Annotated in this window: 52 protein-coding genes, 1 pseudogene and 1 riboswitch (2 of these 54 only partly in view); of the genes and pseudogenes, 35 read left to right on the plus strand and 18 right to left on the minus strand. The window is 73.0% G+C overall.

Annotated elements, in window-relative coordinates; translation table 11 throughout:
* From ACZ4YY_RS19485 to sucD, 7 genes are all read left to right on the plus strand, one after another.
* A protein-coding gene (locus ACZ4YY_RS19485) for an ATP-binding protein (RefSeq protein ID WP_468291299.1) crosses the window boundary here: on the plus strand, positions 1 to 578 show its 3' portion. The gene continues 553 nt to the left of window position 1, outside the view; only the last 578 of its 1131 coding nucleotides appear in the window; the start codon falls outside the window, past its left edge; its stop codon occupies positions 576 to 578.
* Positions 575 to 3043, plus strand: a complete 2469-nt coding sequence (locus tag ACZ4YY_RS19490) for a DUF5682 family protein (RefSeq protein ID WP_468291301.1) — start codon at positions 575 to 577, stop codon at positions 3041 to 3043. The genes ACZ4YY_RS19485 and ACZ4YY_RS19490 overlap by 4 nt, the downstream gene beginning before the upstream one ends.
* A complete protein-coding gene (locus ACZ4YY_RS19495) occupies positions 3040 to 4269 on the plus strand; it encodes a vWA domain-containing protein (protein WP_468291304.1) in 1230 nt (409 codons plus the stop codon). Before ACZ4YY_RS19490 ends, ACZ4YY_RS19495 begins: the two co-directional genes overlap by 4 nt.
* A 481-nt stretch (positions 4270 to 4750) precedes the next feature.
* Positions 4751 to 5485 (plus strand): hypothetical protein, encoded by a 735-nt coding sequence (locus ACZ4YY_RS19500; RefSeq protein ID WP_468291307.1) that lies wholly within the window; start codon positions 4751 to 4753, stop codon positions 5483 to 5485.
* 134 nt (positions 5486 to 5619) lie between these two features.
* On the plus strand, positions 5620 to 6960 hold the full coding sequence (locus ACZ4YY_RS19505) for a hypothetical protein (RefSeq protein ID WP_468291310.1): 1341 nt from the start codon (positions 5620 to 5622) through the stop codon (positions 6958 to 6960).
* A gap of 434 nt (positions 6961 to 7394) precedes the next feature.
* Positions 7395 to 8576, plus strand: coding sequence for an ADP-forming succinate--CoA ligase subunit beta (gene sucC / locus ACZ4YY_RS19510; protein WP_468291312.1), 1182 nt, complete (start codon positions 7395 to 7397; stop codon positions 8574 to 8576).
* Between the two features lie 28 nt (positions 8577 to 8604).
* A complete protein-coding gene (gene sucD / locus ACZ4YY_RS19515) occupies positions 8605 to 9489 on the plus strand; it encodes a succinate--CoA ligase subunit alpha (protein WP_468291315.1) in 885 nt (294 codons plus the stop codon).
* A gap of 134 nt (positions 9490 to 9623) precedes the next feature.
* Here the strand turns inward: sucD and ACZ4YY_RS19520 are convergent, their stop codons facing one another.
* On the minus strand, positions 9624 to 10943 hold the full coding sequence (locus tag ACZ4YY_RS19520) for a helix-turn-helix domain-containing protein (RefSeq protein ID WP_468291318.1): 1320 nt from the start codon (positions 10941 to 10943) through the stop codon (positions 9624 to 9626).
* Between the two features lie 96 nt (positions 10944 to 11039).
* Here ACZ4YY_RS19520 and ACZ4YY_RS19525 point away from each other — a divergent pair, with 96 nt between their 5' ends.
* Positions 11040 to 12623 carry a cell division protein PerM gene (locus ACZ4YY_RS19525; RefSeq protein ID WP_468291321.1) on the plus strand — a complete coding sequence of 528 codons (1584 nt, stop codon included), beginning with the start codon at positions 11040 to 11042 and terminating at the stop codon, positions 12621 to 12623.
* 369 nt (positions 12624 to 12992) lie between these two features.
* On the opposite strand, the gene ACZ4YY_RS19530 is transcribed toward ACZ4YY_RS19525, so the two are convergent.
* Entirely contained in the window at positions 12993 to 13775 is a 783-nt protein-coding gene (locus tag ACZ4YY_RS19530) for a hypothetical protein (protein WP_468291324.1), read from the minus strand.
* 254 nt (positions 13776 to 14029) lie between these two features.
* Between ACZ4YY_RS19530 and purN the strand changes: the two genes are divergently transcribed.
* Positions 14030 to 14668 carry a phosphoribosylglycinamide formyltransferase gene (gene purN / locus ACZ4YY_RS19535; RefSeq protein ID WP_468291327.1) on the plus strand — a complete coding sequence of 213 codons (639 nt, stop codon included), beginning with the start codon at positions 14030 to 14032 and terminating at the stop codon, positions 14666 to 14668.
* Positions 14665 to 16245: a bifunctional phosphoribosylaminoimidazolecarboxamide formyltransferase/IMP cyclohydrolase gene (purH, locus tag ACZ4YY_RS19540; protein ID WP_468291330.1), complete on the plus strand. Its 1581-nt coding sequence runs from the start codon at positions 14665 to 14667 to the stop codon at positions 16243 to 16245. Before purN ends, purH begins: the two co-directional genes overlap by 4 nt.
* A 58-nt stretch (positions 16246 to 16303) precedes the next feature.
* Here purH and ACZ4YY_RS19545 read toward each other — a convergent pair whose 3' ends face one another.
* The 4 genes from ACZ4YY_RS19545 to ACZ4YY_RS19560 all read right to left on the minus strand — a co-directional run bounded on the left by ACZ4YY_RS19545 (position 16304) and on the right by ACZ4YY_RS19560 (position 20028).
* Positions 16304 to 16891 (minus strand): peptidoglycan-binding domain-containing protein, encoded by a 588-nt coding sequence (locus ACZ4YY_RS19545; RefSeq protein ID WP_468291332.1) that lies wholly within the window; start codon positions 16889 to 16891, stop codon positions 16304 to 16306.
* Positions 16892 to 16988: 97 nt separating this feature from the next.
* Positions 16989 to 18407 carry a protein kinase domain-containing protein gene (locus ACZ4YY_RS19550; protein ID WP_468291335.1) on the minus strand — a complete coding sequence of 473 codons (1419 nt, stop codon included), beginning with the start codon at positions 18405 to 18407 and terminating at the stop codon, positions 16989 to 16991.
* Positions 18404 to 19150: an FHA domain-containing protein gene (locus ACZ4YY_RS19555; protein ID WP_468291576.1), complete on the minus strand. Its 747-nt coding sequence runs from the start codon at positions 19148 to 19150 to the stop codon at positions 18404 to 18406. Before ACZ4YY_RS19555 ends, ACZ4YY_RS19550 begins: the two co-directional genes overlap by 4 nt.
* 239 nt (positions 19151 to 19389) lie before the next feature.
* The gene (locus ACZ4YY_RS19560; protein WP_468291337.1) at positions 19390 to 20028 is read right to left on the minus strand and encodes a hypothetical protein; all 639 of its coding nucleotides are present in this window, start codon (positions 20026 to 20028) and stop codon (positions 19390 to 19392) included.
* Between the two features lie 212 nt (positions 20029 to 20240).
* Here ACZ4YY_RS19560 and ACZ4YY_RS19565 point away from each other — a divergent pair, with 212 nt between their 5' ends.
* The 11 genes from ACZ4YY_RS19565 to ACZ4YY_RS19615 all read left to right on the plus strand — a co-directional run bounded on the left by ACZ4YY_RS19565 (position 20241) and on the right by ACZ4YY_RS19615 (position 32902).
* A complete protein-coding gene (locus ACZ4YY_RS19565; protein WP_468291340.1) occupies positions 20241 to 21095 on the plus strand; it encodes a bifunctional methylenetetrahydrofolate dehydrogenase/methenyltetrahydrofolate cyclohydrolase in 855 nt (284 codons plus the stop codon).
* On the plus strand, positions 21085 to 21738 hold the full coding sequence (locus ACZ4YY_RS19570) for a DUF3017 domain-containing protein (RefSeq protein ID WP_468291343.1): 654 nt from the start codon (positions 21085 to 21087) through the stop codon (positions 21736 to 21738). Before ACZ4YY_RS19565 ends, ACZ4YY_RS19570 begins: the two co-directional genes overlap by 11 nt.
* 264 nt (positions 21739 to 22002) lie before the next feature.
* Positions 22003 to 22524, plus strand: coding sequence for a helix-turn-helix domain-containing protein (locus ACZ4YY_RS19575; RefSeq protein ID WP_468291346.1), 522 nt, complete (start codon positions 22003 to 22005; stop codon positions 22522 to 22524).
* Between the two features lie 45 nt (positions 22525 to 22569).
* Entirely contained in the window at positions 22570 to 23502 is a 933-nt protein-coding gene (locus tag ACZ4YY_RS19580) for a helix-turn-helix domain-containing protein (RefSeq protein ID WP_468291349.1), read from the plus strand.
* Between the two features lie 382 nt (positions 23503 to 23884).
* Positions 23885 to 24874, plus strand: a complete 990-nt coding sequence (locus ACZ4YY_RS19585) for a malate dehydrogenase (RefSeq protein ID WP_468291352.1) — start codon at positions 23885 to 23887, stop codon at positions 24872 to 24874.
* 113 nt (positions 24875 to 24987) lie between these two features.
* On the plus strand, positions 24988 to 25587 hold the full coding sequence (locus tag ACZ4YY_RS19590; RefSeq protein WP_468291355.1) for a DinB family protein: 600 nt from the start codon (positions 24988 to 24990) through the stop codon (positions 25585 to 25587).
* 168 nt (positions 25588 to 25755) lie between these two features.
* Positions 25756 to 27276, plus strand: a complete 1521-nt coding sequence (locus ACZ4YY_RS19595) for an aldehyde dehydrogenase family protein (protein ID WP_468291357.1) — start codon at positions 25756 to 25758, stop codon at positions 27274 to 27276.
* 59 nt (positions 27277 to 27335) lie between these two features.
* Positions 27336 to 28868: a GMC family oxidoreductase gene (locus ACZ4YY_RS19600; RefSeq protein ID WP_468291360.1), complete on the plus strand. Its 1533-nt coding sequence runs from the start codon at positions 27336 to 27338 to the stop codon at positions 28866 to 28868.
* Entirely contained in the window at positions 28865 to 29992 is a 1128-nt protein-coding gene (locus tag ACZ4YY_RS19605; protein ID WP_468291363.1) for a quaternary amine ABC transporter ATP-binding protein, read from the plus strand. Before ACZ4YY_RS19600 ends, ACZ4YY_RS19605 begins: the two co-directional genes overlap by 4 nt.
* Entirely contained in the window at positions 29992 to 31944 is a 1953-nt protein-coding gene (locus tag ACZ4YY_RS19610; protein WP_468291366.1) for an ABC transporter permease, read from the plus strand. Before ACZ4YY_RS19605 ends, ACZ4YY_RS19610 begins: the two co-directional genes overlap by 1 nt.
* Position 31945: 1 nt before the next feature.
* A complete protein-coding gene (locus ACZ4YY_RS19615; protein WP_468291369.1) occupies positions 31946 to 32902 on the plus strand; it encodes an ABC transporter substrate-binding protein in 957 nt (318 codons plus the stop codon).
* Positions 32903 to 33036: 134 nt separating this feature from the next.
* On the opposite strand, the gene ACZ4YY_RS19620 is transcribed toward ACZ4YY_RS19615, so the two are convergent.
* From ACZ4YY_RS19620 to ACZ4YY_RS19630, 3 genes are read right to left on the minus strand one after another with little or no spacing between them, the layout of a single operon-like run.
* Positions 33037 to 33762, minus strand: coding sequence for an isocitrate lyase/PEP mutase family protein (locus ACZ4YY_RS19620; protein WP_468291372.1), 726 nt, complete (start codon positions 33760 to 33762; stop codon positions 33037 to 33039).
* On the minus strand, positions 33759 to 34205 hold the full coding sequence (locus tag ACZ4YY_RS19625) for a carboxymuconolactone decarboxylase family protein (RefSeq protein WP_468291375.1): 447 nt from the start codon (positions 34203 to 34205) through the stop codon (positions 33759 to 33761). Before ACZ4YY_RS19625 ends, ACZ4YY_RS19620 begins: the two co-directional genes overlap by 4 nt.
* Positions 34202 to 34699, minus strand: a complete 498-nt coding sequence (locus tag ACZ4YY_RS19630) for a carboxymuconolactone decarboxylase family protein (protein ID WP_468291378.1) — start codon at positions 34697 to 34699, stop codon at positions 34202 to 34204. Before ACZ4YY_RS19630 ends, ACZ4YY_RS19625 begins: the two co-directional genes overlap by 4 nt.
* A gap of 47 nt (positions 34700 to 34746) precedes the next feature.
* Here ACZ4YY_RS19630 and pdxR point away from each other — a divergent pair, with 47 nt between their 5' ends.
* The 7 genes and pseudogenes from pdxR to ACZ4YY_RS19665 form a co-directional block, all read left to right on the plus strand.
* Positions 34747 to 36150, plus strand: a complete 1404-nt coding sequence (pdxR, locus tag ACZ4YY_RS19635) for a MocR-like pyridoxine biosynthesis transcription factor PdxR (RefSeq protein ID WP_468291381.1) — start codon at positions 34747 to 34749, stop codon at positions 36148 to 36150.
* 162 nt (positions 36151 to 36312) lie between these two features.
* A complete protein-coding gene (locus ACZ4YY_RS19640; protein ID WP_468291384.1) occupies positions 36313 to 36678 on the plus strand; it encodes a hypothetical protein in 366 nt (121 codons plus the stop codon).
* An 11-nt stretch (positions 36679 to 36689) separates the two neighbouring features.
* Entirely contained in the window at positions 36690 to 37877 is a 1188-nt protein-coding gene (locus tag ACZ4YY_RS19645) for a glutathionylspermidine synthase family protein (protein WP_468291387.1), read from the plus strand.
* A gap of 86 nt (positions 37878 to 37963) precedes the next feature.
* Positions 37964 to 38050, plus strand: a riboswitch (ZMP/ZTP riboswitch).
* Positions 38051 to 38091: 41 nt separating this feature from the next.
* On the plus strand, positions 38092 to 39540 hold the full coding sequence (locus ACZ4YY_RS19650) for a glycine hydroxymethyltransferase (RefSeq protein WP_468291389.1): 1449 nt from the start codon (positions 38092 to 38094) through the stop codon (positions 39538 to 39540).
* A 131-nt stretch (positions 39541 to 39671) separates the two neighbouring features.
* Positions 39672 to 40685, plus strand: coding sequence for a tryptophan--tRNA ligase (trpS, locus tag ACZ4YY_RS19655; RefSeq protein ID WP_468291392.1), 1014 nt, complete (start codon positions 39672 to 39674; stop codon positions 40683 to 40685).
* 170 nt (positions 40686 to 40855) lie between these two features.
* Positions 40856 to 41434 carry a 2'-5' RNA ligase family protein gene (locus ACZ4YY_RS19660; protein WP_468291395.1) on the plus strand — a complete coding sequence of 193 codons (579 nt, stop codon included), beginning with the start codon at positions 40856 to 40858 and terminating at the stop codon, positions 41432 to 41434.
* Positions 41435 to 41864: 430 nt separating this feature from the next.
* Positions 41865 to 42770, plus strand: a pseudogene (locus ACZ4YY_RS19665) (YihY/virulence factor BrkB family protein); the annotation flags it as partial.
* A gap of 363 nt (positions 42771 to 43133) precedes the next feature.
* Here the strand turns inward: ACZ4YY_RS19665 and ACZ4YY_RS19670 are convergent.
* Positions 43134 to 44531, minus strand: a complete 1398-nt coding sequence (locus tag ACZ4YY_RS19670; protein WP_468291398.1) for a D-alanyl-D-alanine carboxypeptidase family protein — start codon at positions 44529 to 44531, stop codon at positions 43134 to 43136.
* Positions 44532 to 44622: 91 nt separating this feature from the next.
* Here ACZ4YY_RS19670 and ACZ4YY_RS19675 point away from each other — a divergent pair, with 91 nt between their 5' ends.
* From ACZ4YY_RS19675 to ACZ4YY_RS19690, 4 genes are all read left to right on the plus strand, one after another.
* Positions 44623 to 44862: an SCO4848 family membrane protein gene (locus ACZ4YY_RS19675; RefSeq protein ID WP_468291401.1), complete on the plus strand. Its 240-nt coding sequence runs from the start codon at positions 44623 to 44625 to the stop codon at positions 44860 to 44862.
* Positions 44863 to 44899: 37 nt separating this feature from the next.
* On the plus strand, positions 44900 to 46219 hold the full coding sequence (locus ACZ4YY_RS19680; RefSeq protein WP_468291404.1) for a metallophosphoesterase: 1320 nt from the start codon (positions 44900 to 44902) through the stop codon (positions 46217 to 46219).
* A gap of 215 nt (positions 46220 to 46434) precedes the next feature.
* Positions 46435 to 47973 carry an ABC transporter substrate-binding protein gene (locus ACZ4YY_RS19685; protein WP_468291406.1) on the plus strand — a complete coding sequence of 513 codons (1539 nt, stop codon included), beginning with the start codon at positions 46435 to 46437 and terminating at the stop codon, positions 47971 to 47973.
* Positions 47974 to 48061: 88 nt separating this feature from the next.
* Complete coding sequence (locus tag ACZ4YY_RS19690) at positions 48062 to 48469, plus strand: ATP-binding protein (protein ID WP_468291408.1); 408 nt, start codon at positions 48062 to 48064, stop codon at positions 48467 to 48469.
* Positions 48470 to 48513: 44 nt separating this feature from the next.
* Here ACZ4YY_RS19690 and ACZ4YY_RS19695 read toward each other — a convergent pair whose 3' ends face one another.
* The 4 genes from ACZ4YY_RS19695 to ACZ4YY_RS19710 all read right to left on the minus strand — a co-directional run bounded on the left by ACZ4YY_RS19695 (position 48514) and on the right by ACZ4YY_RS19710 (position 50709).
* Positions 48514 to 49296: a TetR/AcrR family transcriptional regulator gene (locus tag ACZ4YY_RS19695; protein WP_468291411.1), complete on the minus strand. Its 783-nt coding sequence runs from the start codon at positions 49294 to 49296 to the stop codon at positions 48514 to 48516.
* Between the two features lie 11 nt (positions 49297 to 49307).
* The gene (locus ACZ4YY_RS19700; protein ID WP_468291413.1) at positions 49308 to 49808 is read right to left on the minus strand and encodes a thiol-disulfide oxidoreductase DCC family protein; all 501 of its coding nucleotides are present in this window, start codon (positions 49806 to 49808) and stop codon (positions 49308 to 49310) included.
* A complete protein-coding gene (locus ACZ4YY_RS19705) occupies positions 49805 to 50212 on the minus strand; it encodes a hypothetical protein (protein WP_468291416.1) in 408 nt (135 codons plus the stop codon). The genes ACZ4YY_RS19700 and ACZ4YY_RS19705 overlap by 4 nt, the downstream gene beginning before the upstream one ends.
* An 89-nt stretch (positions 50213 to 50301) precedes the next feature.
* A complete protein-coding gene (locus ACZ4YY_RS19710) occupies positions 50302 to 50709 on the minus strand; it encodes a VOC family protein (RefSeq protein WP_468291419.1) in 408 nt (135 codons plus the stop codon).
* A 231-nt stretch (positions 50710 to 50940) separates the two neighbouring features.
* Here ACZ4YY_RS19710 and ACZ4YY_RS19715 point away from each other — a divergent pair, with 231 nt between their 5' ends.
* From ACZ4YY_RS19715 to ACZ4YY_RS19725, 3 genes are all read left to right on the plus strand, one after another.
* Positions 50941 to 51399 carry a TM2 domain-containing protein gene (locus ACZ4YY_RS19715; protein WP_468291422.1) on the plus strand — a complete coding sequence of 153 codons (459 nt, stop codon included), beginning with the start codon at positions 50941 to 50943 and terminating at the stop codon, positions 51397 to 51399.
* The gene (locus ACZ4YY_RS19720; protein ID WP_468291425.1) at positions 51392 to 51808 is read left to right on the plus strand and encodes a DUF2752 domain-containing protein; all 417 of its coding nucleotides are present in this window, start codon (positions 51392 to 51394) and stop codon (positions 51806 to 51808) included. Before ACZ4YY_RS19715 ends, ACZ4YY_RS19720 begins: the two co-directional genes overlap by 8 nt.
* A gap of 221 nt (positions 51809 to 52029) precedes the next feature.
* Entirely contained in the window at positions 52030 to 52293 is a 264-nt protein-coding gene (locus tag ACZ4YY_RS19725; RefSeq protein ID WP_365461733.1) for a TM2 domain-containing protein, read from the plus strand.
* A gap of 94 nt (positions 52294 to 52387) precedes the next feature.
* Here ACZ4YY_RS19725 and ACZ4YY_RS19730 read toward each other — a convergent pair whose 3' ends face one another.
* The 4 genes in view from ACZ4YY_RS19730 to sdhC are tightly spaced (at most 19 nt apart) and all read right to left on the minus strand, a layout consistent with a single transcriptional unit that may run on beyond the window.
* Positions 52388 to 53149, minus strand: coding sequence for a succinate dehydrogenase iron-sulfur subunit (locus ACZ4YY_RS19730; protein ID WP_385064013.1), 762 nt, complete (start codon positions 53147 to 53149; stop codon positions 52388 to 52390).
* Positions 53149 to 54903, minus strand: coding sequence for a succinate dehydrogenase flavoprotein subunit (sdhA, locus tag ACZ4YY_RS19735; protein WP_468291428.1), 1755 nt, complete (start codon positions 54901 to 54903; stop codon positions 53149 to 53151). Before sdhA ends, ACZ4YY_RS19730 begins: the two co-directional genes overlap by 1 nt.
* Before the next feature lie 19 nt (positions 54904 to 54922).
* A complete protein-coding gene (locus ACZ4YY_RS19740; protein WP_468291431.1) occupies positions 54923 to 55405 on the minus strand; it encodes a succinate dehydrogenase hydrophobic membrane anchor subunit in 483 nt (160 codons plus the stop codon).
* A 5-nt stretch (positions 55406 to 55410) separates the two neighbouring features.
* On the minus strand, positions 55411 to 55768 hold the 3' portion of the coding sequence (gene sdhC, locus ACZ4YY_RS19745) for a succinate dehydrogenase, cytochrome b556 subunit (RefSeq protein WP_468291434.1). 23 nt of this gene lie beyond the right edge of the window; only the last 358 of its 381 coding nucleotides appear in the window; the start codon falls outside the window, past its right edge; its stop codon occupies positions 55411 to 55413.

The raw sequence follows: 55768 nt of genomic DNA on the forward strand, positions 1-55768 counted from the left end.
TCACCATCCTGTCGGAGAAGACGCTGCCGATACCGGAGCTCGGGCAGGAGGTGCAGGCCGTCCGCGGATTCACTCTGATCGCCACGGCCAACGACCGCGACCGCGGGGTCAACGACCTGTCCAGCGCCCTGCGCCGCCGCTTCAACACGGTGGTGCTGCCGTTGCCGGAGAGCGTCGAGGCCGAGGTCGACATCGTCGCGCGGCGCGTCGACCAGATCGGCCGCTCCCTCGACCTGCCCGCCGGACCCGACGGCATCGACGAGATCCGCCGCGTCGTGACCGTCTTCCGCGAACTGCGCGACGGGGTCACCTCCGACGGGCGCACGAAGGTCAAGTCACCGAGCGGCACCCTGTCGACGGCGGAGGCGATCTCCGTCGTGACCAGCGGCCTCGCCCTCGCGGCCCACTTCGGCGACGGCGTGCTGCGCCCCGGTGACGTCGCCGCCGGCATCCTCGGCGCCGTCGTCCGCGACCCGGCCGCCGACCGGGTCGTGTGGCGGGAGTACCTGGAGACCGTCGTGCGCGAGCGGGACGGCTGGACGGACTTCTACCGGGCCTGCCGGGAGGTGAGTGCATGAGCGGAGCCGGGGCGGCCGGTGTGCGGTGGCCGCTGCTGCTCGGGGTGCGGCACCACGGTCCGGGGTCGGCGCGGGCCGTGCGGCGCGGCCTGGAGGCGGCCCGGCCGCGGACCGTGCTGATCGAGGGCCCGCCGGAGGCCGACGTACTGATCCCGCTCGCCGCCGACGAGGACATGCGGCCACCGGTCGCGCTTCTCGGCCACGCGGTGGACGAGCCGGGGCGTTCGGCGTTCTGGCCGCTGGCCGAGTTCTCCCCGGAGTGGGTCGCCCTGCGCTGGGCGCTGGAACACGGGGTGCCCGCCCGTTTCATCGACCTGCCGGCCGCACACACGCTGGCCTGGCGGGAGGAGGACCCCGATCCGGACGAGGCGGCGCAGGACACCGCGCGGGAACCCGCCGCGGAGCCCGCGCTGCGTGTCGACCCCCTCGCCGCGCTCGCCGACGCCGCCGGGTACGACGATCCGGAGCGCTGGTGGGAGGACGTCGTCGAGCACCGGGGTGCCGGGGAGCGGGGCCCGTTCGCGCCGTTCACCGCGATCGAGGAGGCGATGACGGCCCTGCGGGAGACCTGCGACGACACGGGCCGGGACCGGGACCCGGTGCGGGAGGCGTACATGCGGCTCCAGGTGCGGGCGGCGCGGCGGGAGTTCGGCGACGACGGAGTCGCCGTGGTGTGCGGTGCGTGGCACGTGCCCGCACTGCGGCACAGGACCACCGTCGCCGCCGACCGGGCGCTGCTGAAGGGTCTGCCGAAGGTCAAGGTCGACCTGACGTGGGTGCCGTGGACCCACCGCAGGCTGGCGCGGGCCGGGGGGTACGGCGCGGGCATCGACTCGCCGGGGTGGTACGGGCATCTGTTCGCCGCTCCGGACCATCCGGTCGAGCGGTGGCTGACCAAGGTCGCGGGGCTGTTGCGGGAGGAGGACCGGCTCGTGTCCTCGGCGCACGTCATCGAGGCGGTCCGACTGGCCGAGACCCTCGCCGCGCTGCGCGGCCGGCCGCTGCCCGGACTGAGCGAGACGACCGACGCCGTGCGGGCGGTGATGTGCGAGGGCTCCGACGTGCCGCTGGAGCTGGTGCGGGACCGGCTGGTCGTCGGCGACGTGCTGGGGGAGGTGCCGGCCACCGCGCCGGCGGTGCCGCTGCAGCGCGACCTGGACCGGCTCCTGCGTCGGCTGCGGCTCAAACCGGAGGCGGCGGAGCGGGAGGCGGAACTCGATCTGCGCCGGGAGAACGACGCCGAGCGCAGCAGACTGCTGCACCGGCTGCGGCTGCTGCGCGTCGAGTGGGGGGAGCCCGTCGTCTCGCGCGGCAGCACGGGCACCTTCCGGGAGACCTGGCGGCTGCGCTGGGAGCCGGAGCTGTCGGTGCGGGTTGCCGAGGCCGGGGTGTGGGGGACGACGGTGCTCGCCGCCGCGACCGCCAAGGCGGAGGCCGACGCCGTCGCCGCACGCGCCCTCGCCGAGGTGACCGCGCTCGCCGAGCAGTGCCTCCTGGCCGGCCTGTCCGACGCGCTTCCGACGGTCATGCGGATCCTCGCCGACCGCGCGGCGCTCGACGGCGACGTCGGCCATCTCGCCCAGGCCCTGCCCGCCCTCGTCCGCTCCCTGCGGTACGGCGATGTGCGCGGCACCGACACGGGAGCACTCGCCGAGGTCGCCGCGGGCCTCGCGGAACGGGTCTTCGTCGGACTGCCCCCCGCCTGCGCAGCACTGGACGCCGACGCGGCCGAGGAGATGCGCGCTCACGTCGACGCGGTGCACGGCGCGGTGGGGCTGCTGGAGGAGGCGTCGGCGGAGGGATCCGGCCCGGAGGGGCGTGCGGCGACGAGCGTGGGGGAACGAGGGGAGCGGCTCGGGGCGGGGAGCCTCCGGGAACGCTGGTGGGCGGTGTTGCGGGTGCTGTCCGGGCGGGACTCCGTGGTGGGCGTCGTGCGCGGGCGCGCCGTGCGGCTCCTTCTGGACGACGGGGAGCTGGCGCGGGAGGAGGCGGCCCGGCTGATGGGGCTCGCCCTGTCGCCGGGGACACCGCCGGCGGAGGCGGCCGCCTGGATCGAGGGCTTCGTCGGAGGCGGTTCGGGCGGGCTGCTGCTCGTGCACGACGAGCGGCTGCTCGGCCTGGTCGACGGATGGCTGACGACGGTGCCGGCGGACGCCTTCACGGACGTACTGCCGCTGCTGCGGCGGACGTTCTCGGCGTACGAGGCGGGGGTGCGTCGCACGCTCGGGGAGTTGGTGCGGCGGGGTCCGGGCGGGCAGGGGAGAGGGGCGGAGGCGGTGGGCTCCCTCACCTCCGGCTTCGCGGCCGACCTCGACCCGGCCCGGGCGGACGCGGTACTGCCGGTGGTGCGGCTGCTGCTGGGTCTGGACGGGGGCGGCGACGACCTGGCGGGGGCGGACAGGGGCGGCGAGGGACCGGCGGGTTCGGATCGGGAGGACAACGACCGTGTGGAGGTGTGGAGATGACGAGGGCATCGGCGGGGGACGGGGGAGCGGCCCCGGCGACGGGGGTGTCGGGGGCGTCGGACGCCGGGCGGGAGCGGTTGCGGCGGTGGCGGCTCGTGCTCGGGGGTGACGAGGCCGACGGCACCGGGTACGCGCTGTCCGGGCAGGACCCCGCCATGGACCGGACGCTCACCGCGCTCTACGGGAAACGGGACGGAGGGCGGGCGGGGCGGGACCGTTCGGCGGGGCTCGGGGCGTCGGCGCCGTCGGTGGCGCGTTGGCTCGGGGACATCCGGACGTACTTCCCCTCCTCCGTCGTCCAGGTCATGCAGCGCGACGCCATCGACCGGTTGGGTCTGGCCACACTGCTGCTGGAGCCGGAGATGCTGGAGGCGGTGGAGGCCGACGTGCACCTCGTCGGCACACTGCTCTCACTGAACAAGGCTATGCCGGAGACGACGAAGGAGACGGCACGGGCCGTCGTGCGCAAGGTCGTCGAGGACCTGGAGAGACGGCTCGCCACCCGCACCCGGGCCACCCTCACCGGCGCCCTCGACCGCAGCGCGCGCGTCGCACGCCCCCGGCACCACGACATCGACTGGAACCGCACCATCGCGGCCAATCTCAAGCACTACCTGCCGGAGTACCGGACGGTCGTGCCGGAGCGGCTCGTCGGATACGGGCGGGCGTCGCAGTCCGTGAAGAAGGAGGTGATCCTCTGCATCGACCAGTCGGGGTCGATGGCGGCGTCGGTGGTGTACGCGTCGGTGTTCGGGGCGGTGCTGGCGTCGATGCGCTCGATCAGCACGCGGCTCGTCGTCTTCGACACGGCGGTCGTCGACCTCACCGACCAGCTCGACGACCCGGTCGAGGTGTTGTTCGGCACCCAGCTCGGCGGCGGCACGGACATCAACCGGGCGCTCGCCTACTGCCAGTCGCGGATCACCCGGCCCGTGGACACCGTCGTCGTGCTCATCAGCGATCTCTACGAGGGCGGCATACGGGACGAGATGCTGAAGCGGGTCGCGGCGATGAAGGCGTCGGGCGTGCAGTTCGTCGCCCTGCTCGCGCTGTCCGACGAAGGGGCGCCCGCCTACGACCGGGAGCACGCGGCCGCGCTCGCCGCCCTCGGCACACCCGCCTTCGCCTGCACGCCCGATCTGTTCCCGGAGGTGATGGCGGCGGCGATCGAGAGGCGTCCGCTGCCCGTTCCGGACCCGGTCGGCGAGGGGGCAAAAGTGACATGACGGGCCATCGGTGAGGGGGCTTGCGCGTCCGAGGGAGCGCCGTGCAAGGATCGGCGCGTCGATTCGTCGTACGGGAGGTCCCGCCCTCTTGGCCTGGCCCCACCACCTTCTCCCCGGTGCCGCTCCGCGCGTCCTGCGTGGGCTGGTCGGGCGGCGTGCGCTGCGTGGGGTACTGCGTGCCGCGCTGTTGGTGGGCGGATTGCTCGCGCTCGGGATCCTCTTCGGGGGGCAGGCGCAGGCGGCGGACGGGAGCGTGCCGGGGGTGACGGTGCCTCGGGTCTCCGAGCGGCTTCCGCTCCCGGCAGCGGATACGTCTCAGGTCGACGACCCGGGTCGGGATGGCGGTTCAGCTCCGGCCGCTGCTCCGGCTCCGCTGCCGCCCGCGGCGCGGATCACTGCTTCGGCGTCGGTCACTGCTTCGGCGTGGGTCCCTGCTTCCGCGTGGAGCCCCGCTTCGGCTCCGGTCCCGGCCGAGGCTCCGGTGCCGACCCACACTCAGGCCGAGCAGGCCGAGCAGGCCCAGCAAGTGGAGCAGGCCGAGCAAGTGGAGCAGGCCGTGCGGTCGGCCGGTTCCGTCGTGGAGACCGTGACGGGGAAGCTCGGCGAGATCGGGGCGGAGGTGCTGCCGGTGTCCTCGGCGCCGAGCCTGCCGGCGTCGCCGTCCCCGCCGGCGATGCCGCCGCTGTCGTCCCCGCCTTCGCTCCCCTCGGTGCCCGCGCCGACCCTGCCGCGCCTTCCCGACTCGCCCTCCTTCCCGTCTCTTCCCTCCCCGCGGTTCCTCCCGTCCTGGCAGGTGCCCGGACAGACGTTGCCGGTGCCCGTCGGGTCGTCGCCCGCGCCCGGGGGCGAGGAGACCGCACCGGGACACGGTGACGAGGCGGCGGCCTCCGCGACGGGACCGACGCGGGGGACCGGCGTGTTCACGGTGGTGGCGGGTGGCGCGCACGGGGCGCACCACCTCGATCAGCGGGCCTGGCGTACCGCGCACGGCGGCCGGGCCGGGACGGCGCCCGCGCACCGGGCGCCCGCCGGTGATCTGAACGGGGCGCTGGGCAACGCGCCCGTGGCCGACAGCGGTACGGGGCGGTACGGCGACGCGCACGCCGTCACGCCGTACCACCGGGTGCCGCTGCGGCTCGTGCCCGGCAGCGCCGTGCGTACGGACGCGTCCGAGACCCAGGACAGGTACCGGGACATTCCCGTCTTCCCCGGCTAGGGCAGGCCTTCACCCGCCGTAGACCTGCCGCGCGGGGGCGGAGACAGGTCTGCCCGCCGCCCGGAGCCCTTTCCCCTCGCTCCGGAGCCGGAATGTCCCCAAGGCCACGCCTTTCCCGAAGGATCGACGTACCCATGAACAAGAACATCCGCCGTTCCCTCGTCATAGCCGCCGGCGTCACGGGTGCCGTGGCGCTCGGGTCGGCCACCGCCGACGCCGACGAGCTGCCCGCTTCGTCCCTCTCCCTGCCGGACGCGTTCACCGGCGTCGACGACACGGCCCACTCGGTGACCGGCACGGCCACCGAAGCCGTGCCCGCGGCCACCGAAGCCGTGGTCGCCGGCGACACCACCGGCACTGCCACCGATACCGTCGCCACCGTCACCGGCACGGCGGCCGGCGTCGCCCCGCAGACCCCCAGGGTCAGGGGCGCGGAGGCCATCCAGGGCGCCCGTGCGGCCCGTGCCGCGACCGCCGCGGTGAAGCCCGCCGCCGCCCACACCGCCGCCACCGAAACCACCACCGCCGTGACCGCCCCCGACGCCCATCCCGCGGTCGACTACCTTTTCGGTCCCCTCTCCGCCTTCGCCCCGGAGTGGGAGCAGGTGGCGCCCACCGCGCGGACGCATCTCGCGGGCACAGCCCTGGCCGCAACCACCGTGACCACCGCGACCGCCCTGAACACCGCGACCACCACGACCGCCGCGACCGCCGGCACCGTCGTCGACGAGACCGGCGCCGCGGTCGTCCCGCCGGTGGCCGGTTCCGCCGTGGACGGGGCGGTTCCGGTCGCCGGCGGCGCGGTGCACGGCGTCGCGCCGGTCGTCGGGCGGGCCGTGGACGGCACCGTGCCCGTCGCCGGACACGCGGTCGACGCGGCGGCTGGACTCGCGTACGGCGTGCTCGACGACGTGCGGGCGGTGGTGGGCGGGGCCGTGCAGGGCCTGTGGCCGGTCGCCCAGGGCGTCGCCGCGGACGTTCCGCCGTACGCCACCGGGCTGGTCGGGGACGTTCCGCCGTACGCCACCGGGCTGGCCGGGGACGTTCCGCCGTACGCCACCGGGCTGGCCGGGGACGTCGCGCGGGACGCGACGGGCGCGGTACTGCCGCCGGTCGCGCACACCGCCGTGCGGGCCGTCGTGCCGGTCGCCGGCCAGGCGGTCACGGACGCGGGCGCGCTGGCACAGGGCGTCGGCGGCGACGCCACGGGCTTCGCGCACGACGTGACCGGCTCGACGACCGTCCTCGCGCAGAGCGTCACCGGCACGGTGGACGCCCTCGCGACCCGGGTCACCGCGCCCGTCGGCTCCTTCGCCGTGGACGTCACCGGTGACGCGGGCGCCTTCGCGCAGGACCTGAACGGCACCGTCCACGCCACCGCCCACCCGCTGGCCGGGCACGCCGCCGACGGGGCCGTGGGGGTCGCCGAGGCCGTCACCCCCGGATTCGTCCAGCGACACACGCCGGCCGTCTGACGAAGCCCTCCGCGGGCAGCGGAAGAAAGCGCTCCGCGGGGCCGAGCGACCCGGACGGCCGAAAGCCGTCGGAAGCGTCCGGCCGTACGCCCCGCGGAGAGGGCCGGGTCGTCCTCATTGGGGTGAGGACGACCCGGCCTGAGCCCCTCCGGGGCTGTTCAGGGGGTCTCACCGGGCCAACCCCAACCCGGTGAGACCCCTCACCCCGGGCACGGCGTGCCAGTGATCCCGGCATCGTGTGACAGGTATCACCGCTCAGGTGTGACCCGCGATTTAGAGGCCCCCCGGAAGCAGCGATAGCCTGCGATACGGACATGCCGCGCGCTCGGACACCGTGTGCGCTTCCCCTGTGACACATGCGGTCGTCACGTTGCCCTTCGCGGCACGCCCACGCATCCAACGAACCGCGAGATCACTGATAGGGACGGAAGCGCGTGGACCTGTTCGAGTACCAGGCGAGGGACCTCTTCGCCAAGCACGATGTACCGGTGCTGGCCGGTGAAGTCATCGACACGCCTGAGGCGGCGCGCGAGATCACCGAGCGTCTGGGCGGCAAGTCCGTCGTCAAGGCGCAGGTGAAGGTCGGTGGTCGCGGCAAGGCCGGCGGCGTCAAGCTGGCCGCCTCCGCGGACGAGGCCGTCGCCCGGGCGACGGACATCCTCGGCATGGACATCAAGGGCCACACGGTCCACAAGGTGATGATCGCCGAGACCGCCCCGGAGATCGTCGAGGAGTACTACGTCTCCTTCCTCCTCGACCGTGCCAACCGCACGTTCCTCTCCATCGCCTCCGTCGAGGGCGGCATGGAGATCGAGGAGGTGGCGGCCACCCGTCCGGAGGCCGTCGCCAAGACGCCGATCGACCCGATCGACGGCGTGGACGAGGCCAAGGCCCGCGAGATCGTCGAGGCCGCGAAGTTCCCGGCCGAGGTCGCCGACAAGGTCGTGAACGTCCTCGTCAAGCTGTGGGACACCTTCATCAAGTCGGATGCCCTCCTCGTCGAGGTCAACCCGCTCGCGAAGGTCGCCTCCGGTGACGTCATCGCCCTCGACGGCAAGGTGTCGCTGGACGAGAACGCCGAGTTCCGTCACCCCGAGTACGAGGAGCTCCACGACAAGGCCGCCGCCAACCCGCTCGAGGCGGCCGCCAAGGAGAAGGGCCTCAACTACGTCAAGCTCGACGGCGAGGTCGGCATCATCGGCAACGGCGCGGGCCTGGTCATGTCGACCCTGGACGTCGTCGCGTACGCCGGTGAGAACCACGGCAACGTCAAGCCCGCCAACTTCCTGGACATCGGTGGCGGTGCCTCCGCCCAGGTGATGGCGAACGGTCTCGAGATCATCCTCGGCGACCCGGACGTCCGCTCCGTCTTCGTCAACGTCTTCGGCGGCATCACCGCCTGTGACGAGGTCGCCAACGGCATCGTGCAGGCCCTGAAGCTTCTCGAGGACCGCGGCGAGGAAGTCACCAAGCCGCTCGTCGTCCGCCTCGACGGCAACAACGCCGAGCTGGGCCGGCAGATCCTCACCGACGCCAACCACCCGCTGGTGCAGCGCGTCGACACCATGGACGGGGCGGCCGACAAGGCCGCCGAGCTGGCCCACGCCGCCAAGTAAGCACTCAGGACGAGGACACCAACACACCATGGCTATCTGGCTCAACAAGGACAGCAAGGTCATCGTCCAGGGCATGACCGGCGCCACGGGCATGAAGCACACCAAGCTCATGCTCGGTGACGGCACCAACGTCGTGGGCGGCGTGAACCCGCGCAAGGCGGGGCAGACCGTGGACTTCGACGGCACCGAGGTACCGGTCTTCGGCACCGTCAAGGAGGCCATCGAGAAGACCGGCGCCGACGTCTCCGTCATCTTCGTGCCGGAGAAGTTCACCAAGGACGCCGTCGTCGAGGCCATCGACGCCGAGATCCCGCTGGCCGTCGTGATCACCGAGGGCATCGCCGTGCACGACACGGCCGCGTTCTGGGCGTACGCCGGCAAGAAGGGCAACAAGACCCGGATCATCGGCCCGAACTGCCCCGGCGTCATCACGCCGGGCCAGTCCAACGTCGGCATCATCCCGGGCGACATCACCAAGCCGGGCCGCATCGGCCTGGTCTCGAAGTCCGGCACGCTGACGTACCAGATGATGTACGAGCTGCGGGACATCGGCTTCTCGACCGCCGTCGGCATCGGTGGTGACCCGATCATCGGCACGACGCACATCGACGCGCTCGCCGCGTTCGAGGCCGACCCCGAGACCGACCTGATCGTCATGATCGGTGAGATCGGTGGCGACGCCGAGGAGCGGGCCGCGGACTTCATCGCGAAGAACGTGACCAAGCCGGTCGTCGGCTACGTCGCGGGCTTCACCGCGCCCGAGGGCAAGACCATGGGCCACGCCGGTGCCATCGTCTCCGGTTCGTCCGGCACCGCCCAGGCGAAGAAGGAGGCCCTCGAGGCCGCCGGCGTCAAGGTCGGCAAGACGCCGACCGAGACGGCGAAGCTGGCGCGGGAGATCCTGGCCGGCTGAGGCGTTCGACCGCACACAGGTGGGCCCGCTCCCCGGACGGGGGGCGGGCCCACCTGCGTCTTCGGTGCCGTACCCGGACCCGCGCCCGCACTCGTACGTGCGCGTCGCACCCGCACCGGCAAGGGGTTGGGGGGTCACCTCGCCTCGGGAACCAGTCTGACCGGACCGTGGGCCGTCCCCGAGCGGAGCTTGGCGCGCAACGCCAGTTCCGCGTCCGACAGGGCGCCCGGGACGGCGCGCGGGGGGATGCCCTGGACCGTCTCGCCGGGCGGGACGGGGGGCTCGTAGCGGGTGGGCGCCGTGAAGAGGGTCAGGGCGGTGGCGCCGATGATCGCGACCGTGAACGCGATCGCCGCCCGGGTCCAGCAGCGGGCCCGGCGTTCGCTGCCCAGCCGCACGGTCGGCGGCTTGGCCGCGCGCAGCCGTTCCGTGGACGCCAGTTCCACCAGCCGGCGGTGCATCGTGGCGGGGTCCGCCAGGTCGGGCAGGCGGGCGGCGACGGCCTGCCGGGCGTGCACCAGCCGGTTCGCCGCCGCGAGGGTGCTCGCCTCCGTCTCGGCCGCGGTCTCCGGCAGCCCGAGGCCGACCCCGTCGTGCAGCAGGAGGGTGCGGCGGTAGGACGGCGGGAGGGCCAGGAGGGTGTCCAGCAGCGCGCGGTCGGCGGCGTCGGCGGGCGGCGGTTCGGGGTGGCGGTAGCGGGGGCGGAACCGGTGCCAGGGGGAGAGGGCGTACTCGTACGTCGTCGCCCGCACCCAGCCCGGCGGATCCGGATCGCGGGCCACCTCGGGCCAGCGTTCCCAGGCGACCTGGAAGGCCCGCTCGACCGATTCGCGCGCGAGCTCACGCCGTCCGGTGAGGAGGTAGGCCTGCCGGACGAGGGCGGGGACGCAGAAGGCGTAGAGCGCGTCGAAGGCCTGATCGGGGGTCAGGGAGGGGCCCGCCTCGTCCACGGCCGGGGTTGCGGCCGACGGACGGGCCACGGCCGACACGTGGCCGGGGGGTTCGGCTCCCGCCCGCCTCGTCCTGGTCCTCGTCCTCCTCGTACTCACCGACACCGCCACCGGCACGGCCCCGGTCACCGGTGGTACGGCCCCACCCGCACCCGCCCTCTGACGCGCACCCGCCCCCGGACGTGCCCCCGCTCCGGCCCCCGGAAGCGAGCCCGCACCCGCCCTCGGACGCCCACCCGCATCCGCCCGCGAACCCGCCCCCGCCCCCGGCTTCGCTCCCACCCCCGTCCTGACCGGTGTCGGCCCGGCCGGCGCGGCCAGCAGTCTCGCGTACGCTTCCCGCTTTCGGCCGAGGGGAGTCGACCGTCCGGCCTCCCACGCGCGCACCGTCTCCCGGCTGACGCCCACGCGGGCCGCGAGCTGGGCCTGCGTCAGTGAAGCCCTCTCCCGCAGGCGCCGGCGCTCCTCGGGTGGGGGGAGCGGGGTGTCGGGACTCCGCGTCACAGGGCACCCCTTCGTACGAAAAAGTACATAAACGTATATTGAGCGACACAGCGGAACTTCTCCTGTTACGACGGGAAAGCGCGTGTCGTTGGGAGCATGACGGTCGTGATCCAGATGACCGCTCGCCGACCGTCGTTGTCGTCCCTGTTGTCGCGCCTGCTCGCCCGGATGCGCCACCGTCCGCCCGGCCTGGCCACCGGCGTGTTGGGCGGCGTGCTGGCAGCCGGACTCGGACTCGGTTCGTTCGCCGTGCTCGTGATGGTGCTGTGGATCAGTTCGCCGTACCCGGACAGCGGGCCGGAGGGCGCGCTGCACGTCGCCGCCGCGCTGTGGCTGCTGGCGCACGGCGCGGAGCTGGTGCGCGCCGACACGCTCTCCGGGGCCCCGGCGCCGGTCGGGGTCACGCCGATGCTGCTGCTCGTCCTGCCGGTGTGGCTGGTGCACCGCGCGGCGCGGGACGCAGTGGAGGGCGGTGACGAGGACGCCCCGCTGATCAGCGCCCGCACGGCGTGGAGCGGCGTCGTCATCGGCTATCTGACCGTGGGGGTGGTCGCCGCCGCCTATGCGGCGGGTGGGGTGCTGCGGCCCTCGTGGGGCTGGACGGTCGTGTGCGTGCCCGCCGTCGCCGTGTCGGCGGCGGGAGTGGGCGTCTGGACGGCGTACGGGCGTCCGGGCGGGCCCGTGGACAGGGCGCTGCGGGTGCTGCCGCGCGGGCTGCGGCGCGCCGTCCTCGGGGCGGACGGGTGGGAGGGGCTCGGGGTCGCCGCGCGGGCGGCGGGGGCCGGAGGCGCGGCGCTCGTCGGAGGCGGGGCGTTGCTCGTGGCCGCGTCGTCCCTGTGGCACCTCGGAGCGGCGCGCGGCGCCTTCCTGCAGCTGACCGAGGGCTGGTCGGGGCGGTTCGCGGTGCTGCTGCTCTGCGTGGCGCTGGTGCCGAACGCGGCGGTGTGGGGCGCGGCGTACGCGGTGGGCCCCGGGTTCGTGCTGGGCGCGGGGCATGTGGTGCGGCTGTCGTCCTCGGACCCGGCGCCGCTGCTGCCCCCGTTCCCGCTGCTGGCGGCGGTGCCGGACCCGGGGCCCGGGGCGCTGCCGAACTGGGCGGCGGCCGTGCTGGTGACCCTGGTGGCCGGGGCCACGGTGGGGGTGTTCGTGGGGCGGGGCGCGGTACGCGTGGTCGGCGGTGCGGCCTGGTCGTGGGGCCGGACCATGGCGGTGGCGGTGTGCGCCGGGATGACGTGCGGGCTGTCGCTGGCGGTGCTCGCGGGGCTGGCGGGCGGACCGCTGGGCGTGGGGGTGCTGGCCCGGTTCGGGCCCGTGTGGTGGCAGGTCGGGCCGGCGGTGGCGGCGTGGTCCGTGGCGGTCGGGGTCCCGGTGGCGCTGGCGGCGCGGTGGTGGGGCCGGCGCCCGAGGAGCACGCGGTCCCGGTCCGGTTCCGAGTCCGCGTCGGGGCCCGAACCCCTGCCCGTCGCGCTGCCCGTCCCCGCCCCCGCTTCCGGCTCCGCGTCGGTGGTGCGGGACGACGACGATGCCCCGCACCACGCCTCGCACGAGAACCCGCATGATGACGTCTACGACGTCACCGAAGCCGTGGCGGACGCGGAGTGGCGGGACGACGAGGCGGCCCGGGAGGCGCGGTGGGCCGCGTTGCGGGAGGCGGCGGGGGAGGACGAAGCGCCGGCATGACCCCGACCGCACGGGAAGCTCCGGCATGACCCCGACCGCACACGAAGGTCCGCCGTGACCCCGACCGCACGGGAAGCTCCCGCATGACCCCGACCGCACACGAAGGTCCGCCGTGACCCCGACCGCACCCACCACAGGGACCGCCGACCCGTCGGCTACCCACCCCCGGGAGCCCACGCAGAGACGCCGACCGTCAGCCGTCCGCCCTGTCGGCGTCGTCGGCGGCCCGTCCCGTCCGCCAGCCCGTCGGTGGGGCGGCTGGACGACGGCGACGCCCCGTACGACGCGGGCCCGAACCTCGCCCACCGGGCCGCCTCGACCCCGTCAGCCGTCCGCACCGCTGCCTGCCCCCTGACGCAGGCGCACGCCTCAGCCGTTGGCCCCCAGGATTCCCCGCAGTCCGTCCGGCAGCAGGTCGCTGCACGACTGCTTCGCCTCGTTGGTCAGCGCGTCGTTGGTGCACGTGTAGTAGTCGCGGTAGACCAGCTGGGCCGTGAAGGTCACCGCGACCAGGGCCAGGGCCAGCGAGGCCGTGACCAGGCCGCTGATCGCCGCCGTGCTCTGGGGGCGGCCCGTGGGCTGGGGCGCCGGGTTGTCGGGGTCGGGGGTGCGGGGCTTGGCGCGCAGGGCGCTGATGCCCCAGTGCAGGGCGAGGGCGCCGAGCAGCAGGGCGACGTAGGGCCAGCCGAAGAGGGCGAAGAAGAAGGCCCACATGCCGCTCAGCAGGGCGTAGCGCGCACGGCGCTGGGCGGGGTCCGTGGGGTCCCAGCGGGGACCGGGCTTGCTGCCGGACCCGCCGCCCTCGGGGCCGCCTCCGCCACGGGGGCGCTCGCCGAAACCGCCCTCCGGGGAGCGGCCGGGCTGACGGTCGCTCCACTGACTGCCCCACGGGGAGCCGCCGCGCGAGCCGTGGGGATCGCCGGAGCCGTCACCCCCCGGGGCGGGGTGGCGGGGCTGCCAGGGGCGGTCGGGCGTGCCCTCCGGCGGCGGTGCGAACGGGTTGTCGTCCTCGCCGCCGCCCTGCGCCTCGGGCGGGGAGGCCGGGCGCCGCTCCCGCAGCACCACCGCGCCGCGCTCCCCTCCCTGCGGCGACTGCGGCGACTGCGGCGGCTGCGGGGGGAGCGTGAGGAGTCGCAGACTGCGGTCCGGCATCAAGAGAGCGTCTTCCCCTAGGTGATACGGCTTTCTGACGTGAGCTGTCACTTCGGGAACGCACCGCACGACCACCGCGTTCCCGAGCCCGCTCGCCCCAGACGCTACCTTCCGGCCACGCCCCCGTCCCGTGGGGGCCGTCCGGAGTGCCGGTATCGTTGCTGACGGTCGGCCGCTTCGTAGACTTCCCCGTATCCCGGGGCGCGAAGCGTTCGTACGACCGCACAAACGCACCCCCGAGAAAGGGCCCCGCCGTGGCCGCCAAGCCCGTGGCCGAGCCGGTCAAGCGCCTCGTCGTGCTGGTCTCCGGATCCGGTACGAACCTCCAGGCGCTCCTCGACGAGATCGCCGCCGCAGGTGCCGGGGCCTACGGCGCCGAGGTGGTCGCCGTCGGCGCGGACCGCGAGGGGATCGAGGGGCTCGCCCGTGCCGAGCGCGCCGGCATCCCGACCTTCGTGCGGAAGGTCAAGGAGTACGGCACGCGTGAGGAGTGGGACGCCGCCCTCGCCGAGGCCGTCGCCTCCCACGAGCCCGACCTCGTGGTCTCCGCCGGTTTCATGAAGATCGTGGGGAAGGAGTTCCTGGCCCGGTTCGGCGGGCGGTTCGTCAACACCCACCCCGCGCTCCTGCCCAGCTTCCCGGGGGCCCACGGAGTGCGCGACGCCCTCGCCTACGGGGCCAAGGTCACCGGCTGCACCGTCCACTTCGTCGACGACGGCGTCGACACCGGCCCGATCATCGCGCAGGGCGTGGTGGAGGTCCGGGACGAGGACGACGAGAGCGCGCTGCACGAGCGCATCAAGGAAGTCGAGCGAAGGCTGCTCGTCGAGGTCGTGGGGCGCCTCGCCCGCAACGGCTATCGCATTGAGGGACGAAAGGTAGTTATCCAGTGACCGCCGACAGCACTGTCACGGCCGAGAGCGGCAAGCGGGCGATCCGCCGGGCGCTCGTCAGCGTCTACGACAAGACCGGTCTGGAAGAGCTCGCCCGCGGGCTGCACGAGGCCGGCGTGGAACTGGTCTCCACCGGGTCCACCGCCGGACGCATCGCCGCCGCCGGTGTGCCCGTCACCAAGGTCGAGGAGCTCACCGGGTTCCCCGAGTGCCTCGACGGCCGCGTCAAGACCCTGCACCCCAGGGTCCATGCCGGCATCCTCGCCGACCTGCGGCTCGAGGACCACCGGCGCCAGCTCGCCGAGCTGGGCGTGGAGCCGTTCGACCTCGTCGTCGTCAACCTCTACCCGTTCCGCGAGACCGTCGCCTCCGGTGCCTCGCCGGACGAGTGCGTCGAGCAGATCGACATCGGCGGCCCCTCCATGGTCCGCGCCGCCGCCAAGAACCACCCGTCGGTCGCCGTGGTCACCAGCCCGGCCCGCTACGCCGACGTCCTCGCGGCGGCGCAGGGCGGCGGCTTCGACCTCGCCACCCGCAAGCGCCTGGCCGCCGAGGCCTTCCGGCACACGGCCGAGTACGACATCGCGGTCTCCTCCTGGTTCGCCTCCGCGTACGCGCCGGCCGACGACTCGCCGTTCCCGACCTTCCTCGCCACCAGCCTGGAGCGCGCGCACACCCTGCGCTACGGCGAGAACCCGCACCAGCCCGCCGCCCTCTACACCGCCGGCACGGGTGGCCTGGCGGAGGCCGAGCAGCTGCACGGCAAGGAGATGTCGTTCAACAACTACACGGACACGGACGCCGCCCGCCGTGCCGCGTACGACCACGACGAGCCCGCCGTCGCCATCATCAAGCACGCCAACCCCTGCGGCATCGCGACCGGCGCCGACGTCGCCGAGGCGCACCGCAAGGCGCACGCCTGCGACCCGCTGTCCGCGTTCGGCGGCGTGATCGCCGTGAACCGGCCGGTCAGCAAGGAGATGGCGGAGCAGGTCGCGGAGATCTTCACCGAGGTCATCGTCGCGCCGGACTACGAGGAGGGGGCCCTGGAGGCCCTCACCAAGAAGAAGAACATCCGCGTGCTGCGCTGCCCCGACGGCCCCGCCCACCCCGTCGACGTCAAGCCGATCGACGGCGGTGCCCTCCTCCAGGTCACCGACCGCCTCCAGGCCGACGGCGACGACCCGGCCGACTGGACCCTCGCCACCGGCGAGGCGCTCCCCGCCGACGAACTGCGCGAGCTCGCGTTCGCCTGGAAGGCCTGCCGGGCCGTGAAGTCCAACGCGATCCTGCTCGCCAAGGACGGCGCCTCGGTCGGTGTCGGCATGGGGCAGGTCAACCGGGTCGACTCCGCGAAGCTGGCCGTCGAGCGGGCCGGCGCCGAGCGTGCCGAGGGCTCCTACGCCGCCTCCGACGCCTTCTTCCCCTTCCCCGACGGTCTGGAGATCCTGACCGAGGCCGGGGTGAAGGCCGTGGTCCAGCCGGGTGGGTCGGTCCGCGACGAACTGGTCGTCGAGGCCGCGCAGAAGGCCGGCATCACGATGTACTTCACCGGGACGCGGCACTTCTTCCACTGAGCCGCACGAGCGCGGGGGCCCGCCGGTCCATGACCGGCGGGCCCTTCGCGCGCGGCCGTCAGCCGCAGGTGTTGGAGCTGTAGCTCGCGTAGTGCCAGGCGCCGTCGTGGAAGAAGCGGTACTTGCCGGACTCGGTGCGGTAGAAGTCGAAGTAGTACCGGGCGCCGTGGTAGCGCAGCTTGTACTTGGTCTCGGCGGCCGAACCGGTGGACAGGTGCTCCAGCTCGCCGGCCCCGGTGGACGCGTTCCACTGCTCGTCGGCGGCGCCGAAGGTCTGGGTGCCGACCTTGCCGTCCACGCCGAGACCCCAGGTCCTCTGCAGGCTCTCGGTGGCGGCCTTGGTGTTCGGGCCGAAGTCGCCGTCGATGTCGGACAAGTCGTAGTCGGTGCCGTCGCTCTCGTTGGCCCCTTCCGCCAGCAGGATGATCTGCCACAGGCAGGTGGCGTTGGAGTTGCGGTGGGACGAGGTCGACAGCGTGCCCTCGTCGCCGAAGTCGTCGAAGAACGTGCCCGCGCCGCTCACGTAACCGTCGTCGGCGTTCGCCGAGACCGGTGAGGCGCTCACCGCGAGCGCGCCGGCCGCGGCCGCGGCGACCAGGGCGGCCCCCAGGCGCGTGCGGGTCGTACGAGTCGTACGGAGGGTCATGGTGGTCCCTTCCCCGTGGAGTCGGTGGTACCTGGCGCTGTGCCACGGCCATGCTCGCGGGGCGGGGGAGGCGGGGGTACCTACAACTTTCCAGGCATCAGGGAGAGTCCTCGCGCTTCGTCAGGTCACCGCAGTGCGGGATGAGCTGATGGGACAGGGGTGCGTAGGTGCCCGCCAGGTTGCCCTGGGCGTGCTGCCCGGTGCAGCCGGTGCGGCGACGGTTGTTGGGGCGGGTGACGTCCTCGCCGACCGGCGTGTAGTCGCGGCCCCGGTAGTACGCCACGCCGCCCAGGCCCGTCGACTCGTCGCCGTTGTAGAAGACGGACCTCACCGGCCGGCCGGCGGTCCACGCGCAGGTCTCCTCCCCCGACAGCCAGTCGGGGTCGCTCTGCTCCCAGGCGCACATGTCACCGGTGCCGTTGCGCCCGCTGAAGAAGCACACGGACCCGAACGGACAGCGGTGGTAGCCGTACGACGGCCCCTGGTCCCGCAGGGTCACGTACGTCACCGTCGCCGCTCCGGCCAGCAGGGCGCCCGCGAGGGCGGCCGCCAGGGCGGGGCCGCGCCATCGGAGCGGGCGCAGCCGGGGGAGCCGGGCGGAGGGGGCGGTGCCGGCGGCCTTCTGCACGCGGCGCAGCAGCGCGGCCGTGTCGTGGGCGGCGCGGTCCTCATGGGTGCGGGCGAGGCAGTCGGTGACGATCCCTCGCCAGGCGGCGGGCAGGCGGGGCGACAGCCGGAGTTCGTCGGTGCCCCGGGCGTAGCGCGCGGCGGCGTCGGTGCGCGTCTCGGCGGTGGCGCCGGGCAGCGGGTAGGTGCCGGTGAGGACCACGTGGGCCAGGACCCCGAAGGCCCAGACGTCGGCGCTGGGGCGGATGCGCGTGCCGCGTTCGCTGATCTCGGGCCACAGCAGTTCGGGCGGGGTGTAGTCGGGCGTGGCGAACGCGGGGGCGTAGGCGTGGGTGCCCTCGAGTTCGGCGGCCGTGTTGAAGTCGGCCAGCCGCACCGAACCGTCCCGCAGCAGCAGCACGTTGCCCGGTTTGAGATCGCCGTGGACCCAGCCGGCGCGGTGCAGCTGGCTCAGGCCCTCGCAGACCTGGGCGAGGAGGACGGGGCCCGGGCCGGGGACCGGGGACCGGTCCAGCAGCTGGTCCAGGGAGGCCTCGGCCCGCTCCAGGACGAGGACCGTGGCGCCGTCGAGTCCGGGCCGGCCGGGGTCGTCGACGGTGAGGGTCTCGTACATGCGGATCAGCCGGGGCGCGCGCAGCCGGGTCAGCAACTCGACCTCACGTTCGGCCAGTTCACGCAGGTGTTGCAGTTGGCGCGGGGTGCGGGTACCGGTCGGCAGGAACTTCAGCGCCGCGCGGGACGGCGGTCCGTCGCCGGGCCGGGTGTTCCTCGCCGCGTAGACGGTCGCGAAGGCGCCGGACGCGAGGGGCTCGCGCACCTCCCAGCGGCCGACGCGGTAGCCCCGGGGGACCGGCACGGCGTGCGGCCGTCGGTGGTCGGCGCCGGTCACGAGGCCGCCTCGCCGGGGGCGGGGCCGGAGAGGACGATCAGGTCCTCCTCGCGGACGAGGTCGAACCGCAGGGCCAGCGAGACCAGCGACTCCTTCTTGCCGTTGTGGCGCCGTCCGGGCTCGGCGGTGTCCGGGCCTGCTCTGAGGCGGAGCTTGACGGCGAGGTAGTCGATGTTCCAGTAGACGGCGGAGCGGCTGGCCCCGGGCCAGCCGGGACGCAGCCGCTCGACCAGGTCGTCGACGGCGGGCAGCGGAGCGTGCGGCGTGCCGCGCAGACGGGGCTCGCACAGGGCGGCCAGGACGGCGAAGTAGCGCTTGGTGCGGTCCAGCGCGAACGCCGGCGTCGTCGCGGAGCCGGCCGCCCCCGGGCCGGCGTGGCGCGCGCGGAAGCCGTGGCGCGGCGCCCACACGTCGAAGCTGAGCAGGTCGCCCGCGGCGGGCAGGACCACCCGGGAGAACTCGAAGGGGATGGGCGCGTCCTGACGGCCGGGAGCGACCTTGACGTGTTCGCCCGCCCCTTCCGGGTTCTCCACCACGTACGTCTGGTGGGCGCTGTGGTTGCTCAGGATCCAGAAGGCGCCCTGCGCGGTGATCTCCCCCGCCACCCTGGAGACACCCTCGTGGGCGATCACCAGGTCGTTGCCCGCCGCCGCCCGGCCGAAGGCCAGACGCTCACCGGGCCCGATCCGTAACTGTCCGCGGGGTTCGTCGCACCGCGGCGGTACGACGATGATGCTGTACATCGACATGGACATGGGCGTCGGCCTCCCCCTGGTCCGGCTCCCCCAGGCTCTGGGTCAGAGTAAGGGGTCCTTGCACTACGGGCGCCTGATCAGGCCGCCTGGGCACGGCACCGGGCCGCGCCCAGGCGGACGGTGCGAGGACCCCCCGAGGGCTTGCTGTCGTGCGCTCTCACGCCTTCGCCGGGCGCGTCGGACCGAGGGGAGGCGTCGCGGCCCCGGGCGGACCGGGGCCCGCCCGCTCAGTGCCGCGGCCGGCGGAACCACGCCGCGCTGTCGCGTCGCGCGCAGAAGACGATGAGCAGGATCGAGATCACCATGATGATCAGGCCGAGCCCGTAGGCCGACAGGGTGAAGATGCCGGTGACGATCGCGAACGAGCCGTAGACGATGGAGCACACCCGCACCGCGTTGCCGCCCTTGGCGTACTGGAACAGCAGCACCACCCCGAGCAGCGCGAACACGACGGCCAGGCCCAGCAGGAACACGACGACGCCCTTGCCGAGGTCGGCGTAACGTTCCGCCTGCTCGTCGCCGCTGATGCCCGCCTTCAGCATCTCCTCGTCCCACCGGGACAGCACCCACCCGTAGGCGCCCGCGACGATCAGGTGGGCCAGGACGACCAGGCCCAGCATGATCCGCGCGGCGCGCGTGATGCCCGGCATCGTCTGCGGGCCGCCCGGGTGGCCGCCGGGGTACTGCGGGTCGCCCGGGAACTGCGGGTACTGCTGGGGGTAGGCCTGCTGCGGGTAGGGGGGTTGCTGCGGGGTGCCGTAGCCCGGCTGCGGGGGACCGTAGCCGGGAGCGGGCGGGGGCTGCTGCGGGGACGGGGGCTGCTGGGGCGGCGGCCCGTAGGGGTTGTGCGGCTCGCCGAAGCTCATGGTGGTCCTTCCTCCGAGTGCACTCGAGTGCGGGGACGACGCGTGGCAGGGTGCGGAGGAAGGGCGTGCGGATGCGGTTCGTCCCCCCGTGCTGCCCGCGGCACTGCGCGCCAATCGTTCCGCCGGGGCCGCCGCGTTGTCCAGCGGCATTCCGGGGGAGTGAGGCGGGCGCGGATTGGAACCGGGAGGCCGTCATCCGGGAGGATGGGCCCATGACCGCCCAGATTCTCGATGGCAAGGCCACCGCAGCCGAGATCAAGTCGGATCTGACCGCCCGCGTGGCGGCGCTGAAGGAGAAGGGCGTCACGCCCGGCCTCGGCACGATCCTCGTCGGGGACGACCCCGGCAGCCAGAAGTACGTCGCCGGCAAGCACCGCGACTGCGCCGAGGTCGGCATCGCCTCGATCCAGCGTGAACTGCCCGCCACGGCGACGCAGGAGGAGATCGAGGCGGTCGTCCGCGAGCTGAACGGGGATCCGGCCTGCACCGGGTACATCGTCCAGCTGCCGCTGCCCCGCGGGATCGACGAGAACCGGGTCCTGGAGCTGATGGATCCGGCCAAGGACGCCGACGGGCTGCACCCGATGAACCTGGGCCGGCTGGTCCTGAACGAACCCGCCCCGCTGCCCTGCACCCCCCACGGCGTGCTCACGCTGCTGCGCCGCCACGGCGTCGAGATCAAGGGTGCCGAGGTCGTCGTCGTCGGCCGCGGCGTGACCATCGGCCGGCCCATGCCGCTGCTGCTGACCCGGCGCAGCGAGAACGCGACCGTCACCCAGTGCCACACCGGCACCCGGGACCTGTCGGCGCACCTGAGGCGGGCCGACATCATCGTCGCCGCGGCCGGCTCGGCCCATCTGATCCGCGCCGAGGACGTCAAGCCGGGCGCCGCCGTCCTCGACGTCGGCGTCTCGCGCAGCGCCGAGGGCAGGATCGTGGGGGACGTGCACCCGGACGTCCGCGAGGTCGCCGGCTGGATCTCGCCCAACCCCGGCGGGGTCGGCCCGATGACCCGCGCGCAACTGCTCGTCAACGTGGTCGAGGCGGCGGAGCGCAGTGTCGGCTGAGCCCAGTGACACCCGCGGCGAGACCGGAACCGGCACCCGGAAGGGGAGCGCGACCGGCACCGGGCCCCGCACGAAAGCCGGCACAGAGACCCGCGAGAAAGCCGGCACCGGCCCCCGCACGAAAGCCCGCACCGGGCCCCGCGAGGCGGCCGGGAGCGAGGCCGAGGCAAGGTCCGGGATCGAGATCGGACCCACCGGGGAGATCGAGGTCCGCGCCCCGGTCAGCGCCCCCGACGCCGACGGCGTCCCGCGCCGCACCACACGCCGGTTCCCGCTCTTCACCCGGGATACCGCGCGCCCCGAGGGCGCCGGCCGCGCCGCCTCCGGTGACGCGCTGGCCGCCCGGCAGTGGCCGATCATCGCCGTCCTGGCCCTGGTCGCGCTCGGTCTGCTGGTGACCGCGCTCGACCTGTTCCGCGTCGGCACGATCCTGATCGGCGCCGCCCTGCTCGGCGGCGCGGTGCTGCGCTGGCTGCTGCCCGGCGTCGGCATGCTCGCCGTCCGCTCCCGCTTCACGGACATCGTGACCTACGGCGTGCTCGGCACGGTGATCGTGCTGCTGGCGCTGATGGCCCAGCCCGACCCGTGGCTGGAGATCCCGTTCCTGAAGGACACCCTGCACTTCACGGTCAGCAACAGCTGACCACCGCAGCCGTACGGCGGCCCGTCCTCTCCCCCGAGCCAGGACGGGCCGCCGACGCGCTTCCACGCTCCCCCACGGCCGCCGTCGCGTTCAACGGCTGTCCGTCGGCCGTGGCACGGAAGTGACCGTTCCGCCACCGTGTGCGGGCCCCGCCACAGTCCCCGCCGGACCGGGAACCGACCGTCCGCCGGACGTCGTCCCTTGATCGGAGCGGCGGGAGGGCCGGCGGGAGAGCCGGCGGCGAGACCGAGGAGGAGGTGCGCGATGAGCGCCTGGCAGCCGCTGCCGGACGGACTGCCGTCGGAGGTTCGGCACTTCGTCGAGCAGTTGCGGCAGCTGAAGGACGGCACCGGTCTCAGTCTGGCCGCCCTCGGTGCCCGGACCGCGTACAGCAAGTCGTCCTGGCAGCGGTACCTCAACGCCGTCCAGCCGCCGCCCCGGCAGGCCGTCGCCGCGCTGTGCCGGGTCGCGGGCCTGGCCGGCGCGGACGCCGAACGCCACTGCGTGCGCTGGGAACTGGCGGTCGAGGCCTGGCCCCGGCCGGCACCGCCGACGGACCCCACGGCCGGCGCGCACCCCGCGCACCCGGCCGGCGCGGGGGACGCCGCGGACACCGCGGACTACGAGGACGACCCCACCGTCCCGTGGTGGGACCGGCTCGAGGGCCTGGCGGACGAGCCCGCGCCGCCGCCCGCCGAGCGGTCCGGGCGCCTCCTGCTGACCGCGGTCGTGCTGCTGCTCGTGCTGCTGTTCGCCGCGGTCGGGGGAGCCGTGCTGTCCGGCTGAGCGCTGACGTGGCCGAACGGGGCCTCGGCGCGGGGAAGGGGGACGATGTCTCGCTGGAAGGACCTGCCGACGGAACTCGAACCGCAGGTGAGGGAGTTCGCCGGCCACCTGCGTCGGATCGTGGACGAGGCCGGTCTGAGCCATGCCGCGCTCGCCGACCGCACCGGCTACGGCCGGGCGTCCTGGGAGCGCTACCTCAACGGCCGGCTCCTCGCCCCCAAGGGGGCGGTCGTCGCACTGGCCGAGGCCGCTGGGACGGACCCCGCCGCGCTGGTCGCTCTGTGGGAACTCGCCGAGCGCGCCTGGAGCCGTGCGGAGCTGCGGCAGGACCGGGCCGCCGAGGCCGTCCGCCTCTCGCGCGCGCGGACGGTGACGACGCCGGACCCGGGCGTCGCGGGCCCGGCGGGCGGGTCCCCGACGGCGCCCCGGACGGCGGGAACCCCGCGGGAGCCCGCCGACGCGCCCCCGGCCGAGCGGCCCGGGCCGGCCGCGCGCCGCCCGGCGGTGTTCCTCGCCGCCGCCCTCGGCGTGGTGCTCGTCGCCGTGGGCGCCTTCCTGCTCACCGACGGCGGCACGCCGGAGAAGGGCCGGACCGTCGCCGCCCCGCCGTCCCCGTCGGCCACCCCGAGCCCCGTCCCGCCGGCCGGGGTGGGCTGCGTCGGAGCGGGCTGCACCGGCCGGGACGCGGAGGCGATGGGGTGCAGCGGAACCCTCGCCACGACCACCCGGGACGTCACCGTCGGCACCACCCGGCTGGAGGTCCGCTACAGCCGGACCTGCGGCGCCGTCTGGGCCCGGATCACCCGGGCGGCTCAGGGGGACGAGGTCCGGCTGACGGTGGGTGCCGCGCGGCAGATTGGCGACATCACCGCCGCCGGGGACACGATCGCCTACACCCCGATGGTGGCGGCGGCGGACCCCGCGCGGGCACGGGCGTGCGCGGTGCTGGCGTCCGGACAGCGGGGATGCACCGGCTGACACCCCTCCCGAGCGGGTGCCCGCGACCACGCCGGCGATCTTCACAAGCGTGAAGATGCTGCGCTCACGGGATTACCCGCGGCCGCGGCGGGCACGCGAACCGTACCCCCACGGGAGTCCGGCACGACCGGTAACCCCCACCCGGCGGCCGCGCGGTTCCCCTCTCCCGGACCGGCGGCCGCCGTTCTGGTGAGCGCCCGCGACCCGCGCCCGGCCTCTCCGGCGGCCGGTGACACGCTGTGGGGTGGGCCACACAACCCGGGACGTCCGGCATCCCGGATGCGCGATAGCCTGACCGCTGGATCGATCTCTTGATACCAAGAGATCGATCAAACGTCCGGGGCAGGGACGCCCCACCGCCAGCTGTCATACGGAGAACGCCATGACCCGCACTCCCGTGAACGTCACCGTCACCGGCGCGGCCGGCCAGATCGGTTACGCCCTGCTCTTCCGCATCGCCTCCGGCCAGCTGCTCGGCGCGGACGTGCCGGTGAAGCTGCGCCTGCTGGAGATCACCCCGGCGCTCAAGGCGGCCGAGGGCACGGCCATGGAGCTGGACGACTGCGCGTTCCCGCTGCTCCAGGGCATCGACATCACCGACGACCCGAACGTCGCCTTCGACGGCACCAACGTCGCCCTCCTCGTCGGCGCCCGCCCGCGCACCAAGGGCATGGAGCGCGGTGACCTGCTGGAGGCCAACGGCGGCATCTTCAAGCCCCAGGGCAAGGCCATCAACGACCACGCCGCGGACGACGTCAAGGTCCTCGTCGTCGGCAACCCGGCCAACACCAACGCGCTGATCGCCCAGGCCGCCGCCCCGGACGTACCGGCCGAGCGCTTCACCGCGATGACCCGCCTGGACCACAACCGCGCGCTGACCCAGCTGGCGAAGAAGACGGGCTCCACGGTCGCCGACATCAAGCGTCTGACCATCTGGGGCAACCACTCCGCCACCCAGTACCCGGACATCTTCCACGCCACGGTCGCCGGCAAGAACGCCGCCGAGGTCGTCAACGACGAGAAGTGGCTGGCCGACGACTTCATCCCGACCGTCGCCAAGCGCGGTGCGGCGATCATCGAGGCGCGCGGCGCGTCCTCCGCGGCGTCGGCCGCCAACGCCGCCATCGACCACGTCCACACCTGGGTCAACGGCACGGCGGACGGCGACTGGGCCTCCATGGGCATCCCGTCGGACGGCTCCTACGGCGTCCCGGAGGGTCTGATCTCCTCCTTCCCCGTCACCACCAAGGACGGCTCGTACGAGATCGTCCAGGGCCTGGAGATCAACGAGTTCTCCCGCGCCCGCATCGACGCCTCCGTGAAGGAGCTGGAGGAGGAGCGCGAGGCGGTCCGCGCGCTCGGCCTCATCTGACGTTCCCCATGTGACGATCCCCGGGCGGCCGCCGCCCGGGGATCGTCGTGTTCCCGGACCGTGTCGCCGCGTTCCCCCGCGCGGGGCCGCGAGCCGACCGTAGTGTGCCGCGCATGAGTGAGATCACCGAGCCCCGGCCGCTGCTGGAGCCGCCCGTCGCGGGCAGCGAGGCCGACACCCTGGTCGGCTCCCTGGAACGGCAGCGCAGAACCCTGGCGTGGAAGTGCGAGGGTTTGGACGCGGCCGGCCTGAACACGCGCCTCGGCTCGTCCGCCGTCACCCTGGGCGGCCTGTTGAAGCACCTGGCCCTGGTCGAGGACGAGTACCTCACCCGGCGGCTGCTGGGCAAGGAGCTGGGCGCGCCCTGGGACACGGTCGACTGGGACGCCGAGCCCGACTGGGAGTGGCGTTCGGCCGCCTCCGACACCCCCGAGCAGCTCTTCGCGCTGTGGGAGTCCGCCGTCGCCCGCTCCCGCGCCCACGTCCGCGAGGCACTCGACGGCGGCGGCCCGGACCGGCTCGCCGTCCACACCTCGCGCAGCGGCGAGTCGCCGAGCCTGCGCCGCCTGCTGGTCGACCTGGTCGAGGAGTACTCCCGCCACGTCGGCCAGGCCGACCTCGTCCGGGAGTCGATCGACGGCCGCGTGGGGGAGGACCCGCCCGCCGACGCGCCGATCCCCGCGTACCGGACCCCCGAGAGCTCGGAGCTCTGACTCCGCGCAGGTCGGACCCGCCTTCCCTTCCCGCGATCAGTGACACAGCGCACTTTCGGCCAGCGATTGCGCATGCAATCCCAGGGCCGGGGCAGACGCTCACGGTCCCGATGAGTGACACCCGTGTGACACAGGGGCACTGAACAGGAACGGAAGGCACATCCGATCATGGCGGACACAGCAGACATACAGACGCGGCAGACCATCCACGTGGGCGGGGAATGGCGCGAAGCCGTCTCCGGCGCCACGCGCGAGATCCTCGACCCCGCAGACGCCCTGCCGTTCGCGGTGGTCGCGGAGGGCGACGAGAAGGACACCGACCTGGCGGTCGCGGCGGCCCGGCACGCCTTCGACCACGGCGCCTGGCCGCGCACCCCGGCCGCCGAACGCGCCGCCCTGCTGCGCCGCGTCGCCGACCTCCTGGTGCGCGATCGCGAGGAACTCGGCCTGCTGGAGAGCCGTGACGCCGGCAAGACCGTTGAGGAGGGCCGCGTCGACATCGACTGTGTCGCCGACGCCTTCCGCTACTTCGCCGACCTCGTCGCCGCCGAGGCCCCCGGCCGGGTCGTCGACGCGGGCTCCCCCGACATCCACAGCGTCGTCGTCCACGAACCGGTGGGCGTCTGCGCGCTGATCACCCCGTGGAACTACCCGCTGCTCCAGGCGAGTTGGAAGATCGCCCCCGCGCTCGCCGCCGGCAACACCTTCGTCGTCAAGCCGAGCGAGATCACCCCCCTGACGACCGTCGCGCTCATCGGTCTGCTGGCCGAGGCCGGGCTGCCCGCAGGCGTCGCCAACATCGTCACCGGCCCCGGGCACACCGTCGGCGCCCGTCTCGCCGAGCACCCCGACGTCGACCTCGTCTCCTTCACCGGCGGCCTGGTCAGCGGCACCAAGGTCGCGCAGGCCGCCGCCCCGACCGTCAAGAAGGTCGCCCTCGAACTCGGCGGGAAGAACCCCAACGTCGTCTTCGCCGACGCCTGCGCCACGGAGGAGGGCTTCGACACCGCCGTCGACCAGGCCCTCAACGCCGCCTTCATCCACAGCGGCCAGGTCTGCTCGGCGGGCGCCCGCCTCATCGTCGAGGAGTCCGTACGGGACCGATTCGTCGCCGAACTCTCCCGGCGGGCCGAACGGATCCGCCTCGGGCGGGGCACCGCGGACGGCGTCGAGTGCGGCCCGCTCGTCTCCGAACAGCAGCGCGCCAAGGTCGAGGCGTACGTCGCCTCCGCGCTCGCCGAGGGCGCGGTGCTGCGCTCCGGCGGCCGGCGCCCCGACCCGTCACCGGACCGCCCGCAGAGCGGCTACTTCTACGAGCCGACCGTCCTCGACCACTGCCACCGCGAGATGAGGGTCGTCCGCGAGGAGGTCTTCGGACCGGTCCTCACCGTCGAGACCTTCCGTACCGAGGACGAGGCCGTGGCCCTCGCCAACGACACCGAGTACGGCCTCGCGGGCGGCGTGTGGACCGCCGACGCCGGCCGCGCCCGCCGCGTCGCCGGACGCCTGCGGCACGGCACCGTCTGGATCAACGACTTCCACCCCTACCTCCCGCAGGCGGAGTGGGGCGGCTTCGGCAAGAGCGGCGTGGGCCGTGAACTCGGCCCCGCCGGACTCGCCGAGTACCGCGAGACCAAGCACGTCTACCAGAACCTCGCTCCCCAGCCGGTCCGCTGGTTCGCCGGCTGACCCCCCATCGGTCGACTCCCTCTCCTCAGTTTCGCGCCCGGCCCTCCTGGAGTACCCCCATGTCCCAGAACAATCACGTCTACGACTATGTCGTGGTCGGCGGTGGCACCGCCGGCTCCGTCATAGCGTCCCGCCTCAGCGAGGATCCCGACGTCACGGTCGCCGTCATCGAGGGCGGCCCCAGTGACGTCGGCCGCGACGACGTCCTCACCCTGCGCCGCTGGACGGGCCTGCTCGGCGGCGAGCTCGACTACGACTACCCGACCACCGAGCAGCCGCGCGGCAACTCCCACATCCGGCACAGCCGCGCCCGCGTCCTCGGCGGCTGTTCCTCCCACAACACCCTCATCGCCTTCAAGCCGCTGCCGTCCGACTGGGACGAGTGGGAGGCCGCCGGCGCCGAGGGCTGGGGCGCGGTCCCCATGGAGGCGTACTACGCGCGGCTGAAGAACAACATCGTCCCGGTCGACGAGAAGGACCGCAACGCCATCGCCCGTGACTTCGTCGACGCGGCGCAGGCGGCACTGGGCGTGCCCCGGGTGGAGGGCTTCAACAGCAAGCCGTTCCAGGACGGCGTCGGCTTCTTCGACCTCGCCTACCACCCGGAGAACAACAAGCGCTCCAGCGCCTCGGTGGCCTACCTGCACCCGGTGATGGACGAACGCGCCAACCTGACCGTCCTGCTGGAGACCTGGGCCTACCGGCTGGAGCTGGAGGGCACCCGGGCGCAGGGGGTGCACGTGCGGGCGAAGGACGGCGAGGAGTTCGTCGTACGGGCCCGCAACGAGGTGGTGCTGTGCGCCGGCGCCGTCGACTCGCCGCGGCTGCTGCTGCACTCCGGCATCGGACCCAAGGCCGACCTGGACGCGCTCGGCATCCCCGTCGTCCACGACCTGCCCGGCGTCGGCGAGAACCTCCTCGACCACCCCGAGTCGGTGATCGTGTGGGAGACGCACGGCCCGATCCCCGAGAACTCCGCGATGGACTCCGACGCGGGCCTGTTCGTGCGCCGCGACCCCGAACACGCGGGCCCCGACCTGATGTTCCACTTCTACCAGGTCCCCTTCACGGACAACCCGGAGCGCCTCGGCTACGAGCGGCCCGAGTTCGGGGTGTCCATGACGCCGAACATCCCCAAGCCGAAGAGCCGCGGCCGGCTCTACCTGACCAGCGCCGACCCGTCCGTCAAGCCCGCCCTCGACTTCCGGTACTTCACCGACGAGGACGACTACGACGGCCGCACCCTCGTCGACGGCATCCGCATCGCCCGCGAGATAGCGAGCACCGAGCCGCTGGCCACCTGGCTGAAGCGGGAGGTCTGCCCGGGCCCGGACGTCACCGGCGACGAGGAGCTGAGCGAGTACGCCCGCAAGGTCGCGCACACCGTGTACCACCCGGCGGGCACCTGCCGCATGGGTGCCGCCGACGACGAACTCGCCGTCGTCGACCCGCAGTTGCGCATCCGCGGCCTGGACGGCATCCGCGTCGCCGACGCGTCCGTCTTCCCGACCATGACCGCGGTGAACCCGATGATCGGGGTGCTCATGGTCGGGGAACGAGCGGTCGACCTGATCGGAGGCGGTGCGCGATGACCACACTTCCCAACACCCCCGTGTTCTCCGTCGAGGGCCTGTGGAAGGTCTTCGGCCCCAAGCCCGAACGCGTGCCGGTGGACCCCGAGCTGGCGTCCCTGCCGGCCGCCGAGCTGCGCTCCCGCACCGGCTGCACCGCCGCCGTCCGCGACGTCTCCTTCGACGTGCGCAAGGGCGAGGTCTTCGTGGTGATGGGCCTGTCCGGTTCCGGCAAGTCCACCCTGGTGCGCTGTCTGACCCGGCTCATCGAACCGACCGCCGGGACCATCGCCGTCGACGGCGAGGACGTCCGCGCCATGGACCGCACCCGGCTGCGCGAACTGCGCCGCCACCGCGCCGCGATGGTCTTCCAGCACTTCGGGCTGCTGCCCCACCGGACCGTCCTCGACAACGTGGCGTACGGGCTGGAGATCCAGGGCGTCGGCAAGGCCGAACGCCGTGAGCGCGCCCGCGAGATCGTCGCCAAGGTCGGTCTGGAAGGCATGGAAGAGCGCAGGCCCGGCCAGCTCTCGGGCGGTCAGCGCCAGCGTGTGGGTCTCGCGCGGGCGCTCGCCGTCGACCCCGAGGTGCTCCTCTTCGACGAGCCGTTCAGCGCGCTCGACCCGCTGATCCGGCGGGACATGCAGGAGGAGGTGGTCCGCCTGCACCGCGAGGAGGGCCGAACCATGGTCTTCATCACCCACGACCTCAACGAGGCCCTCAAGCTCGGCGACCGCATCGCCCTCATGCGCGACGGCCGCGTCGTCCAGCTCGGCACCCCCGAGGAGATCGTCGGCTCGCCCGCCGACGACTACGTCCGCGAGTTCGTCCGCGAGGTGCCGCGCGAACAGGTGCTGACGGTCCGCACCGCCATGCGGCCCGTCGCCGCGGACGAGGCGGGCACCGGCCCCGCCGTCCCTCCGGACGCCACCGTCTCCCAGGCCATCGAGGCGGTCGCCCGGGCGGGCACCGCCGCCCGGGTGGTGGACCAGGGCCGCTGCGTCGGCGTCGTCGACTCCGACGCCCTCCTCGGCGTCGTCGCCGGCACGGAGACGGGCGCGCAGCCGGCCGCCGGGCCGGCCACCGGACCGGCCGGGGTGCCCCGCCCCGGCAGGGGGACGGAACCCAGCAAGGAGGCGGTCTGATGGCCACGATCACCGCACCCGCCCCCCGTGCCACCGTCCCCGCCTTCCTCAAACACCCGGCGGTCCGCAAACTCCTCGTGCTGGCCCTGGCGGCGGCCGTCCTCGTCCCGCTGGCCACCGCCCGCTTCAGCGGCGCCGCCTGGCCCGCGTCCCTCACCGTCGACCTCTCCGGCCCCCTCACCCGGGCCAGCGACTGGATCATCGACAACCGGGACAGCCACCCCCTGTTCCTGTACTTCCTCGGACACGTCAGCAACGCCGTGGTTCTCGCGGTGCGCGGTGTCTACCTGTTCCTGCTCGGCGTGGGCTGGGCCGGCGTCACCGCGCTCGGCGCGCTCGTCGCCTGGCGCGTCGCCGGCGCCCGTCTCGCCCTGGGCACCGCCGGCGCGTTCCTGGCCTGCGGCCTGCTCGGCATGTGGGTGCCGACCATGCAGACCCTCGCGCTGATGGTCGTGGCCGTCCTCGCGTCGGTCGCCGTCGGCGCGCTCCTCGGACTGGCCGCCGGGCTCTCCGACCGCATGGACCGCGCCCTGCGCCCGGTCCTGGACACCATGCAGGTGCTGCCGGCGTTCGCCTACCTCCTGCCGGTCGTCCTCGTCTTCGGCATCGGCGTCCCCGCGGCCGTCCTGGCCACCGTCGTCTACGCCGCCCCGCCCATGGCCCGTCTCACCGCGCTCGGCCTGCGCGGCGCCGACAAGGAGGTGCTGGAGGCGGTCGAGTCGCTCGGCGCCACCGCCCGCCAGCGCCTGCTGACCGCCCGCATCCCGCTGGCCCGCAAGGAACTCCTCCTCGGCCTCAACCAGACGATCATGATGGCGCTGTCCATGGCCGTCATCGCGTCGGTGATCGGCGCGGGCGGCCTCGGTGACCGCGTCTACCAGGCGCTGGCCTCGGTCGACGTGGGCGCGGCGCTCGCCGCCGGCATCCCGATCGTGCTGCTCGCCGTCGTCCTGGACCGTGTCACGGCCGCCGCGGGCCGGCTCGGCGACGGCGACCCGGGCGGCCACCGCCGGGCCGCGTACTGGGTGTTCGCCCTGCTCGGCACCGCCGCCGTGGCAGTCGCGGGCCGCCTCGCCGGCCGTCTCGACTGGCCCGACGCCTGGACCGTCGCCATCGCCGAGCCGGTCAACCGCGCCGTCGACTGGATGACCGACCACCTCTACTCCGGCGTCCCCGTCGTCGGCGGCACCGCCGACTGGGCGGGCCACTTCACCACCTGGGTCCTCGACCCGCTCCGGGACGGCCTGCAGTGGCTGCCCTGGTGGTCGGTGCTGCTGCTGGTCGCCGCGCTCGCCTGGCTGATCGGCACCTGGCGCACCGCGCTCACCGCCGTCCTCGCCATGGCCGCGATCGGCGTGCTCGGCGTGTGGGAACCGTCCCTCGACACCCTCTCCCAGGTGCTCGCCGCGGTCGCCGTCACCCTCGTCCTGGGCTTCGCGACCGGCATCGCGGCCGCCCGCAGCGACCGCTTCGAGCGGCTGCTGCGGCCGGTGCTGGACGTCTTCCAGACGATGCCGCAGTTCGTGTACCTCATCCCGGTCGTCGCGCTGTTCGGCGTCGGCCGCGCCCCGGCCGTGGCGGCGGCCGTCGTCTACGCGCTCCCGGCCGTCGTCCGCATCACCACCCAGGGGCTGCGCCAGGTCGACCAGGCCGCCATGGAGTCGGCGCGCTCGCTCGGCGCGACCGGCGGCCAGCAACTGCGCCAGGTCCAGCTCCCGCTGGCCCGGCCCGCGCTGCTGCTCGCCCTCAACCAGGGCGTCGTCCTGGTCCTCGCCGTCGTCATCATCGGCGGCCTGGTCGGCGGCGGAGCCCTCGGCTACGACGTCGTCTTCGGCCTCGCGCAGGGCGACCTCGCGACCGGTCTCGTGGCCGGCGCCGCGATCGTCTGCCTGGGCCTGATGCTCGACCGGGTGACCCAGCCGGCCGACCGGCGCGCCAAGAAGGGAGCGTGACATGCGACTCCGTACGACCGCCCTGGTGGGCGGTGTGTCCGCGCTCGCGCTGCTCACCGGCTGCGGCGCCGCCGACATGACCGAGCAGGCCTCGCCCTTCGCCAACGCGCAGGGCGCCAGGACCGTGACGCTGTCCGTGCAGTCCTGGGTCGGCGCCCAGGCCAACGTCGCCGTGGCCCAGTACCTGCTGGAGCACGAACTCGGCTACCGCGTCGACACCGTCCAGATCGACGAGGTGCCCGCCTGGGACGCCCTCAGCCAGGGGCGCGTCGACGCGATCCTGGAGGACTGGGGCCACCCCGAGCAGGAGCAGCGCTACGTCGACGACAAGAAGACCATCGTGCGCGGCGGCGGCCTCGGCGTCACCGGGCACATCGGCTGGTTCGTGCCGACGTACTTCGCGAAGCAGCACCCGGACGTCACCGACTGGAAGAACCTCGACAAGTACGCGTCGCAGCTCCGCACCGCCGAGAGCGGCGGCAAGGGCCAGCTGATGGACGGCTCCCCGTCGTACGTCACCAACGACAAGGCGCTGGTGAAGAACCTGAAGCTGGACTACCAGGTCGTCTTCGCGGGCTCCGAGGCCGCGCAGATCACGCAGATCCGCCAGTTCGCCAAGGAGAAGAAGCCCTTCCTGACGTACTGGTACGCCCCGCAGTGGCTGTTCGAGAAGGTGCCGATGACGGAGGTGAAGCTGCCGCCGTACAAGGAGGGCTGCGACGCCGACCCGGAGAAGGTCGCCTGCGGCTACCCGCACACCCCGCTGGAGAAGTACCTCAACGCGGACTTCGCGAAGAGGGGCGGCAAGGCGGCGGCCTTCCTGAAGAAGTTCCACTGGACGACCGAGGACCAGAACGAGGTCTCCCTGATGATCGCCGACCAGAAGCTCAGTCCCGAGGAGGCGGCGAAGAAGTGGGTGGACAACCACGCGTCCACGTGGCACGCGTGGCTGTCCTGACCCACCGCCCGGACCCCACGCCCCCGGGGGAGGGCGGCGGCCCCGAGGGCCCGCTGACGATGGCGGCGGCCCGGCGGCCCGGCGGCCCGCGACGAGGGCGGCGGCTCAGGGCCCCTTCGCGCGGGCCGCGGACCTCACGCCCCCGGGGCCAGGTCCGCGGCGAGTTCCCGCACCGCCTGCGCGGCCCTGCGCTGCAGCCCCGGTCCGAACGTGACCCGGGTGGCCCCGAGTTCGCCGAGTTCGGCGGGCGAGGGGCCCTCGCCGACGCGCGCGAACACGTTGACCGGCCCCTGGATCCCCGACCGCAGCAGGGGCAGGACGGCGACGGGGGCCTGGATCGGGTACACGCAGTCGGCGCCCGCCGCGACGTACAGGGCGGCCCGTTCGATCGCCCGGTCCGGGTCGTCGACACCGCGCAGGAAGGTGTCGATCCGCGCGTTCACGAAGAGCCGGTCGGCGGCCTCCGACCGCACCTCGGCGAGCCAGTCGGCGTGCGCCGCCGGGTCCTTGAGGACTCCCCCCTCGGAGTCCTCAAGGTTGCAGCCCACTGCGCCCGCCTCCAGCAGCCGCTCCACCAGCTCCTTCGGCGCCAGCCCGTACCCGTTCTCGACGTCCGCCGACACCGGCACGTCGACGGCCCGGGTGATCCGCGCGATCGCCGCGAACATCTCGTCGGCCGGGGTCCGGCCGTCCTCGTGGCCGAGCGAGGCGGCGACCCCGGCGCTCGGCGTGGCCAGGGCCGGGAAACCGGCGTCGACGAAGGCACGGGCGCTGGCCGCGTCCCAGGGGCCGGGCAGGACCAGCGGGTCTCCGGGTGCGCCGCGGCGGTGCAGTCGGCGGAACGTCTCGGTCTTGTTCACGGCGTGTGTCCTCCCGGCGGGATCCGGCGGGCCACCATGACCCGGTTCCAGTTGTTGACGGCGACGATCAGACCGACCAGGTGGGCCAGCCGCACGTCGTCGAAGTGCCCGGCCGCCGTCTCGTACACCACGTCCGGCACGAAACCGTCCGTCAGGACCGTCACCGCCTCGGTCAGGGCCAGCGCAGCCCGCTCCCGCTCGTCGAAGACGTCCCCCGCCTCCTCCCAGGCGGCCAGCAGATCGAGCTGCCGCTCACCCACCCCGTGCTCGCGGGCGATCGCGAGGTGCATGTCGAGGCAGAAGGCGCAGTGGTTGAGCTGCGAGGCCCGGATCACGACCAGCTCGGCCAGGGCGGGATCGCCGAGGCCCTTCTTCGCGACCGCGCTGAGCCGCGACATGGCCTCGCCGACGGCCCGGTCGAGCAGTGCCGTCCGCGCCGTCACGTGTGCTGCCCCGGCTGGTAGTGCCCGGGCGTCATACGGCAGGTCACCCCGAACCGGTTCCACGCGTTGATCACCGCGATCGCGGCGATCAGCTGTGCGAGCTCCGCCTCCTCGAAGTGCTTCGAGGCCTTCTCGTAGACCTCGTCCGGAACGAAGCCGTCCGTCAGAACCGTCACGGCCTCCGTCAGCTCCAGCGCCGCGAGTTCCTTGGCGGTGTAGAAGTGCCGCGACTCCTCCCACGCGGCGAGCAGCACGATCCGCTCGACGCTCTCGCCCGCCGCGAGCGCGTCCTTGGTGTGCATGTCGATGCAGAAGGCGCAGTGGTTGATCTGGGAGGCGCGGATCTTCACGAGCTCGTGCAGCGCCGGGTCCAGGCCCTGCCGGGTGGCCGTGTCGAGCCGCACCATCGCCTTGTAGACGTCGGGGACGAGCTGGGCCCACCGCAGGCGCGGGGTCTGCTCGGGGGCGTACCGAACGGTTTCCTCTGTGGTCATGACACCGACCCTAGGAGCAGGGCTGCCCACGGGTATGGTCCATTTCCATGGGGAAACCGTGGGCCACTCTGGGCGTCGACCTGCACCTGGAACCGACCGGACCGGGCCTGCGCCGCGGTCTGACCGACGCCCTGCGCGAGGCCGTCCGCTCCGGTCGGCTGGCACCCGGCACCCGGCTGCCGTCCTCCCGCTCCCTCGCCGTCGACCTGGGCCTCGCCCGCAACACGGTCGCCGAGGCCTACGCCGACCTGGTCGCCGAAGGCTGGCTCACCGCCCGCCAGGGCTCGGGCACCAGGGTCGCCGAGCGCACCGCCGTCCCGCGGACCGCGGTCCCGCACGCCGGTGCGGCGCCGCACCCGCCCGGCCCCGCCCGGCCGGCGTACGACCTGCGCCCCGGCTTCCCCGATCTCGCCTCCTTCCCGCGCTCGGAGTGGGTCAGGGCGACCCGCCGCGCCCTCGACGCCGCCCCCTACGACGCCTTCGGCTACGGCGACCCGCGCGGCCGCCCCGAACTGCGCGCCGCGCTCGCCGGTTACGTCTCCCGGGCCCGGGGCGTGCGCGCCGACCCCGGGCGGATCGTGGTGTGCGCCGGGTTCGCGCACGGCCTGAAGCTGCTCGGCGCGGTCCTGCGGGCGCGCGGCGTCCGCACGGTCGCCGTCGAGTCGTACGGCCTGGACGAGCACTGGAGGGTGCTGGGCCGGGCCGGGCTGCGCGTCGTCGCGCTGCCCTTCGACGCGCGGGGCACGGATCCCGGCGGGCCGGGTGGCGCCGGGGCGGTCCTGCTCACCCCCGCCCACCAGTTCCCGATGGGCGTGCCCCTGCATCACGACCGGCGGGCGGCCGTCGTGGACTGGGCGCGGCGCACCGGCGGCCTGGTCCTGGAGGACGACTACGACGGCGAGTTCCGTTACGACCGCCAGCCCGTCGGCGCCCTCCAGGGACTCGACCCCGACCGGGTCGTGTACCTCGGCACGGCCAGCAAGTCCCTCGCCCCCGGCCTGCGGCTGGCCTGGACGGTGCTGCCGCCCGCCCTGGTGGAGGAGGTCACGCGCGCGAAGGGCGGCGTCGACACGTGCGGGGTGACGGACCAGCTCACCCTGGCCGAGTTCCTCACCTCAGGGGCCCACGACCGCCACGTCCGCTCGGCACGCCTGCGGTACCGCCGCCGGCGCGACGCGCTGGTCGCCGCCCTCGCCGAGCGCGCCCCCCGGGTGCGCGCCACCGGCATCGCGGCGGGACTGCACGCCGTGCTGCGGCTGCCGCCCGGAACCGAGCGCCAGGTGCTCCGCGCCGCCGCCTGGCAGGGCCTGGCGGTCGACGGCCTCACCCGCTACCGCCACCCCGACGCGGTCGTCGAACCGATGGACGCCCTCGTCGTCGGATACGGCACACCGCCCGACCACGCGTGGACGGGAGCCCTGGACGCGTTGTGCGCGGCACTGCCCGACTGAGGACGGCGCGGTCCCCGCCGCTCGCCCTCGGTTCCCGATCGGGTGGCGGGCCGGCCGGCGAGGGGGCCCGTGTACCGCGCGCGGTGATCGTTCTCTAGTCTGAACGGGTGACATCCGGCCACGGCCGGAGCGCACATCCAACGGACGAGGGGGAGACGGGACATGGCGGACACCCGCAGGCAACTGCGCTCGGGCACGGTGGTACTCGGAGGCATGGGCCTGCTCGCCGCGGCCCTCACCGCCTGCTCCTCGGACGCCCCCGACAAGCGCTGCGTCGACCGCGACAGCTATACCCTCTCCAAGGGCTACAAGGTCGTCGCCGACAAGAACTGCAAGTCGGCCAAGACCTCGTCCTCCGGCAGCGCCTGGTACTACGGCGGCAACAAGAACGGCTCCTACGTCGAGGGCGGCTCCTTCAGCAAGCCGGGCAAGGGCTCGAGCGGTTCGAGCGGATCCGGCGGATCCAGCGGGAGCGGCGGCGTCGACCGGGGCGGCTTCGGCGGCGACGGCGGCAGCAGCGGCGGCTGACAGGACACCCCGTGCGACGCCACACCATCGAACCCCGCCCCGGCTGGCAGCGGACCGTCGAGGAACAGGGACTCGTCTACCCGCTCACCCGCCACCCGGACGGCACCCTGCGCCCCTACTGGGACGAGAGCGCCTACTACGCCTTCACCCTCGACGAGGTGGAGGCGTTGGAGGAGACCGTCGAGGAACTGCACCGCATGTGCCTCGCCGCCGCCGACCACCTCGTCACCCACGACCGCCTGGCCGACCTCGGCATCACCGACCCGCGCGTCGCCGAGGCGGTCACCGAGGCCTGGCACCGCCGCGCCGAACTCCCCTCCGTCTACGGACGCTTCGACCTGCGCTACGACGGCACGGGCCCCGCCAAGCTGCTGGAGTACAACGCGGACACCCCCACCTCCCTGGTCGAGGCCGCCTCACCCCAGTGGTTCTGGATGGAGGACCGCTTCCCCGGCGCCGACCAGTGGAACTCCCTGCACGAACGCCTCGTCGACACCTGGCGCACCCAGGCCTCCCTCCTGCCGCCCGGCAGCCCCCTGTACTTCGCGCACTCCTCCGCCGACGAACTCGGCGAGGACCTCATGACCGTCGCCTACCTCAAGGAGACCGCCGACCAGGCGGGGCTGGCCACCGACTGGATCTCCATGGAGGAGATCGGCTGGGACCCGCTCTCCGGCCGCTTCGTCGACAACCAACTGCGTTTCATCCGCAGCTGCTTCAAGCTCTACCCCTGGGAGTGGCTCACCACCGACCGCTTCGCCGGCCACGTCCTGGACACCCTCGACAACGGCGGCGGCACCGGCACCACCCTGTGGATCGAGCCCGCCTGGAAGATGCTCCTCAGCAACAAGGCCCTGCTGGCCGTCCTCTGGGAGCTGTACCCCGGCCACCCCCACCTCCTGCCCGCCCACCTCGACGGCCCCCGCGACCTCGCCACCACCACGGGCTGGGTCGCCAAGCCCCTCCTGGGCCGCGAGGGCGCCGGCGTCACCGTCCACGAGGCCGGCGCGGACCCCGTCGTCCGCACCGACGAACCCTGCTGCTACCAGCAGCTCGCCCCCCTGCCCGCCTTCGACGGCAACCACGTCGTCCTCGGCGCCTGGGTCGTCGGCGGTGAGTCCGCGGGGCTCGGCATCCGCGAGTCCTCGGGCCTGATCACCGACGAGTACGCCCGCTTCCTGCCCCACGTCATCCTCTGACCCCGGCCGCCCCCGGCGGGCTCCCGCGCGCCGTCGCTCGCATGGTGGACGATGAGCCGGCGCCGTCCGGCCCGCCCGGTAGGCTTTCCACAGGCCGTGACTGGCGCGCAAGGATGGGACGGACCATCGGGGAGCGGCCTGAGCGACAAGTGCCGTGCGCCTGGGCCGAACCGAGAACCGTGACCGCTCCCCGCCACGCCATCCGGAGGCCGAGATGCCAGAGCAGCCCCTCTCCACCGAGTCCACCGCCTTCCGCGCCGCGCTCGACGTCGTCCGCGCCGTCGAGCCGCGCGTCGCCGACGCCATCGGCCGCGAGGTCGCCGACCAGCGCGAGATGCTCAAGCTGATCGCCTCCGAGAACTACGCCTCCCCGGCGACCCTGCTCGCCATGGGCAACTGGTTCAGCGACAAGTACGCCGAGGGCACCGTCGGCCGCCGCTTCTACGCCGGCTGCCGCAACGTCGACACCGTCGAGGCGCTCGCCGCCGAGCACGCCCGGGAACTCTTCGGCGCCCGCCACGCCTACGTCCAGCCGCACTCCGGCATCGACGCCAACCTGGTCGCCTTCTGGGCCGTCCTCGCCGACCGGGTCGAGGCCCCCTTCCTGGCGAGGACCGGCGCCCGCCAGGTCAACGACCTCACCGAGGCCGACTGGGCCGAGCTGCGCCAGGCCTTCGGCAACCAGCGCATGCTCGGAATGTCCCTGGACGCCGGCGGCCACCTCACCCACGGCTTCCGTCCGAACATCTCCGGCAAGATGTTCGACCAGCGCTCCTACGGCACCGACCCCGCCACCGGCCTCATCGACTACGACGCCCTGCGCGCCTCGGCCCGCGAGTTCGAGCCGCTGATCATCGTCGCCGGCTACTCCGCCTACCCGCGGCTGGTGAACTTCCGGATCATGCGGGAGATCGCCGACGAGGTCGGCGCGACCCTGATGGTGGACATGGCCCACTTCGCGGGCCTGGTGGCGGGCAAGGTGCTGACCGGCGACTTCGACCCGGTCCCGCACGCCCAGATCGTCACCACCACCACCCACAAGTCGCTGCGCGGCCCGCGCGGCGGCATGGTCCTGTGCGACGACTCCCTCAAGGAGCAGGTCGACCGCGGCTGCCCGATGGTGCTCGGCGGCCCGCTGCCGCACGTCATGGCCGCCAAGGCCGTCGCCCTCGCCGAGGCCCGGCAGCCCGCCTTCCAGGACTACGCCCGGCGCATCGTCGACAACTCCCGGGCACTGGCCGAGGGCCTGACGCGCCGGGGCGCGACCCTGGTGACCGGCGGCACGGACAACCACCTGAACCTCATCGACGTGGCGTCCTCCTACGGCCTCACCGGCCGCCAGGCCGAGGCCGCCCTCCTCGACTCCGGCATCGTCACCAACCGCAACGCCATCCCCGCCGACCCCAACGGCGCCTGGTACACCTCCGGCATCCGCATCGGCACCCCCGCCCTGACCACCCGCGGCCTGGGCACGGCCGAGATGGACGAGGTGGCGGGCCTGATCGACCGCGTCCTGACGACGACCGAGCCGGGCACGACCAAGTCGGGCGCCCCGTCCAAGGCCTCGCACGTGCTGGACGCGAAGGTGGCGGACGAGATCGCCGGGCGGGCGACGGACCTGGTCGCCGGCTTCCCGCTGTACCCCGAGATCGACCTCGGCTGATCCCCCGGGGACAGCAGACGCAGGGGCGCGGGGAACTGCGGGAACGGCCCTCACCGGCCCGCGGCTCCCCGCCCACCCGCCCCCGACGTCCCGGGCCGAACCCACCCTCACCCTCTGAGAGAATGGTGAACATGGCCTCAGACCGACCCCGCGTGCTCTCCGGAATCCAGCCCACCGCAGGCTCGTTCCACCTCGGCAACTACCTCGGCGCCGTGCGCCAGTGGGTGGCCCTGCAGGAGACCCACGACGCCTTCTACATGGTCGTCGACCTGCACGCGATCACGGTCCCGCAGGACCCGAAGGAGCTGACCGCCAACACGCGTCTGGCCGCCGCCCAGCTCCTGGCGGCCGGCCTCGACCCGGACCGCTGCACGCTCTTCGTCCAGAGCCACGTCCCCGAGCACGCCCAGCTCGCCTGGGTCATGAACTGCCTCACCGGCTTCGGCGAGGCGTCCCGCATGACGCAGTTCAAGGACAAGTCCGCCAAGCAGGGCGCCGACCGCGCCTCCGTCGGACTGTTCACGTACCCGATCCTCCAGGTCGCCGACATCCTGCTCTACCAGGCCCACGAGGTGCCGGTCGGCGAGGACCAGCGCCAGCACATCGAACTGACCCGCGACCTCGCCGAGCGCTTCAACGGCCGCTTCGGCGAGACCTTCACGATCCCGAAGCCGTACATCCTCAGGGAGACGGCGAAGATCTACGACCTCCAGGAGCCGTCGACCAAGATGAGCAAGTCGGCGTCCACGCCGAAGGGGCTCATCAACCTGCTCGACGAGCCGAAGGCCACCGCGAAGAAGGTCAGGAGCGCGGTCACCGACACCGACACGGTCATCCGCTACGACACCGAGAACAAGCCCGGCGTGAGCAACCTGCTCACCATCTACTCGACGCTGACCGGCACCACCGTCGCGGAGCTGGAGCAGCGGTACGAGGGCAAGCTCTACGGCGCGCTCAAGACGGACCTGGCCGAGGTCGTCGTCGACTTCGTGACGCCGTTCCGGGACCGCACCCAGCAGTACCTGGACGACCCCGAGACGCTCGACTCGATCCTCGCCAAGGGCGCCGAGAAGGCGCGTGCCGTCGCCGCCGAGACGCTGTCCCAGGCGTACGCCAGGGTGGGCTTCCTGCCCGCCAAGCACTGAGGGCGCACGACCGCACACATGTCCAACGGGCAGAGCGCTGCACATCACTTCCGCTGCGCCTGCCCACAGCACAGCCGTGGCCGTACAGTCGATAGCCGTACGACCGAGTACGAGCGACCTCGACCGCGTACGCACCCGACAGCACCTTCGGTACGACGACAGGAGACGACGTGGGGACCGTAACGATCGGAGTGTCGATCGCGGTCCCGGAGCCCCACGGCAGCCTGCTCCAGGAGCGGCGCGCGGGCTTCGGCGACGCCGCGGCTCACGGCATCCCCACGCACGTCACCCTGCTCCCGCCGACCGAGATCGACCCCGGCGCGCTGCCGGCCGTCGAGGCGCACCTGACCGAGGTCGCCGCGGCCGGCCGCCCCTTCCCGATGCGGCTGTCCGGCACCGGCACCTTCCGGCCCCTGTCGCCGGTCGTGTTCGTGCAGATCGTCGAGGGCGCGGCGGCCTGCACCTGGCTGCAGAAGCAGGTCCGCCGCCCCGCCGGGCCGCTCGCCCGCGAGCTGCAGTTCCCCTACCACCCGCACGTCACGGTCGCCCACGGCATCGACGACGCGGCGATGGACCGGGCCTACCAGGAGCTGGCCGACTACGAGGCGCAGTGGTCCTGCACCGGCTTCGCCCTCTACGAGCAGGGCGCCGACGGCATCTGGCGCAAGCTGCGCGAGTACCCCTTCGGCGGTCCGATGGTGCCCTCCCAGGCGGCCCGCGTGGACCGCGGCTCCCTGCCCGCCCGGTAGAGCGCGCTCAGCCCGGCAGCCGGCGGAGGACGCCCGGCGGCGGGTGCCGCGGCGCCGCCCTCACCACCCGCAGCCGCCCCGGCATACACACCGTCTCCGCGTGGCGCCGCAGCCCCGGCTCGACGGCCGCGGCTACCGCCTCGGAGCGATGGTGAGCGACCTCCCCGTAGCCGGCCGCCGGCCCGCCCGCTCCCGACCATGACGTGGGCGCCCCTGCCGTGCAGCGCGTCGCCCGGTCCCGGGCGAAGACGCCGAGGTCCGCCCTGCCGGAGCCGCAGAGGAAGCCGGCGCGGGCGGCCCCCGGCGACCGAGGACGGCACGACCGTCCGGAAGGGCGCCACGACGCCGCCTTTCCGGGGTAGACGCACCGGGTGGACGCAGCTCGGCAGCCTTCGGCGTCCCGCCGCCGGGAGAAGGGCAGAGTCGGATCATGGACTGGCTGAAGAAGCTCCCCGGGATCGGGCCGTACATGACCCGCGTGATGGCCACGCACGCGTGGCGGTCGTTCGAGCGGCTGGACCGGGTGAAGTGGACGCGGCTCGCCGCCGCGATGACGTTCACCAGCTTCGTCGCGCTGTTCCCGCTGCTCACCGTGGCCGCCACGATCGTCGCCGCCACCCTCGGCACCGACCAGCAGAAGGACCTCCAGGACCGGCTCGCCGAGCAGGTGCCCGGCATCTCCGACCAGCTGGACGTCGCCGGCCTGGTGCAGAACGCGGGCACCGTCGGTCTCATCGCCGGCGCCGCCCTGCTGTTCACCGGCATCAGCTGGGCCGGCTCGATGCGGGAGTGCCTGCGCGCGGTGTGGGAGCTGCCCGAGGAGGAGGAGAACCCGGTCCTGAGCTACGCCAAGGACCTGGGGATCCTCCTCGGCCTCGGCGGCGCCGTCCTCGTCACCCTCGCCACCTCCGCCGTCGCCTCCGCGCTGGTCGGCTGGATCACCCGGCAGCTCGGCATCGACGAGGGCGGCTGGGGCGGGGTCCTGCTGCAGATCGCCGCGTTCCTCGTCGCCGTCCTCGCCGACTTCCTCCTGCTGCTGTACGTCCTGACGCTGCTGCCCGGCGTGGAGCCCGGGCGCCGCCGCCTGGCCGTGGCCGCGCTGACCGGCGCGGTGGGCTTCGAACTGCTCAAGCTGCTGCTGAGCGGCTACCTCCAGGGTGTCGCAGCGAAGAGCATGTACGGCGCGTTCGGCGTCCCCATCGCCCTGCTGCTGTGGATCAACTTCACCGCAAAACTGGTCCTGTTCTGCGCGGCGTGGACGGCCACCCGGAGCAAGGACGTCGAACTCGCGGAGGATCAGGCGGAGAACCCGGACGACAAGCCGGACGGGGCCCCGCACCGGGGCCCGCACCCAGGCCGGCCCGAGGGCCGGCACGAAGGCCCGCACCAGGGCCGGGACGAGGACCCGGGCGGGGGCCGGCGCGAAGGCCCGGGCGGGGGCCCGGAGGAGGGTCGGGAGGAGAGCCCGGAGAGGAGCCCGGAGAGGAGCCCGGGCCGGGACCCGGAAGAGGGTCGGGGGAAGAGCCCGGGCGGGGGCCCGGGAGCACCCGGCCGGGAACGAGCGCGAAACCCCGGTCCGGCACCCGCATGAGGCCCGGGCCGGAGTCCGGACGAGACCTGGGCCCGACGCCCGGGAGCCAGGTGCCACGTGAGCCCACGGGGGCGAGCCCGGTTCCGTCCGCAGCCCGTGGGCGGGGTGTCACCGGCGGCGGCGCACCAGGTCCGGCAGGGGCCAGCGGCGGTTGACGAGGAAGGCCGCGCCCGCGAGGAGCACCAGCACACCGCCGGTGATCGCCATGGCGATGCCGACGCCCCCGGCGCCGCCCTCGGCGACCGCGCCCGCCACCGGCTTCTCGGAGACGTTCCCGAGGCCGCCGGCCTCCCCGGATCCCTCGGAGCCGTGCTCGGCGTCCGGCTGCGCGCTGGCCTGCACGGCGCTCTTCGGCGGGACCAGCTCGCCGACCGGCGTCACCTTGCCGGCCGCCGCGAAACCCCAGTCGAACAGCGCGGCGGTCTCCTTGTAGACCTCGTTGTGGTCGCTCTTCTCCGGGTTCATGACCGTGACGAGGAGGACCTTGCCGTTGCGCTCGGCGACGCCCGTGAAGGTGGCGCCGGCGTTGGTGGTGTTGCCGTTCTTGACGCCCGCGATGCCCGGGTACTGGGAGATGTCGTAGTCGCCGCGCAGCAGCCGGTTGGTGTTCTGGATCTCGTAAGTCCCCCTGGTCGTCTTGCCCTTCTTGTCCTTCTTCGTCTCGCCGGGGAACGCGGCCCGCACGGTCGAGCAGTACTCGCGGAAGTCCTTCTTCTGGAGCCCGGAGCGCGCGATCAGCGTCAGGTCGTACGCCGACGACACCTGGCCCGGGGCGTCGTAGCCGTCGGGGGAGACCACCTGGGTGTCGAGGGCCTGGAGCTCCTCGGCGTGCGCGTTCATCTCCTTGACCGTGTTGAGGATGCCGCCGTTCATCGACGACAGCACGTGCACGGCGTCGTTGCCGGACATCAGGAACACGCCCATCCACAGGTCGTGGACCGTGTAGGTCTCGCCCTCCTTTATCCCGACGAGGCTGGAGCCGGACCCGACGCCCTCCAGGTCCTTCGGCTCGACCTTGTGCTGCGTGGTCCTCGGGAACCGGGGCAGGAGGGTGTCGGCGAAGAGCATCTTCAGGGTGCTCGCGGGAGGCAGCCGCCAGTGCGCGTTGTGGGCGGCGAGCACATCGCCGGACTCGGCGTCGGCGACGATCCACGACCGCGCGGTGACGTCCTTGGGCAGCACCGGCGCCCCGCCCGTCAGCTGGACCTGCGTCCCGGCCCGACCGAGCCGGACACCGCCCACGGACGACATGTCCGCCGGGGGAGTGGCCGACGGACGGCTGGACGCCGAGGCACCGGCCGAGGGGGAGGCGGAGACCGAGGGGGAGGCGGAGACCGAGGGCGAGGCGGGCGCCGACGGCGAGGCGGGCGCCGACGGCGAGGCGGGCGCCGACGGCGACGGGCCCGGCGCGGCCGGGGACACGGGCGCGGTCAGCGCGAGGGACGCGAGGGTCGCGGAGGTGACCAGCAGGGTTCGCCTGGCGGTCTGCTTCAAGGGTGCGGGCACGACGGAGAACGTACCCGGCGCCCGGCGGGACGTCCCGCTCCCCTCCCCACCCCCGTCACGGAACCGGACACGAGACGGCGATACTGAACGCATGAAGCTCAGCCGCCCGGTCTCCTGGTTCCTGCTCGCCTTCGGGGTGTGGAGCTGGGTCATCTGGGTCACTTTCGTCAAGAACCTGATCAAGGACAGCAGTGGACTCGCCTTCGACGACGGCGACCCCACGGCGTACTTCTGGGTGCACCTGACGCTGGCCGTCGTCTCCTTCGTATTGGGGACGGTCGTCGGGGTCATCGGGTTGCGCGGACTGCGCGCCCTGCGCCGAACGTCATAGCCGTACGCCGAAACCCACAGCAGGGATCAAGGACACCGTGGCCATACTCTTCGTGCTGCTCGCCCTGGCCGTCCTGGTGACGGCCAACTGGTACCTGTGGCGCCGCCTGTTCCGCGACACCACCCGGGCCCCCGGGTGGGCCCGCCGCGGCGGCGCGGTCCTGATCGCGGGCGGCTGGGCCCTGGCCGTCGGCGCGCTGGTCGCCGAGCGCACGGGCGCCCCCTTCTGGCTCCAGCGCGTCCTGGCCTGGCCGGGGTTCCTGTGGCTGGCCCTGTCGATCTACCTGCTGCTCGCGGTGCTCGCGGGCGAGGCGGTACGGCCGCTGCTGCGGCGTCTCCTGGAGCGACGGGACGGCGCCCGGAAACCGGTGGCCCGCTCGGCGCCGGCTACCGCGACCCGGCCGGCGTCGGCCCCGGAGCCCGAACGCGTACCGGCGGGCGCGACGCCCGAAGGGCCCGCGACCCCCTCTTCCGCGCCCCCGTCGGACGAGGGCCCCGAAGGGCCGGAAAACGCCCCCTCGCCGGACCCCGCCCCCTCCCGTCGTCTGTTCGTCTCCCGCGTCATCGGCGGCGCGGCGGCCGCGGCGGCCGTCGGGACGGTCGGACACGGCACGTACGGGGTGCTGAGCGGACCGAGGGTGAAGCGGGTCACGGTCCCGCTGGCCAAGCTGCCGCGCGCGGCGCACGGGTACCGGATCGCCGTCGTCAGCGACATCCACCTGGGCCCGGTCCTCGGCCGGGGCTTCGCCCAGAAGGTCGTCGACACGATCAACGCGACCCAGCCCGATCTGATCGCCGTCGTCGGTGACCTGGTCGACGGCAGTGTGAAGGACCTCGGCCCGGCGGCGGCCCCGCTCGCCCGGCTGAGAGCGCGGCACGGCAGCTTCTTCGTCACCGGCAACCACGAGTACTTCTCCGGCGCCGAGCAGTGGGTGCGGGAGGTGCGCCGGCTCGGCCTGCGCCCCCTGGAGAACGCCCGCACGGAACTGCCCTGGTTCGACCTGGCGGGCGTCAACGACGTCGCGGGTGAGGCCGAGGGCCAGGGGCCAGACTTCACCAGGGCGCTCGGCGACCGCGACAGGGCACGCGCGTGCGTGCTCCTCGCCCACCAGCCGGTCCAGATCCACGAGGCCGTCGACCACGGCGTCGACCTCCAGCTCTCCGGCCACACCCACGGCGGCCAGCTCTGGCCCGGCAACCTCTTCGCCGCCGCCGCGAACCCCACCCTGGCCGGCCTGGAGCGCTACGGCGACACCCAGCTGTACGTCACGCGCGGCGCGGGCGCCTGGGGCCCGCCCACGCGCGTGGGCGCCCCGTCGGACATCACGGTCGTCGAACTCGCCTCGCGGCAAACCTGACAGGCCCGCCGCGAGGGCGAAACACCAAGCTGGGGAGGGGCTGCGAAACCGGGCGGAATCAACCGCTCGGTAAGTACTTTCTCATCTCGCCAGATTCCTCTTCCCCCGGCTGAAACACGTGTGATTAGGTGAGCCCCGCCGCCAAGGGGAGCGGCACGTGAAGCGCTGGGCCACGGGCCCGGGGAGGGCAGGGCACCACCATGCGATCTGGTCGCATGCGCGTACTCGTGACACTGCTGGTTCTGGCGGTCGTCGGGGTCGGCGGCTGGCAGTTGCTGCCGTCGCAGCAGAACGCGGGCAAGGCCGTCAGGGTCGGCACGACGGACACCGTCACCTCGCTCGACCCGGCCGGCGCCTACGACGCCGGGTCCTGGGCGCTGTTCAGCAACGTCTTCCAGTCGCTGCTGACGTACGAGCCCGGCGGCGCGGCCCCCGTGCCGGACGCGGCCAAGAGTTGTTCCTTCGCGGCCGGCGGGCTGACGACGTACACCTGCGAGCTGCGCGACGACCTGCGCTTCCCCAGTGGTCGCAAGGTGACCGCGCAGGACGTGAAGTACTCCTTCGACCGGGTCAGGAAGATCGATTCCGACGTCGGTCCGGCGTCCCTGCTGTCCACCCTGAAGTCGGTGGACGCCGAGGGCGGCACGGTCACCTTCCACCTGTCGTCGCCCGACGCCACCTTCCCGTTCAAGGTGGCCACCGGCGCCGGCTCGATCGTGGACCGCGAGCGCTACCCGGCGGACGCCCTGCGCAAGGGCGACAAGGTCGACGGCACCGGACCGTACGAACTCACCGGGTACAGCAAGGGCAGGTCGGTCGAGCTGACGCCCAACTCCCGTTACCGGGGCGCGGTGGACACCGGACCGCCCGTGGAACTGCGCTACTACCCCGATCCGGACGGCCTGGAGAAGGCGTGGAAGGCCAAGGAGGTCGACGTCGCCACGCGCCAGCTGTCGCCGCAGGTCCTCTCGGCGCTGAACCCCAGCGACCCCGACCAGCGCGTCACCGTGGCCGACAGCTCCGAGACCCGCAACCTGTACCTCGACACCCGCTCCGGCTCGCCGCTGCACCAGGTGGACGTCCGCAGGGCGATGGCCTGGCTGATCGACCGCGAGGAGCTCGCCGACACCGTGTACGACGGCACCGTCGACCCGCTGTACTCGCTGGTCCCGACCGGCATCACGGGCCACACCGCGTCGTTCTTCGACTCCTACCCGGAGCGCAGCACGCAGAAGGCACGCGAGCTGCTCACCGAGGCAGGTGTCAGCATCCCGGTCAGCTTCACCTACGGCTACGGCCTGGGCAGCGGTGCCGCGGCCGCCGAGGCGCAGGAACTCAAGCGGCAGCTGGAGGCGAGCGGCCTGTTCAAGGTGACGGTCCAGGGCTACGAGTGGACCGACTTCCAGAAGCGGTGGGCGAGCGGCAAGCTCGACGCGTACGCCGTCGGCTGGGTCGCCGACTATCCCGATCCGGACACCTTCGCCGCCCCGCTCGTCGGCACCGGCTCCACCATGAACACCGGCTACAGCAGCAAGGCCGTCGACCGGTACATCAGGGACAGCCGCCAGTACGCCGACCGCAGCCGCACCGCCGGGGACTTCCGCGACGTGCAGGAGGCCGTCGCCGAGGACGTGCCGGTCATCCCGCTGTGGCAGCGCAAGGAGTACGTCGTCTCCAGCGCGGACGTCGGCGGCGGCCAGTACCTCGCGGACGGCGACGGCGTGTTCCGGCTGTGGAAACTGAACTGGATCTGACTCCGCCCGGGCATGCCGCCGGGCGCCACCGGGCAGTCACCCGACGGGGCGCCATGTGGCGAAGGTGTGCACGGAGTGAGGAGTGGACGTGGTGAGACGCGACTCCTTCCGGCTGCCCCGGCACCCCGCCTCCGTCGGCCTGGCCCGGCACCGGGTGCGGGACCATCTGGCCGACTGGGGGCACGCCCCGCACGGCCCGGCGCTCGAGGACGCGGTCCTGCTCGTTTCCGAGCTCGCCACCAACGTCGTACGGCACGGGCCGCTGCTCGAGCGGGAGTTCGAGGTCGCCGTCACCGCCCTCGCCGACGGCTCCTGCCTCGTCGAGGTGTCCGACGAGGGCCGGGCCGAACCCCGGCCGCTGACGGTCGGCGACGAGGCGGAACACGGCCGGGGCCTGCACCTCGTGGAGCACGTCGCCGACGCGTGGGGCGTGTGGAGCAGGGGCCCGCACGGCAAGACGGTGTGGGCCCTGGTGGCCTCCGGCCCCGGGCGCTGACCGCCCGCCGGAACACCGCTCGGAGCGCCCCCCCGAGGCGCCGTTCAGCCCGGGGCGCTCACTCCCCGCGCCCCCTTGCCCTTCGGGTCGGGAAGGGCCCGTGTCATCCCGGGCAGGAAGTCCGTGAACAGCTCGTGCACCTCGGTGACCAGCGGGCGCAGGACGCGGAAGCGGGCCAGGGCCACGCCGCGGGCGGTGAGACGGGCGCCCCGCGCCGCGAGGCGGTAGCTGCGTTCGCGGCCCTCGGTGCGGTCGAAGATCCAGTACAGGACGAGGCCCATCTGCGAGAGCCACATCAGCTCGGGCAGCACCTCCCGCAGCTCCTGCGGCACCTTCGCCCTGGAGCCCGCGAGGACCTCCCGGTGGACGCCGATCGCCTCCTCGCGCGCGTGCTCCGACTCCGGGGAGAAGGGGCTGAGCGGGCTGTCCGGGTCGGCGGCGTTCTTGAAGAACTGCACCGCGAACTCGTGGTACGGCGCGGCCACGTCCAGCCACACCCGCAGCACGCCCGACAGCCGCTCCTCCAGCCCCGTCTCCCGCTCCAGCACCTCCCGTACGGCGGCCCGGTGTTCGGCGGCGAGACGGTCGTAGAAGCCCTGGATCAGGTGCTCCTTGCCGGCGAAGTAGTAGTACGCGTTGCCGACGGAGACACCGGCCTCCCGGGCGATGGCCCGCATGGTCGTCTTGTCGTAGCCCCGTTCCTGGAACAGCCGCATCGCCGTCTGGAGGATCAGCGCGCGGGTCTGCTCGGACTTGGACGGCGTGGCCGCCTCGGAGGACTCGGTCGGGGGAGCGGCCTCGTCGGGGCCTTCGGTGTTCGCGGGCACGGAAAGAGAGCCTAACCAGTGGCGCAGGTGCCGTCCGCACAGCCCGGGGGCGTGGTGTGCGTCCAGCCGTGGCGCGGGTCGTAGGACCAGCCGTCGGCCCGGCGGTGGCCGTCGCCGCCCCACCGGTTCTCCCGCCACTTCGCGGCGGCCAGCACCGCGCCCCGCGCCAGCCTCGACCCGGCGGGCGTGCTCAGCCGGTGGGCGAGCGGCCGGTGCTCGCGCAGCGCCCACAGGGTGACGATCCACGCCGCGGGTCCCCGGTAGACCTGGCCGGCGTCGCCGACGACGGTGATCTCGTCGAGGGTGGCGGCGTGGTCCAGGCCGGGGAAGCGGCGGCGGGCCTCCTGGGACGCGGCCGGGACGAGCTCCAGCGGCACCAGGTGCCGCTGCCGGACCAGCCAGTCGCGCAGGAAGGTGCACAGGCCGCACCGGGCGTCGTACAGGACGGTGAGCCGGCGGACCGGGACGCGCGCGGCGCCCCGGTCGTCGGTGGCGGCGGCCACGGTGCTCACGCCCCGGCCGCCGGAGCGGCCCACTGCTGCGGAGCGACCGGCGGCACCTGCTCGCGCTCCATCACCCCGCGCCGCCGGATCCGGTTGAGCACGTAGACGTTGCCCAGGTGCATCACGCCGAGCACCAGCAGCACCACGCCGAGCTTGGCCGACAGCAGTTCGAAGATGCCGCGGGTCTCGGAGATGTCCCCGCTGGCGGACAGGAACAGGGCGACGAAGCCCAGGTTGACCAGGTAGAAGCCGACCACCAGGAGGTGGTTGACGGCGTCGGCGAGCTTCTCGTTGCCGTGCAGCACGTCGGACAGGAAGAGCCTGCCGTTGCGGCTGAGGGTCCGGCCCACCCAGACGGTCAACGCGATGCTGACGACCAGGTAGATGACGTAGGCGATAACGGTGCGGTCCATGCCCCACCCCTTCTTGAACGCGTTCAAAAACGCTGACAGGGTCGACTGTAGACCTGTTTTTGAACGCGTTCAAGCGAGATGGCCCCCGTCTACCTCCGGCCCAGCTCGGGCCGCTTCGAGTAGTCGGTGAACCCGAGGACGTTGCCCCAGGGGTCGGCGAACTCGACCGCCCATCCGGTGGCCACGGAGAAGGGCTCGTCGAGGGGTGCGACACCACCCTCCCTCAACGTCCGCGCCGCCAGGCGCGCGTCCGGCACCTCCAGCCACACGCGCGGGGAGTGCCACGGCGGGGGCCGGTGTCCGAGGGCGTCCTCGTATCGCAGCAGGATCCCGGGCGTCTCTCCGCCGACCTTCAGCAGCGCGATCCCGGCCTCGTCGAACCGGAACCCCACCGCGAAACCGGCCCGTTCGTAGAAGTCCAGGGCCTCCGCGAGGTCACCGACGGGCAGCAGGACGTTGTCGAACCCGAGCAGTTCGTACGACTGGTTGTCTGACATACCGTCAGAATACGTACAAGTCGGGCAGGAGCGGCTGATTGCCGGTGCCGCCTCGTGCGGCCGTCGCCCCCACAGAGCACGGCTCGCCCGCACCGGGCCCGCCCGGCCCCGTCCCGGCCGCGTCCGGGCACCGGGAGGCCCTGGCTTCACCGGTGACGGAATCTTCGTGCAAGATGACCTGAACCCACTTCAGTGTCCGATCCGCTCATATGGCAACGGGGAGAACTCACCTTGTCCGAACAGCCGCAGCACCCCCAGCAGCCGCCCCAGCCGGGTTACGGCTACCCCCAGTCCGGTGCGGGCCCCTACGCCGGCGGCCAGGCCGGCCCTTACGGCTACCCGCAGGGCCAGCAGCAGCCCGCCTACCCGCAGGGCCAGCAGCAGCCCGGTTACCCGCAGGCCGGCTACCCGCAGGGCGCCTACCCGGCCGCCGGCTACGACCCCAACGCCCCCTACGGCTACGACCCCTACGGGCGGCCGTACTCCGACAAGTCGAAGATCGTCGCCGGTATCCTCCAGCTCTTCCTGGGCACCTTCGGCGTCGGCCGCTTCTACATCGGCAACGTCGGCATGGGCCTCGCCCAGTTGTTCACCTGCGGTGGCCTCGGCATCTGGGCGCTGGTCGACGGCATCATCCTGCTCACGAGCAACGACAAGACCGACGGCCAGGGCCGGATCCTGCGTGGCTGAACCGGTGGGCGGGGGGCGTACGCCCTCCCCGCTGCGGCACCCGGCGGCGGCACCCCTGGCGGTGCTCGCCGCCGGCGCGACCGGCAGCGCCTACCTGTACGTCACCGACCCCCACGAGGGCGGCCACTGGCTGCCCCGGTGCCCCTTCCGGTTCGTCACCGGTCTGCTCTGCCCCGCCTGCGGCGGCACCCGCATGACCTACGACCTGCTGCACGGCCACTTCGCCCAGGCCTGGCTGGACAACCGCGCCCTGCTCCTCGCCTCCCCCTTCGCCCTCGCCCTGCTCGGGCGGTGGATGTGGGAGGGCCTGCACGGACGGCGCTGGCAGCCCCGGCTCGGCCGCGCCACCCAGTGCGTGATCCTCGCCCTCGCCGTGGCCTGGACGGTCGCCCGCAACGCCGTTTCCTAGGCGCGGGTTGAGCGGCACCGCACGGACGGCGGGATTCGCACCGCGATGTGGCGGGATTTGATCACAGTAAAGGAACGATCGTTCGAGATCACTCCCGTTCGCCCTGTTCGCCTCTCTAGGCTCACGCCCACGGGGGGCGGCCGATCAGTGGTCCGTGCGCTCTCCCGTGCCCGGAGCGCGTCCGCTCCGGCTGTCTCGAAGTCATCCCAGGAGCAGTTCACATGACCGTCCCCACCCCTGACGCCCCCTTCGGCTACGACCCCCAGGGCCGCCCGTACTCCGACAAGTCGAAGATCGTCGCGGGCATCCTCCAGCTCTTCCTCGGCACCCTCGGCATCGGCCGCTTCTACGTCGGCTCCGTCGGCGTGGGCGTCGCGCAGCTCCTCACCTGCGGTGGCCTCGGCTTCTGGGCGCTGATCGACGGCATCCTGTTCCTCACGAGCAACGACCGCACCGACAAGCAGGGCCGCGTCCTGCGCGGCTGAGAGCTCCGAACGGCTCGCACGAACCGCGCGCCCACGTCGAGGGCCCCGCTCCGAGCAGGAGCGGGGCCCTCGACGTGTCAGGGGTGACAGGGGATCAGAAGCGGCGCGTGATCAGCGCCCGCTTCACCTCCTGGATCGCCTTCGTGACCTCGATACCGCGCGGGCAGGCGTCCGTGCAGTTGAAGGTCGTGCGGCAGCGCCACACGCCGTCCTTGTCGTTCAGGATCTCCAGCCGCTGCTCGCCGGCCTCGTCACGCGAGTCGAAGATGAAGCGGTGCGCGTTGACGATCGCGGCCGGGCCGAAGTACTGGCCGTCGTTCCAGAACACCGGGCACGAGGACGTGCAGGCGGCGCACAGGATGCACTTCGTCGTGTCGTCGAAGCGCTCGCGGTCCTCGGCGGACTGCAGACGCTCGCGCGTCGGCTCGTTGGTGTCCTTCGTGATCAGGAAGGGCATCACGTCGCGGTACGCCTGGAAGAACGGCTCCATGTCGACGACCAGGTCCTTCAGGACCGTCAGGCCCTTGATGGGCTCGACCGTGATCGGCTTCTCGGGGTTGATGTCCTTGATCAGCGTCTTGCACGCGAGGCGGTTCTTGCCGTTGATCCGCATCGCGTCGGAGCCGCAGATGCCGTGGGCGCAGGAACGGCGGAAGGTCAGGGTGCCGTCGACGTCCCACTTGATCTTGTGCAGACCGTCGAGGACGCGCTCCTTGGGGTCGATCTCCAGCTGGAAGTCTTCCCAGGTCGCCTCCGCCGAGACCTCCGGGTTGAACCGGCGGACCCGGAAGGTGACGGTGATGTACGGAGAGGCCGCGGAATCCGCCTCGACCTTGTCCAGAACAGGGGTAGCCATCAGTACTTACGCTCCATCGGCTGGTAGCGGGTCTGGACGACCGGCTTGTAGTCGAGACGGACGGTCTCGCTGCCGTCGTCGCCGACCTCGCGGTACGCCATGGTGTGGCGCATGAAGTTGACGTCGTCGCGGTTGGGGTAGTCCTCGCGGTAGTGACCGCCGCGGGACTCCTTGCGCGCCAGGGCGGAGACGGCCATGACCTCGGCCAGGTCGAGCAGGTTGCCCAGCTCGATGGCCTCCAGCAGGTCGGTGTTGAACCGCTTGCCCTTGTCCTGGATCGCCACGTTCCGGTAGCGCTCGCGCAGCTCGGCGATCTTTTCGACGGCCGTCTTGATCGTCTGCTCGGTGCGGAACACCATGACGTTGGCGTCCATGGTCTCCTGCAGCTCGCGGCGCAGGGTCGACACCCGCTCGGTCCCCGTCGAGGTGCGCAGCCGCTCGATCTGCTCCTGCACCAGGGCCGCCGGGTCCTCCGGCAGCTCGACGAACTCCGCCTTCTGCGAGTACTCCGCCGCCGCGATGCCGGCCCGCTTGCCGAACACGTTGATGTCCAGCAGCGAGTTGGTGCCCAGACGGTTGGCGCCGTGCACGGACACACAGGCGACCTCACCGGCCGCGTACAGGCCCGGGACGACCGTGGTGTTGTCGGCGAGCACCTCACCCTCGACGTTCGTCGGGATGCCGCCCATGGCGTAGTGCGCGGTGGGCTGGATCGGGATCGGGTCCGTGTACGGCTCGATGCCCAGGTAGGTGCGGGCGAACTCGGTGATGTCCGGGAGCTTGGCGTCCAGCTGCTCCGGCGGCAGGTGCGTCAGGTCAAGGTAGACGTGGTCGCCCTCGGGACCGCAGCCGCGGCCCTCGCGGATCTCCGTGTAGATGGAGCGGGAGACGACGTCGCGCGAGGCGAGGTCCTTCATGACCGGCGCGTACTTCTCCATGAAGCGCTCGCCGTCCTTGTTGCGCAGGATGCCGCCCTCACCGCGGGCGCCCTCCGTCAGCAGGATGCCCATGCGCCAGATGCCGGTCGGGTGGAACTGGAAGAACTCCATGTCCTCCAGCGGCAGCCCGCGCCGGTACACGGCCGCCTGTCCGTCACCGGTCAGCGTGTGCGCGTTCGACGTCACCTTGAAGAACTTGCCGCAGCCGCCGGAGGCGTAGATCACGGCCTTCGCCTGGAAGACGTGGATCTCACCGGTGGCCAGCTCGTACGCCACGACGCCGGCCGACTTCTTGACGCCGTCGACCTCGGTGATCAGCTGGTCCAGGACGTAGAACTCGTTGAAGAACTCCACGCCCTCCTTGACGCAGTTCTGGTACAGCGTCTGGAGGATCATGTGGCCGGTGCGGTCGGCCGCGTAGCAGGAGCGGCGGACCGGGGCCTCGCCGTGGTTCCTGGAGTGCCCGCCGAAGCGGCGCTGGTCGATCGTGCCGTTCGGGGTGCGGTTGAACGGCAGGCCCATCTTCTCCAGGTCGAGGACCGAGTCGATGGCCTCCTTCGCCAAAATCTCGGCGGCGTCCTGGTCGACCAGGTAGTCACCGCCCTTGACCGTGTCGAAGGTGTGCCACTCCCAGTTGTCCTCCTCCACGTTGGCCAGCGCGGCGGCCATGCCGCCCTGCGCGGCGCCCGTGTGGGAGCGGGTGGGGTAGAGCTTCGTCAGGACGGCGGTGCGGCTGCGCTTGGTGGACTCGATGGCCGCGCGCATGCCCGCGCCACCGGCGCCGACGATGACGGTGTCGTACTTGTGGATCTTCATGATTCTCGCAGCCCCGTGCCTAGCGGATGTTCGGGTCGAAGGTGAAGATCACCAGCGTGCCCAGCAGGATGGTGAACACCGTGGCGGTGTAGAGCAGGCCCTTGAGCCACAGCCGGGTGTTCGCGCGCTCCGCGTAGTCGTTGATGACCGTGCGCAGGCCGTTGGCGCCGTGCAGCATCGCGAGCCACAGCATCAACAGGTCCCAGACCTGCCAGAAGGGCGAGGCCCAGCGGCCGGCCACGAAGGCGAAGCCGATCTTGGAGACGCCGCCGTCCAGGACGAGCTGGATCAGCAGGTGACCGATGACCAGGACGACCAGCACGATGCCGGACAGGCGCATGAACAGCCAGGCGGCCATCTCGAAGTTGCCCCGGGTGGACTTCGGGGTCTTCCGGGTGCGCTTGCGGGGGGCCTCGATCACGGGCGCCGGGTTGTCGACGTTGTAGACGGAACCGCCCTCGACGGGGCCGATCCCGGACGCGGTGGTTTCAGTGGTGGCCATCAGTCTCAGCTCCCGAGGACTTCACGAGCGGCGTGGCCGAGGACGGGGTAGATCGCCCCGATCATGAGCGCCAGCCACAGGATCATGACGCCCCAGAACATCTGCTTCTGGTAGCGCGGGCCCTGCGACCAGAAGTCGACGGCGATGACGCGCAGGCCGTTGAGCGCGTGGAAGAGGATGGCGGCGACGAGGCCGTACTCCAGCACGGCGACGATCGGGGTCTTGTACGTGGCTACGACCTTGTCGTAGTCCTCGGGGGAGACCCGCACGAGTGCGGTGTCCAGCACGTGGACGAACAGGAAGAAGAAGATGAGGACGCCGGTGACTCGGTGAGCCACCCAGGACCACATTCCTTCCCGGCCG

The organism is Streptomyces sp. NPDC030143, from assembly GCF_055573695.1.

What these genes read in the sequence shown, in the direction of transcription:
- ACZ4YY_RS19505 (WP_468291310.1), top strand. Translation starts at nt 5,620, where the DNA reads ATGAACAAGAACATCCGCCGTTCCCTCGTCATAGCCGCCGGCGTCACG.
- ACZ4YY_RS19555 (WP_468291576.1), bottom strand. Translation starts at nt 19,150, where the DNA reads ATGTACAGCATCATCGTCGTACCGCCGCGGTGCGACGAACCCCGCGGA.
- ACZ4YY_RS19650 (WP_468291389.1), top strand. Translation starts at nt 38,092, where the DNA reads ATGCCAGAGCAGCCCCTCTCCACCGAGTCCACCGCCTTCCGCGCCGCG.
- ACZ4YY_RS19560 (WP_468291337.1), bottom strand. Translation starts at nt 20,028, where the DNA reads ATGAGCTTCGGCGAGCCGCACAACCCCTACGGGCCGCCGCCCCAGCAG.
- ACZ4YY_RS19675 (WP_468291401.1), top strand. Translation starts at nt 44,623, where the DNA reads ATGAAGCTCAGCCGCCCGGTCTCCTGGTTCCTGCTCGCCTTCGGGGTG.
- ACZ4YY_RS19590 (WP_468291355.1), top strand. Translation starts at nt 24,988, where the DNA reads ATGAGTGAGATCACCGAGCCCCGGCCGCTGCTGGAGCCGCCCGTCGCG.
- ACZ4YY_RS19710 (WP_468291419.1), bottom strand. Translation starts at nt 50,709, where the DNA reads ATGTCAGACAACCAGTCGTACGAACTGCTCGGGTTCGACAACGTCCTG.
- ACZ4YY_RS19575 (WP_468291346.1), top strand. Translation starts at nt 22,003, where the DNA reads ATGAGCGCCTGGCAGCCGCTGCCGGACGGACTGCCGTCGGAGGTTCGG.
- ACZ4YY_RS19580 (WP_468291349.1), top strand. Translation starts at nt 22,570, where the DNA reads ATGTCTCGCTGGAAGGACCTGCCGACGGAACTCGAACCGCAGGTGAGG.
- ACZ4YY_RS19495 (WP_468291304.1), top strand. Translation starts at nt 3,040, where the DNA reads ATGACGAGGGCATCGGCGGGGGACGGGGGAGCGGCCCCGGCGACGGGG.
- ACZ4YY_RS19530 (WP_468291324.1), bottom strand. Translation starts at nt 13,775, where the DNA reads ATGCCGGACCGCAGTCTGCGACTCCTCACGCTCCCCCCGCAGCCGCCG.
- trpS (WP_468291392.1), top strand. Translation starts at nt 39,672, where the DNA reads ATGGCCTCAGACCGACCCCGCGTGCTCTCCGGAATCCAGCCCACCGCA.
- ACZ4YY_RS19640 (WP_468291384.1), top strand. Translation starts at nt 36,313, where the DNA reads ATGGCGGACACCCGCAGGCAACTGCGCTCGGGCACGGTGGTACTCGGA.
- ACZ4YY_RS19740 (WP_468291431.1), bottom strand. Translation starts at nt 55,405, where the DNA reads ATGGCCACCACTGAAACCACCGCGTCCGGGATCGGCCCCGTCGAGGGC.
- pdxR (WP_468291381.1), top strand. Translation starts at nt 34,747, where the DNA reads ATGGGGAAACCGTGGGCCACTCTGGGCGTCGACCTGCACCTGGAACCG.
- ACZ4YY_RS19525 (WP_468291321.1), top strand. Translation starts at nt 11,040, where the DNA reads ATGACGGTCGTGATCCAGATGACCGCTCGCCGACCGTCGTTGTCGTCC.
- sucD (WP_468291315.1), top strand. Translation starts at nt 8,605, where the DNA reads ATGGCTATCTGGCTCAACAAGGACAGCAAGGTCATCGTCCAGGGCATG.
- ACZ4YY_RS19565 (WP_468291340.1), top strand. Translation starts at nt 20,241, where the DNA reads ATGACCGCCCAGATTCTCGATGGCAAGGCCACCGCAGCCGAGATCAAG.
- ACZ4YY_RS19685 (WP_468291406.1), top strand. Translation starts at nt 46,435, where the DNA reads ATGCGCGTACTCGTGACACTGCTGGTTCTGGCGGTCGTCGGGGTCGGC.
- ACZ4YY_RS19600 (WP_468291360.1), top strand. Translation starts at nt 27,336, where the DNA reads ATGTCCCAGAACAATCACGTCTACGACTATGTCGTGGTCGGCGGTGGC.
- ACZ4YY_RS19725 (WP_365461733.1), top strand. Translation starts at nt 52,030, where the DNA reads ATGACCGTCCCCACCCCTGACGCCCCCTTCGGCTACGACCCCCAGGGC.
- ACZ4YY_RS19585 (WP_468291352.1), top strand. Translation starts at nt 23,885, where the DNA reads ATGACCCGCACTCCCGTGAACGTCACCGTCACCGGCGCGGCCGGCCAG.
- ACZ4YY_RS19545 (WP_468291332.1), bottom strand. Translation starts at nt 16,891, where the DNA reads ATGACCCTCCGTACGACTCGTACGACCCGCACGCGCCTGGGGGCCGCC.
- sdhA (WP_468291428.1), bottom strand. Translation starts at nt 54,903, where the DNA reads ATGAAGATCCACAAGTACGACACCGTCATCGTCGGCGCCGGTGGCGCG.
- ACZ4YY_RS19730 (WP_385064013.1), bottom strand. Translation starts at nt 53,149, where the DNA reads ATGGCTACCCCTGTTCTGGACAAGGTCGAGGCGGATTCCGCGGCCTCT.
- ACZ4YY_RS19490 (WP_468291301.1), top strand. Translation starts at nt 575, where the DNA reads ATGAGCGGAGCCGGGGCGGCCGGTGTGCGGTGGCCGCTGCTGCTCGGG.
- ACZ4YY_RS19610 (WP_468291366.1), top strand. Translation starts at nt 29,992, where the DNA reads ATGGCCACGATCACCGCACCCGCCCCCCGTGCCACCGTCCCCGCCTTC.
- ACZ4YY_RS19615 (WP_468291369.1), top strand. Translation starts at nt 31,946, where the DNA reads ATGCGACTCCGTACGACCGCCCTGGTGGGCGGTGTGTCCGCGCTCGCG.
- ACZ4YY_RS19605 (WP_468291363.1), top strand. Translation starts at nt 28,865, where the DNA reads ATGACCACACTTCCCAACACCCCCGTGTTCTCCGTCGAGGGCCTGTGG.
- ACZ4YY_RS19705 (WP_468291416.1), bottom strand. Translation starts at nt 50,212, where the DNA reads ATGGACCGCACCGTTATCGCCTACGTCATCTACCTGGTCGTCAGCATC.
- ACZ4YY_RS19595 (WP_468291357.1), top strand. Translation starts at nt 25,756, where the DNA reads ATGGCGGACACAGCAGACATACAGACGCGGCAGACCATCCACGTGGGC.
- ACZ4YY_RS19630 (WP_468291378.1), bottom strand. Translation starts at nt 34,699, where the DNA reads ATGACCACAGAGGAAACCGTTCGGTACGCCCCCGAGCAGACCCCGCGC.